General features: G+C 40.8%; 63 protein-coding genes and 2 other annotated features. All 63 genes read left to right on the top strand.

All coding sequences use genetic code 11. The annotated features are described in order from the left end of the window. Positions 1 to 611: 611 nt before the first annotated feature. Positions 612 to 1,301 (top strand): MgtC/SapB family protein, encoded by a 690-nt coding sequence (locus N782_RS11585; protein ID WP_420805592.1) that lies wholly within the window; start codon positions 612 to 614, stop codon positions 1,299 to 1,301. Between the two features lie 150 nt (positions 1,302 to 1,451). Continuing rightward, a complete protein-coding gene (locus N782_RS11580; RefSeq protein WP_036819909.1) occupies positions 1,452 to 1,916 on the top strand; it encodes a CtsR family transcriptional regulator in 465 nt (154 codons plus the stop codon). Positions 1,917 to 1,933: 17 nt separating this feature from the next. Further along, positions 1,934 to 2,488, top strand: a complete 555-nt coding sequence (locus N782_RS11575) for a protein-arginine kinase activator protein McsA (RefSeq protein WP_036819906.1) — start codon at positions 1,934 to 1,936, stop codon at positions 2,486 to 2,488. Further along, positions 2,488 to 3,558, top strand: coding sequence for a protein-arginine kinase McsB (locus N782_RS11570; protein WP_036819903.1), 1,071 nt, complete (start codon positions 2,488 to 2,490; stop codon positions 3,556 to 3,558). The genes N782_RS11575 and N782_RS11570 overlap by 1 nt, the downstream gene beginning before the upstream one ends. Before the next feature lie 16 nt (positions 3,559 to 3,574). Continuing rightward, positions 3,575 to 6,022 (top strand): ATP-dependent protease ATP-binding subunit ClpC, encoded by a 2,448-nt coding sequence (gene clpC, locus N782_RS11565; protein WP_036819900.1) that lies wholly within the window; start codon positions 3,575 to 3,577, stop codon positions 6,020 to 6,022. A gap of 343 nt (positions 6,023 to 6,365) precedes the next feature. Next, positions 6,366 to 7,745 (top strand): DNA repair protein RadA, encoded by a 1,380-nt coding sequence (gene radA / locus N782_RS11560; RefSeq protein ID WP_036819897.1) that lies wholly within the window; start codon positions 6,366 to 6,368, stop codon positions 7,743 to 7,745. A 1-nt stretch (position 7,746) separates the two neighbouring features. After that, entirely contained in the window at positions 7,747 to 8,820 is a 1,074-nt protein-coding gene (disA, locus tag N782_RS11555) for a DNA integrity scanning diadenylate cyclase DisA (protein ID WP_036819895.1), read from the top strand. A gap of 162 nt (positions 8,821 to 8,982) precedes the next feature. After that, positions 8,983 to 10,098 (top strand): PIN/TRAM domain-containing protein, encoded by a 1,116-nt coding sequence (locus N782_RS11550; RefSeq protein ID WP_036819893.1) that lies wholly within the window; start codon positions 8,983 to 8,985, stop codon positions 10,096 to 10,098. Positions 10,099 to 10,215: 117 nt separating this feature from the next. Beyond that, positions 10,216 to 10,914, top strand: coding sequence for a 2-C-methyl-D-erythritol 4-phosphate cytidylyltransferase (ispD, locus tag N782_RS11545; RefSeq protein WP_036819890.1), 699 nt, complete (start codon positions 10,216 to 10,218; stop codon positions 10,912 to 10,914). 4 nt (positions 10,915 to 10,918) lie between these two features. Continuing rightward, on the top strand, positions 10,919 to 11,404 hold the full coding sequence (ispF, locus tag N782_RS11540; RefSeq protein WP_036819887.1) for a 2-C-methyl-D-erythritol 2,4-cyclodiphosphate synthase: 486 nt from the start codon (positions 10,919 to 10,921) through the stop codon (positions 11,402 to 11,404). A 103-nt stretch (positions 11,405 to 11,507) separates the two neighbouring features. After that, positions 11,508 to 12,977, top strand: a complete 1,470-nt coding sequence (gltX, locus tag N782_RS11535; RefSeq protein WP_036819884.1) for a glutamate--tRNA ligase — start codon at positions 11,508 to 11,510, stop codon at positions 12,975 to 12,977. A gap of 44 nt (positions 12,978 to 13,021) precedes the next feature. After that, positions 13,022 to 13,254, top strand: a binding site (T-box leader). Positions 13,255 to 13,340: 86 nt separating this feature from the next. Next, on the top strand, positions 13,341 to 14,006 hold the full coding sequence (cysE, locus tag N782_RS11530; RefSeq protein WP_152600764.1) for a serine O-acetyltransferase: 666 nt from the start codon (positions 13,341 to 13,343) through the stop codon (positions 14,004 to 14,006). Next, a complete protein-coding gene (cysS, locus tag N782_RS11525; protein ID WP_036819882.1) occupies positions 13,996 to 15,396 on the top strand; it encodes a cysteine--tRNA ligase in 1,401 nt (466 codons plus the stop codon). Before cysE ends, cysS begins: the two co-directional genes overlap by 11 nt. Before the next feature lie 2 nt (positions 15,397 to 15,398). Next, on the top strand, positions 15,399 to 15,806 hold the full coding sequence (locus tag N782_RS11520) for a Mini-ribonuclease 3 (RefSeq protein ID WP_036819879.1): 408 nt from the start codon (positions 15,399 to 15,401) through the stop codon (positions 15,804 to 15,806). Continuing rightward, positions 15,806 to 16,549, top strand: coding sequence for a 23S rRNA (guanosine(2251)-2'-O)-methyltransferase RlmB (gene rlmB / locus N782_RS11515; protein WP_036819876.1), 744 nt, complete (start codon positions 15,806 to 15,808; stop codon positions 16,547 to 16,549). The genes N782_RS11520 and rlmB overlap by 1 nt, the downstream gene beginning before the upstream one ends. Before the next feature lie 3 nt (positions 16,550 to 16,552). After that, positions 16,553 to 17,062, top strand: coding sequence for an NYN domain-containing protein (locus N782_RS11510; RefSeq protein ID WP_036819873.1), 510 nt, complete (start codon positions 16,553 to 16,555; stop codon positions 17,060 to 17,062). A gap of 83 nt (positions 17,063 to 17,145) precedes the next feature. Beyond that, complete coding sequence (gene sigH, locus N782_RS11505; protein WP_036819870.1) at positions 17,146 to 17,796, top strand: RNA polymerase sporulation sigma factor SigH; 651 nt, start codon at positions 17,146 to 17,148, stop codon at positions 17,794 to 17,796. A gap of 74 nt (positions 17,797 to 17,870) precedes the next feature. Beyond that, a complete protein-coding gene (rpmG, locus tag N782_RS21050; RefSeq protein ID WP_084103068.1) occupies positions 17,871 to 18,020 on the top strand; it encodes a 50S ribosomal protein L33 in 150 nt (49 codons plus the stop codon). A gap of 42 nt (positions 18,021 to 18,062) precedes the next feature. Next, positions 18,063 to 18,236, top strand: coding sequence for a preprotein translocase subunit SecE (gene secE, locus N782_RS11500; protein WP_036819868.1), 174 nt, complete (start codon positions 18,063 to 18,065; stop codon positions 18,234 to 18,236). Between the two features lie 121 nt (positions 18,237 to 18,357). Then, positions 18,358 to 18,894, top strand: coding sequence for a transcription termination/antitermination protein NusG (gene nusG / locus N782_RS11495; protein WP_036819866.1), 537 nt, complete (start codon positions 18,358 to 18,360; stop codon positions 18,892 to 18,894). 141 nt (positions 18,895 to 19,035) lie between these two features. Further along, the gene (gene rplK / locus N782_RS11490; RefSeq protein ID WP_036819862.1) at positions 19,036 to 19,461 is read left to right on the top strand and encodes a 50S ribosomal protein L11; all 426 of its coding nucleotides are present in this window, start codon (positions 19,036 to 19,038) and stop codon (positions 19,459 to 19,461) included. A 113-nt stretch (positions 19,462 to 19,574) separates the two neighbouring features. Next, positions 19,575 to 20,273: a 50S ribosomal protein L1 gene (rplA, locus tag N782_RS11485; RefSeq protein ID WP_036819858.1), complete on the top strand. Its 699-nt coding sequence runs from the start codon at positions 19,575 to 19,577 to the stop codon at positions 20,271 to 20,273. 48 nt (positions 20,274 to 20,321) lie between these two features. Then, positions 20,322 to 20,477: a sequence feature (ribosomal protein L10 leader region), on the top strand. A 71-nt stretch (positions 20,478 to 20,548) separates the two neighbouring features. Beyond that, positions 20,549 to 21,049, top strand: a complete 501-nt coding sequence (gene rplJ / locus N782_RS11480) for a 50S ribosomal protein L10 (RefSeq protein ID WP_036819855.1) — start codon at positions 20,549 to 20,551, stop codon at positions 21,047 to 21,049. Between the two features lie 52 nt (positions 21,050 to 21,101). After that, complete coding sequence (rplL, locus tag N782_RS11475; RefSeq protein ID WP_036819851.1) at positions 21,102 to 21,464, top strand: 50S ribosomal protein L7/L12; 363 nt, start codon at positions 21,102 to 21,104, stop codon at positions 21,462 to 21,464. 86 nt (positions 21,465 to 21,550) lie between these two features. Continuing rightward, the gene (locus N782_RS11470) at positions 21,551 to 22,171 is read left to right on the top strand and encodes a class I SAM-dependent methyltransferase (RefSeq protein WP_036819848.1); all 621 of its coding nucleotides are present in this window, start codon (positions 21,551 to 21,553) and stop codon (positions 22,169 to 22,171) included. Positions 22,172 to 22,490: 319 nt separating this feature from the next. Beyond that, positions 22,491 to 26,042, top strand: a complete 3,552-nt coding sequence (gene rpoB / locus N782_RS11465; protein ID WP_036819846.1) for a DNA-directed RNA polymerase subunit beta — start codon at positions 22,491 to 22,493, stop codon at positions 26,040 to 26,042. 65 nt (positions 26,043 to 26,107) lie between these two features. Beyond that, positions 26,108 to 29,725, top strand: coding sequence for a DNA-directed RNA polymerase subunit beta' (gene rpoC / locus N782_RS11460; RefSeq protein ID WP_036819844.1), 3,618 nt, complete (start codon positions 26,108 to 26,110; stop codon positions 29,723 to 29,725). A 140-nt stretch (positions 29,726 to 29,865) separates the two neighbouring features. Further along, a complete protein-coding gene (locus N782_RS11455) occupies positions 29,866 to 30,117 on the top strand; it encodes a 50S ribosomal protein L7ae-like protein (RefSeq protein ID WP_036819841.1) in 252 nt (83 codons plus the stop codon). Between the two features lie 109 nt (positions 30,118 to 30,226). Then, a complete protein-coding gene (gene rpsL / locus N782_RS11450; RefSeq protein WP_036819838.1) occupies positions 30,227 to 30,640 on the top strand; it encodes a 30S ribosomal protein S12 in 414 nt (137 codons plus the stop codon). Positions 30,641 to 30,700: 60 nt separating this feature from the next. Then, a complete protein-coding gene (rpsG, locus tag N782_RS11445; RefSeq protein WP_036819835.1) occupies positions 30,701 to 31,171 on the top strand; it encodes a 30S ribosomal protein S7 in 471 nt (156 codons plus the stop codon). Positions 31,172 to 31,216: 45 nt separating this feature from the next. Beyond that, on the top strand, positions 31,217 to 33,295 hold the full coding sequence (gene fusA / locus N782_RS11440) for an elongation factor G (protein WP_036819832.1): 2,079 nt from the start codon (positions 31,217 to 31,219) through the stop codon (positions 33,293 to 33,295). 140 nt (positions 33,296 to 33,435) lie between these two features. Then, the gene (gene tuf / locus N782_RS11435; protein WP_036819830.1) at positions 33,436 to 34,626 is read left to right on the top strand and encodes an elongation factor Tu; all 1,191 of its coding nucleotides are present in this window, start codon (positions 33,436 to 33,438) and stop codon (positions 34,624 to 34,626) included. 976 nt (positions 34,627 to 35,602) lie between these two features. Further along, a complete protein-coding gene (gene rpsJ, locus N782_RS11430; protein ID WP_036819828.1) occupies positions 35,603 to 35,911 on the top strand; it encodes a 30S ribosomal protein S10 in 309 nt (102 codons plus the stop codon). Between the two features lie 30 nt (positions 35,912 to 35,941). Continuing rightward, the gene (gene rplC, locus N782_RS11425) at positions 35,942 to 36,571 is read left to right on the top strand and encodes a 50S ribosomal protein L3 (protein ID WP_036819825.1); all 630 of its coding nucleotides are present in this window, start codon (positions 35,942 to 35,944) and stop codon (positions 36,569 to 36,571) included. Between the two features lie 25 nt (positions 36,572 to 36,596). Then, complete coding sequence (gene rplD / locus N782_RS11420) at positions 36,597 to 37,217, top strand: 50S ribosomal protein L4 (RefSeq protein ID WP_036819822.1); 621 nt, start codon at positions 36,597 to 36,599, stop codon at positions 37,215 to 37,217. Then, entirely contained in the window at positions 37,217 to 37,507 is a 291-nt protein-coding gene (rplW, locus tag N782_RS11415) for a 50S ribosomal protein L23 (protein WP_036819819.1), read from the top strand. The genes rplD and rplW overlap by 1 nt, the downstream gene beginning before the upstream one ends. A 34-nt stretch (positions 37,508 to 37,541) precedes the next feature. After that, entirely contained in the window at positions 37,542 to 38,372 is an 831-nt protein-coding gene (gene rplB / locus N782_RS11410; RefSeq protein ID WP_036819815.1) for a 50S ribosomal protein L2, read from the top strand. A 54-nt stretch (positions 38,373 to 38,426) separates the two neighbouring features. After that, positions 38,427 to 38,705, top strand: coding sequence for a 30S ribosomal protein S19 (gene rpsS / locus N782_RS11405; protein WP_036819812.1), 279 nt, complete (start codon positions 38,427 to 38,429; stop codon positions 38,703 to 38,705). A gap of 19 nt (positions 38,706 to 38,724) precedes the next feature. Next, positions 38,725 to 39,066, top strand: a complete 342-nt coding sequence (gene rplV / locus N782_RS11400) for a 50S ribosomal protein L22 (protein WP_036819810.1) — start codon at positions 38,725 to 38,727, stop codon at positions 39,064 to 39,066. 3 nt (positions 39,067 to 39,069) lie between these two features. Then, positions 39,070 to 39,708, top strand: coding sequence for a 30S ribosomal protein S3 (rpsC, locus tag N782_RS11395; protein ID WP_036819808.1), 639 nt, complete (start codon positions 39,070 to 39,072; stop codon positions 39,706 to 39,708). A gap of 18 nt (positions 39,709 to 39,726) precedes the next feature. Then, positions 39,727 to 40,161, top strand: a complete 435-nt coding sequence (gene rplP, locus N782_RS11390) for a 50S ribosomal protein L16 (protein ID WP_036819805.1) — start codon at positions 39,727 to 39,729, stop codon at positions 40,159 to 40,161. Continuing rightward, the gene (rpmC, locus tag N782_RS11385) at positions 40,151 to 40,354 is read left to right on the top strand and encodes a 50S ribosomal protein L29 (protein WP_036819803.1); all 204 of its coding nucleotides are present in this window, start codon (positions 40,151 to 40,153) and stop codon (positions 40,352 to 40,354) included. The genes rplP and rpmC overlap by 11 nt, the downstream gene beginning before the upstream one ends. A gap of 20 nt (positions 40,355 to 40,374) precedes the next feature. Next, positions 40,375 to 40,641 (top strand): 30S ribosomal protein S17, encoded by a 267-nt coding sequence (rpsQ, locus tag N782_RS11380; RefSeq protein WP_036819800.1) that lies wholly within the window; start codon positions 40,375 to 40,377, stop codon positions 40,639 to 40,641. 43 nt (positions 40,642 to 40,684) lie between these two features. Continuing rightward, positions 40,685 to 41,053, top strand: a complete 369-nt coding sequence (rplN, locus tag N782_RS11375) for a 50S ribosomal protein L14 (protein ID WP_036819797.1) — start codon at positions 40,685 to 40,687, stop codon at positions 41,051 to 41,053. A 37-nt stretch (positions 41,054 to 41,090) separates the two neighbouring features. Further along, positions 41,091 to 41,402 (top strand): 50S ribosomal protein L24, encoded by a 312-nt coding sequence (gene rplX, locus N782_RS11370; RefSeq protein ID WP_036819794.1) that lies wholly within the window; start codon positions 41,091 to 41,093, stop codon positions 41,400 to 41,402. 26 nt (positions 41,403 to 41,428) lie between these two features. Then, the gene (gene rplE / locus N782_RS11365; RefSeq protein ID WP_036819791.1) at positions 41,429 to 41,968 is read left to right on the top strand and encodes a 50S ribosomal protein L5; all 540 of its coding nucleotides are present in this window, start codon (positions 41,429 to 41,431) and stop codon (positions 41,966 to 41,968) included. Positions 41,969 to 41,997: 29 nt separating this feature from the next. Next, positions 41,998 to 42,183: a type Z 30S ribosomal protein S14 gene (locus N782_RS11360; RefSeq protein WP_036819790.1), complete on the top strand. Its 186-nt coding sequence runs from the start codon at positions 41,998 to 42,000 to the stop codon at positions 42,181 to 42,183. A gap of 29 nt (positions 42,184 to 42,212) precedes the next feature. Beyond that, entirely contained in the window at positions 42,213 to 42,611 is a 399-nt protein-coding gene (rpsH, locus tag N782_RS11355; protein WP_036819788.1) for a 30S ribosomal protein S8, read from the top strand. Between the two features lie 30 nt (positions 42,612 to 42,641). Next, complete coding sequence (gene rplF / locus N782_RS11350; protein WP_036819785.1) at positions 42,642 to 43,178, top strand: 50S ribosomal protein L6; 537 nt, start codon at positions 42,642 to 42,644, stop codon at positions 43,176 to 43,178. Positions 43,179 to 43,210: 32 nt separating this feature from the next. Then, positions 43,211 to 43,573, top strand: coding sequence for a 50S ribosomal protein L18 (gene rplR, locus N782_RS11345; RefSeq protein WP_036819782.1), 363 nt, complete (start codon positions 43,211 to 43,213; stop codon positions 43,571 to 43,573). A gap of 22 nt (positions 43,574 to 43,595) precedes the next feature. Beyond that, positions 43,596 to 44,099: a 30S ribosomal protein S5 gene (gene rpsE, locus N782_RS11340; RefSeq protein ID WP_036819779.1), complete on the top strand. Its 504-nt coding sequence runs from the start codon at positions 43,596 to 43,598 to the stop codon at positions 44,097 to 44,099. Positions 44,100 to 44,112: 13 nt separating this feature from the next. Continuing rightward, on the top strand, positions 44,113 to 44,295 hold the full coding sequence (gene rpmD / locus N782_RS11335; protein ID WP_036819776.1) for a 50S ribosomal protein L30: 183 nt from the start codon (positions 44,113 to 44,115) through the stop codon (positions 44,293 to 44,295). A gap of 32 nt (positions 44,296 to 44,327) precedes the next feature. Further along, positions 44,328 to 44,768 carry a 50S ribosomal protein L15 gene (rplO, locus tag N782_RS11330; protein WP_036819773.1) on the top strand — a complete coding sequence of 147 codons (441 nt, stop codon included), beginning with the start codon at positions 44,328 to 44,330 and terminating at the stop codon, positions 44,766 to 44,768. Continuing rightward, entirely contained in the window at positions 44,768 to 46,060 is a 1,293-nt protein-coding gene (gene secY, locus N782_RS11325; RefSeq protein WP_036819771.1) for a preprotein translocase subunit SecY, read from the top strand. Before rplO ends, secY begins: the two co-directional genes overlap by 1 nt. A 34-nt stretch (positions 46,061 to 46,094) precedes the next feature. After that, positions 46,095 to 46,745, top strand: a complete 651-nt coding sequence (locus N782_RS11320; protein WP_036819769.1) for an adenylate kinase — start codon at positions 46,095 to 46,097, stop codon at positions 46,743 to 46,745. After that, a complete protein-coding gene (map, locus tag N782_RS11315) occupies positions 46,745 to 47,491 on the top strand; it encodes a type I methionyl aminopeptidase (protein ID WP_036819767.1) in 747 nt (248 codons plus the stop codon). The genes N782_RS11320 and map overlap by 1 nt, the downstream gene beginning before the upstream one ends. 16 nt (positions 47,492 to 47,507) lie before the next feature. Next, positions 47,508 to 47,840 (top strand): KOW domain-containing RNA-binding protein, encoded by a 333-nt coding sequence (locus N782_RS11310; RefSeq protein ID WP_036819764.1) that lies wholly within the window; start codon positions 47,508 to 47,510, stop codon positions 47,838 to 47,840. After that, a complete protein-coding gene (infA, locus tag N782_RS11305; RefSeq protein WP_036819761.1) occupies positions 47,818 to 48,036 on the top strand; it encodes a translation initiation factor IF-1 in 219 nt (72 codons plus the stop codon). The genes N782_RS11310 and infA overlap by 23 nt, the downstream gene beginning before the upstream one ends. 34 nt (positions 48,037 to 48,070) lie before the next feature. Further along, the gene (gene rpmJ, locus N782_RS11300) at positions 48,071 to 48,184 is read left to right on the top strand and encodes a 50S ribosomal protein L36 (RefSeq protein WP_036819759.1); all 114 of its coding nucleotides are present in this window, start codon (positions 48,071 to 48,073) and stop codon (positions 48,182 to 48,184) included. 23 nt (positions 48,185 to 48,207) lie between these two features. After that, the gene (rpsM, locus tag N782_RS11295; protein ID WP_036819757.1) at positions 48,208 to 48,573 is read left to right on the top strand and encodes a 30S ribosomal protein S13; all 366 of its coding nucleotides are present in this window, start codon (positions 48,208 to 48,210) and stop codon (positions 48,571 to 48,573) included. A 24-nt stretch (positions 48,574 to 48,597) separates the two neighbouring features. Further along, complete coding sequence (gene rpsK / locus N782_RS11290; RefSeq protein WP_036819754.1) at positions 48,598 to 48,987, top strand: 30S ribosomal protein S11; 390 nt, start codon at positions 48,598 to 48,600, stop codon at positions 48,985 to 48,987. 183 nt (positions 48,988 to 49,170) lie between these two features. Next, a complete protein-coding gene (locus tag N782_RS11285; protein WP_036819751.1) occupies positions 49,171 to 50,115 on the top strand; it encodes a DNA-directed RNA polymerase subunit alpha in 945 nt (314 codons plus the stop codon). A gap of 46 nt (positions 50,116 to 50,161) precedes the next feature. Continuing rightward, positions 50,162 to 50,521: a 50S ribosomal protein L17 gene (gene rplQ / locus N782_RS11280; protein WP_036819747.1), complete on the top strand. Its 360-nt coding sequence runs from the start codon at positions 50,162 to 50,164 to the stop codon at positions 50,519 to 50,521. The last annotated feature ends 94 nt before the right edge of the window (positions 50,522 to 50,615 follow it).

Below are 50,615 nucleotides of genomic sequence, written 5' to 3'. Positions count from 1 at the left end.
CCCCGCAAGAGTAGGACGCCGCCATGCACACACAATCCCTTAGGAAATTTGTTTCCTAAGGGATTTTTTTATCGTATTTTTTTATCGTATAAGAAATTATAAAATTCAATGCTTGTGTATAACTAAAAAAGTGAAGTGTCCACGTCCAGCTCCAGCGCCTACCTCCTCTGGGTATTAAGTCAATCCTCGCTGTGGCAAAAAACGGCACTTGGAGACTTGCATTAAGCCTGTCGAGGGTGTCCAAGGCGCCCAGTGACTAGTATGCTTCCAGCGCCTCCGTACGATAAGTTAACATCGAATCACACATGTTTTCGGCTATACTCTATCTCTTAAGGAGGAAAGAAAATACATTATCACGTTTCTAGCACGCATCATCATTGAACTGAAGTATGTAGTAAAGCCCCCTGCTATATTCTACAAAACCCCATTAAATCTCTCCTTACAATAAACTAACGTTTGGTAACTACCTCAATAGGGGAAAACTATATAGACCCTTTTATCAATTTCCTTCTTATCATTAGTAACCATACATACTAGTACCCCTACAATAATAGGATTAGAATACACTCCAATTTCAGTCATCATTTAAGAAAAGAGAAGGGGGGATTTTGTTGTCATTACAAACATTTATGGATGATTACTTCATTATGATGTTATCTAGATTGGTCACCGCTGTAGTGCTATGTGGTGTCATCGGTTTTGAGCGAGAAATAAAAAATAGATCAGCTGGATTTCGGACACATATTTTAGTTGGAGTTGGTGCATGTCTAATGATGCTTCTCTCTTTATATGGGTTTGATCCATTTTTAAATAAGCATGGTAGTATTCGTTTTGACCCAGCGAGGATTCCTTCCTATGTCATTAGTGGTATAGGATTCTTAGGTGCAGGTACCATTATGGTTCATGGCATAACTATTCGTGGTTTAACTACAGCAGCATCGATCTGGACAGTTGCAGGATTAGGGTTAGTCATTGGTGCAGGCATGTATGGTCCAGCGATATTAGCTACAATTGTAGTTTTAGTAAGTTTGATTGGGTTGAATAATGTAGAGAAGCTGGTCAAAAAAAGGTCAAATCCATTTTTGAAAATTACTGCTGATGATTCACTTGAAATGAGCGAAGTAATCAAAATTTTTGATAAGTATCATTTACACATATTAACCTTTGAGGTAGAACGTGATAAAGAAGGTCAGCGGAATGTCTACATTGAATTGGAACATCAGAAGAATTTAGATGAAATTTCTTTGTTTGATGAAGTTTCGAAGCTAACTAACGTTAAGAGTGTCTATAGGCATTCATAAATTTGTTGGAAAATAATCAGATTTCGATACTATCCACTTTAGAAAATGGTTAAGATAGTGCTAGTGTGTTTTGGTTGCATTCTCCATTAAAATTTGTATAATAAAAGTATAGTCAAAGATAGTCAAAGTCAAAGAAGAGGAGGGGGGACCTTGCGGAATATATCCGATATCATTGAAGCTCATCTTAAAGAGATTATTGAGTCTAACAACCAGAATGCAATCGAAATTAAACGAAGTGAAGTAGCTGATCATTTTCAGTGTGTACCATCACAAATCAATTACGTGATTAATACTAGGTTTACAGTGGAAAAAGGATATATAGTAGAAAGCAAGCGTGGTGGCGGTGGCTATATACGCATCATTCGTATTCAGCACCAAGACAAAATGCAGCTTTTGAATGAATTAATAAAATTAATAGAACCAAGAGTATCTCAGCAAGGTGCTATCGATATAATTGAGCGTTTGCTAGAAGAAGAGTTAATAACGGAGCGTGAGGCCAAGCTAATGGTTAGTGCTATTACACGTGATGTGTTAGCCGTTCAACTATCATTGCGAGATGAACTTCGATCACGTATTTTGGCTTCGATGTTAGCTACTTTAAAATATAAGGAATAAAGGGAGGGATAAGTTGTATGGAATGCCAAGAATGCCATCAACGCCCTGCAACCTTGCATTTTACACAAGTCATAAATGGTCATAAAAAAGAAGTTCATGTGTGTGAAAAATGCGCGTATGAACAAGGGTATATGTCGCAAAATAGTGAGTCATTTTCATTACCGAATCTTTTATCTGGGTTGTTTAATTTTGACTCCTATCCCATGTCCCAGTCTAAAAATCAAACGTCTTCCTACGAAGCACCACCAAAACTTCAATGTGAAAAATGTGGTTTAACCTACGATGAGTTCACTAAGATAGGAAAGTTTGGTTGTGCAAAATGTTATAAAACCTTTGGCGAAAAACTAAATCCAATCTTTAGAAGAGTGCATAGTGGCAACTCTGTCCATGACGGAAAGGTGCCAAAACGCATGGGTGGAGATATACATGTACGTAAGCAAATTGAAGAACAGCGTCAGAAATTAAATCATTTGATACGGTCAGAGGAATTTGAAGAAGCAGCGAAAGTGAGAGACCAAATTCGAATGTTGGAGAAGCAGATGAATTCAGAGCAAGGGGATGGTGATCAATAATGTCCTTGCAGCAATTTATTAACGAAGCTATTAGTCCTTGGATGCAAGAAAATGGACCAGATAGTGATATCGTGTTAAGTAGTCGAATTCGATTAGCCCGTAACTTTGAGCAGGTCCCTTTTCCTATATTGGCTAATCAAGAAGATTTAGATCACATCCTTGATTTTTTTCAACAGGAATATGGGCAGCAATCATTTGGAAACTACCATCAATTTGAGCTGGTACGGATGAATGAACTGCAATCCATTCAAAAAAGAGTATTAGTAGAGAAACATTTAATCAGTCCTCATTTAGTAGAACATTCGAATCATGGAGCTGCGTTAATCTCCAAGAATGAACAAGTTTCTGTTATGGTAAATGAAGAAGACCATATTCGAATCCAACTCTATTTCCCAGGATTTCAATTAGAAAAAGCGTTGAAACAGGCTTCTGAGTTCGATGATTGGTTAGAAGAAAAGATAAACTATGCATTTGATGAAGATCGAGGTTATTTAACAAGTTGTCCTACGAATGTGGGCACAGGCATGAGAGCTTCAGTAATGATGCATTTGCCTGCTCTTGTTATGACCCAACAAATTAACCGAATGATTCCTGCAATCAATCAATTGGGATTAGTTGTTAGAGGAATTTACGGGGAAGGTAGCGAAGCTTTAGGTAATATCTTTCAAATTTCTAATCAGATTACACTTGGTAAATCAGAGACAGATATTGTGGAGGATTTAAAAAGTGTGGTTCAACAATTAATTGAACAAGAACGAAATGCTAGAAAACGTATTATGGACCAATCAGGTGTCCAGTTAGAAGATAAAATTTTCCGATCATATGGAATTTTATCTAATAGTAGAATTATTGAATCAAAAGAAGCATCAAAATGTTTATCTGATGTTCGTTTGGGCATAGACTTAGGGTATATTCAACATATACCTAAGACGATATTAAATGAACTTATGATTCTCACCCAACCTGGGTTTTTACAACAGTATGCACAGAAAAATCTATCTCCAGAGGAAAGGGATGTTCGAAGGGCATCCTTGATCCGAGAACGACTAAAATTAGAAAACAACTTATAGTTAGGAGGGAAGCCCTATGATGTTTGGGCGTTTTACAGAAAGAGCACAGAAGGTATTGGCATTGGCTCAAGAAGAAGCCGTACGTCTAGGTCACAACAATATCGGTACAGAACATATCCTTTTAGGATTGGTTCGCGAAGGTGAGGGCATTGCTGCCAAAGCTCTTGGAGCACTAGGCCTGGCTTCAGATAAAATCCAAGAGGAAGTGGAGCAGTTAATTGGTTCAGGAGATAAAGTTTCTCAAACCATTCATTATACTCCCCGTGCCAAAAAAGTCATTGAGTTATCTATGGATGAAGCTAGAAAATTAGGCCATTCCTATGTAGGTACAGAGCATATCCTTCTTGGTTTAATCCGTGAGGGTGAAGGAGTAGCAGCGCGTGTGCTAAATAATCTAGGTGTGAGCCTTAACAAAGCACGTCAGCAAGTACTACAGCTTCTAGGAAGCAATGAGTCTACATCAAATAACTCAAGTAGTAGACAATCTGCAAGTGCGAACACACCAACGCTAGATTCTCTAGCACGTGATTTAACTGCGGTTGCTAAAGAAGGTAACATTGACCCAGTTATTGGTCGTAGCGAAGAAATTGAACGTGTCATCCAAGTACTAAGCCGTCGTACTAAGAACAATCCAGTTCTTATTGGGGAACCAGGTGTTGGTAAGACAGCAATTGCTGAAGGATTAGCACAACAAATCATTAACAATGAAGTACCTGAAATTCTTCGTGATAAACGAGTAATGACACTAGATATGGGAACAGTTGTAGCTGGCACAAAATATCGTGGTGAATTTGAAGATCGCTTGAAAAAAGTAATGGAAGAAATTCGCCAGGCAGGTAACATTATTCTATTCATTGATGAACTTCACACATTAATCGGAGCAGGTGGTGCAGAAGGCGCAATTGACGCTTCTAACATCTTGAAGCCATCTCTAGCTCGTGGAGACCTACAATGTATCGGTGCTACAACGTTAGATGAATATCGTAAATATATCGAAAAAGACGCAGCGCTTGAGCGTCGTTTCCAACCTATCCAAGTGGATGAACCAAACTTAGAAGAATCTGAGCAAATTCTACAAGGACTACGCGATCGTTATGAAGCGCACCACCGTGTAACGATTACAGATGAAGCAATCAAGTCTGCAGTGCAGTTATCTGATCGCTATATTCAAGATCGTTTCTTGCCAGACAAAGCGATTGACTTAATTGATGAGGCTGCTTCTAGAGTACGCCTGCGTTCTTACACTGCACCACCTAACCTTAAAGAACTTGAGCATAAGCTAGAAGAGGTTCGTAAGGAAAAAGATGCAGCTGTTCAGAGTCAAGAATTTGAAAAGGCAGCTTCTTTACGAGATAACGAACAGAAACTAAGAGAAGAACTAGATAAAACGAAAGACGAGTGGAAGGAAAAGCAAGGGCAGGAGAATTCTGAAGTTACGACAGAAGATATCGCCTCCATTGTATCCACTTGGACTGGAGTTCCGGTTTCTAAGCTAACAAAAGACGAAAGCGAACGTCTTCTGAACATGGAAGAAGTGCTTCATAGCCGTGTGATTGGTCAAGAAGATGCTGTTAATTCTATTTCCAAAGCGATTCGTCGTGCACGTGCTGGACTTAAAGATCCTAAGCGTCCGATTGGCTCGTTTATCTTCCTAGGCCCAACAGGTGTAGGTAAAACGGAACTAGCTCGAGCATTAGCGGAAACGATGTTCGGCGAAGAGGATGCCATGATTCGCGTTGATATGTCTGAGTACATGGAAAAACACTCTACGTCTAGACTAGTAGGTTCACCTCCTGGTTATGTAGGGTATGAAGAAGGTGGCCAATTAACAGAGAAAGTTCGTCAGAAGCCATACTCTGTTATCTTATTAGATGAGATTGAGAAGGCGCACCCTGATGTATTTAACACCCTTTTACAAGTGCTAGAGGATGGTCATCTAACAGATTCTAAAGGGCGTACGGTAGACTTCCGTAATACCGTAATTATTATGACATCTAACGTAGGTGCCACAGAACTTAAGCAAAATAAATATGCAGGCTTTAGTATTGGCGATGCTGATCAAAGCTACAAAGACATGAAGTCTAAGGTTATGGATGAAATGAAGAAAGCGTTCCGTCCAGAGTTCTTGAACCGTATAGACGAAATTATTGTCTTCCATTCACTAGAGAAGAAACACATGAAAGAAATTGTGTCTCTAATGGTTAAGCAGCTTCAAAAACGCTTAACAGAGCATGAAGTTGAATTCAACTTAACAGATCAAGCATTGGATAAGATTGCGAATGAAGGCTTCGATCCGGAATATGGTGCAAGACCATTGCGTCGTTCCATTCAAAAGAACGTAGAAGATCTACTATCAGAAGAACTATTAAGAGAAAATATTTCTACTGGTCAAAATGTAACCATTGATGTAGATGAAGAGGGCAAATTCTATGTTTCTTCAAAAGAAAGCATTCAAACTTCATAAGTGATTTGTGAAAGTTATAAATCGGAAGGCATACCGCCTTCCGATTTTTTCTTCTTCAGTTATACTTAACGCATAGAAACTAGTAAATCCTTCCTATTCAGTTGTCCTACACCTTGAATCAGATCTGCTTCGTATAACTCATATCAATCAGTAACATCGAACTAATCTACGCCTTATAAGCCTGCGTGCCGCTTGCGCAATTCATTATGTTTTCGATAGTATCAAAAGTAACACTTTCTTCAGATGAAGAGTAATGTTTTTGTAAAAACATTGTAACTCATCAACAGACCATACGTATGAGATAATGGGGGGAGCGATCTCCTCTTTTAAAGGAGAGATAGATGTGGCAAAGCAAAAAGTAAAGTTTGTTTGTCAGGAATGTGGCTATGAATCTGCAAAGTGGATGGGAAAATGCCCTGCCTGTCACCAATGGAATACATTGGTAGAAGAACTAGTATCATCGAAATCAACGAGTAAACATACATTTGTAACAAGTGATTCAAGTGATAGAAAGAAACCTGAGAGAATAACAGCTATAGCAACAGAGCAAGAACCGCGAATTGAGACAGATATGCCAGAGGTGAATCGTGTACTAGGTGGAGGGATTGTCCCAGGCTCCTTAGTTTTGATTGGGGGAGATCCTGGTATCGGGAAATCCACACTCCTTTTACAGGTTTCGTCTCAATTAGCTCATAAACAAGTTAATGTTTTATATATATCCGGTGAGGAATCAACGAGACAGACAAAATTAAGAGCCGATCGACTTGGGACCCTTTCAGACAACTTATATGTATTAGCAGAAACCAACATGGTGGATGTTTCCAACCAAATCGAACAAATCCAGCCTTCCTTTGTCGTCATAGACTCCATCCAAACCATCTTTAAAGAGGAAGTGTCCTCAGCTCCAGGTAGTGTTTCACAAGTTCGTGAATGTACAAGTGAATTAATGCGCATAGCTAAGAACAAAGGAATTCCTATTTTTATAGTAGGTCATGTTACAAAGGAAGGGTCTATCGCTGGTCCCCGTTTATTAGAGCATATGGTGGACGCTGTGCTTTATTTTGAAGGAGAAAGACATCATACCTTCCGAATCCTAAGAAGCGTTAAGAACCGCTTCGGAAGCACTCATGAGATGGGTATCTTTGAGATGAAAGAAGAAGGATTGAGAGAAGTGGAAAACCCTTCAGAGATATTCCTAGAGGAGCGTTCCCAAGGTGCAGCAGGATCAACCGTGGTTGCTTCCATGGAGGGAACAAGGCCTGTTCTTGTGGAAATCCAGTCGTTAATTTCTCCAACAGCTTATGGGAACCCTCGCCGCATGGCTACTGGACTAGATCATAATCGTGTGCCATTATTAATGGCTGTGCTAGAGAAACGGGTTGGCTTATTATTGCAAAATCAGGATGCTTATGTGAAAGTTGCCGGAGGAGTAAAACTAGATGAACCTGCTATAGACCTTGCCGTTGCGGTAAGTATAGCATCTAGTTTTCAAGATAAAGCCTCAAAGCCAGATGATGTACTTATAGGAGAAGTAGGTTTGACAGGTGAAGTGAGAAGAGTCGCTCGTATTGAACAGCGGGTGCAGGAGGCAGCAAAGCTAGGATTTAAACGTGCCATAGTTCCAAAGAAGAACATAGGAGACTGGACTTTCCCTGAGGATTTGGAAATCATAGGGGTCAATTCGGTACAAGAAGCATTAAAGGCAACGTTGGGAGGAGCTTAGGATGGAATGGTATGAGATGAGAGAATCAAGGATTGGAGATATATTACGTTTTGTCGCTCCAGGAACACCAATTCGTGAAGGAATTGAAAATGTGTTACGAGCAAATACTGGTGGATTAATTGTGCTTGGATATAATGAAAAGATGCAACAATTAGTTGATGGTGGGTTTCATATTAATTCCTCGTTTACGCCTGCTAATTTATATGAATTAGCAAAGATGGACGGGGCGCTTATTTTAAACGAAGAGGGAAGCGAAATCATTTACGCAAATGCCCAATTAATACCAGATCCGTCCATCGTATCAACAGAAACAGGTATGCGTCATCGGACTGCAGAGCGTGTTGCAAAACAGACAGGAGAATTGGTTGTAGCCATATCCCAACGGAGAAATGTCATCACCCTATATAAGAGCAATTTGCGCTATTCATTAAAAGATATAGGTGTGATCTTGACCAAGGCTAACCAAGCTATGCAAACGTTGGAAAAGTATAAAAATGTGTTAGATCAAGGTATTACGAATTTAGGCGCATTAGAATTTGAAGAAATGGTAACCTTCTCTGAAGTGCTGCAAGTAATGCACCGTATTGAGATGGTGCTACGAATAAAAAATGAAATACTGAACTATGTAAATGAACTTGGTACAGAAGGTAGACTTATTCAACTTCAACTTACAGAGCTTGTTTCAAACATTGAGGATGAAGCGGCACTGTTAATTCGAGATTACAGTAAGCGATCTGATTATGAACCGTACTATATGATTCGAAAACTTCAAGAAGTAACCAATAATGAGCTAATAGAGGACGCTCATATATTAAAATTATTAGGATATTCTGCTTCTACCAAATTAGAGGATCCTGTTATTCCGAGAGGCTATCGCATTTTAGATAAAATCCCTAGGTTACCTTCATTAATAATCAATCATATGGTTGAAAAATTTGGAACTCTTAACGAGATCGTTAAAGCATCACCTAAGGAACTCGTTAAGGTAGATGGAATCGGTGAAGTCCGTGCGTCTAAGATTAAAGAAGGATTAAATAGGATTCAGGAGCAATTGTTCATCGATCGCCATATCTAAGTAAATTGACACATTATACCTATTTGTGGTACGATGTTAGATTCGTTCATTTGACTATTTTTGTAAAATGTGATACTGTTTCGACATATCATACATGATTCATGAACTTATTCGATTAATATTTATAAACTTGGCAATACTGCTTGTTAGGAGGTGACCGTGTTGCTAAAAAGGGTCGTGCAATTATTTATTGTTATTGCTGGGGGTACCATCGGATTTTTGTATCTTCCAGACTTATTAGGCTTACTAGGCCTATCAGAACCTACTTGGCTTAATAACCAAGTGACCACAACGATTCTTGGGGCTATTATTCTCTATTTATTAACGTTTTGGTTTGTAGATTACATTGTAGAATTTTTGAGATGGGTGGAAGAAACACTCGTAAATGTACCGGTAGCTGACTTGTTATTTGGTAGCTTAGGTTTAATTGTGGGGTTGATTGTTGCTTATCTAGTAAACATTCCGTTAACAGATATCAGTATTAACGTCGTGTCACAGGTGGTACCAATCTTTTTGACCGTTATACTTGGTTATTTAGGCTTCCAGGTTGGTTTCAAACGTAGAGATGAATTTATTAACATCCTTTCTGTAGCTACGAAAAAAGAGAAAGATAAAAAGAAACACTCAGATAGTGACGAGCAGGTTGAGGAAGAATCATCTATGAAACAACCGAAAGCAAAAATATTAGATACGAGTGTTATTATCGATGGTCGAATTGCAGATATCTGCCAAACTCACTTTCTTGAAGGAACTGTTTTGATTCCTCAGTTCGTATTAGAAGAGTTACAGCATATTGCTGATTCCTCTGACGTTTTAAAACGTAACCGTGGTCGTAGGGGGCTTGATGTCTTGAATCGGATGCAAAAAGAGCTTCCTGTCCATGTTGAGATTTACGAAGGAGACTTCGAAGACGTTCAAGAGGTAGATAGTAAGCTGGTAAAACTAGCTAAACTCATCAATGGTGTTGTTGTAACAAATGACTTTAACCTTAATAAAGTATGTGAATTTCAAAATGTTCAAGTGTTAAATATAAACGATCTAGCAAATGCTGTTAAACCAGTAGTGCTACCCGGTGAAGAACTTACCGTTCATGTTATTAAAGACGGAAAAGAACAAAACCAAGGTGTAGCTTATTTGGATGACGGTACAATGATTGTCGTTGAAGAAGGAAAAGACTACATTGGACAAACAATTGAAGTGTTGGTAACGAGTGTATTGCAAACGTCAGCGGGACGAATGATTTTCGCTAAGCCAAAATTACTTGAAAAAGCGTTATAAAAAAGGTATAAACAAATAGAGGAAAACAACAAAAGTGATAACGGGATCGTTATCGCTTTTGTTATGTTTGATAGACTTTACATTGAATTACGTAATCTGAAATTAGGATGGATTTTTATGGTTCCGTACCAAATTATAATATTAGCTGCTGGACAAGGGAAACGGATGAAAGCGAAGCAAAATAAGCAGTTTATTAGCTTAGAGAATAAACCATTAATCGTACATACTTTAGATGTTTTTTATAACGACCCAAATTGCACGTTGATTAATCTTGTGATTAACCCTAATGAACAATCGGAAATGGAAAATCTTTTAGCTCACTTTAAGTACACCAATAAAGTTAGTTTGGTGCATGGTGGTGTTGAGAGGCAAGATAGTGTGTATCAAGGGCTTAAGGCATGCGCTTCTAAAGATGGTGTTGTGTTAATTCACGATGGTGCTCGTCCATTTGTGAAAAAAGATAGTTTAGAGCGTTTAACAGAGCAAGCAGAATATATAGGGGCTGCGCTTCTTGCTGTACCTGTTACGGATACAATTAAACGGAAAACCGATTCTGGTCTCACCTCTTTAAATCGTAATGAACTATGGGCTGCCCAAACTCCGCAGGCATTCCACTTCTCTATTATTGAGAAAGCACATGAACATGCTAAAAAAACGGGGTATCTAGGTACAGACGATGCTTCTCTAGTGGAGCGACTAGGCTTGCCAGTCGAAATTGTACAAGGTAGCTACGATAATATTAAGCTGACAACACCTGAAGATGTTGAGAAAGCTCAGGCTATTCTAAAAAAACGTAGTATGAATAAAGGAGAATGATGGCATGTTTAGAGTTGGACAAGGTTTTGATGTACATCAACTTGCTGAAGGTAGACCTTGCATTGTGGGTGGGGTGACCATTCCGTATGAGAAAGGTTTACTTGGTCACTCAGATGCAGATGTGTTGCTTCATACGGTAGCAGATGCGTGTTTAGGAGCTATTGGGGAAGGGGACATTGGTAAACACTTTCCTGATACAGACCCGGAATTCAAAGATGCGGACTCTCGCCAATTGTTACACCATGTGTGGAAATTAGTCGAAAATAGAGGATATTCCCTGGGAAATGTCGATTGTACCGTTATTGCCCAAGCACCGAAAATGGCACCTTATATTGAAGAAATGCGATCAAATATTGCAGGTATATTAGGAACAGATCCTTCACAAGTTAACGTGAAGGCAACAACGACTGAAAAATTAGGTTTCACAGGACGTAAAGAAGGCATTGCAGCACAAGCGGTTGTTTTACTTCAGCAAACGGAATCGCTATAATATGTAGAGGAATTGAACAAGTAGTAACGCATACATCCCGTTAGCATGATAAAATAAAGCTATACATAATCACGGATGTTCCAATATAGGAAGGAGAAAAAATATGACTAACGAAGTTCGCGTACGTTATGCCCCAAGCCCGACTGGACATTTACACATAGGGAATGCTCGTACAGCTCTATTCAATTATCTATATGCTCGACACCTAGGAGGTACGTTTATTATTCGTATTGAAGATACGGATGAAAAACGTAACGTAGCTGGAGGCGAGCAAAGCCAAATGGAATTCCTAAAATGGTTAGGAATCGATTGGGATGAGAGTGTGGATGTTGGTGGAGAGTACGGTCCATACCGCCAAATGGAACGCCTTGATATCTACCAAAAATATATCGATGAGCTACTTGAAAAAGGTTTGGCATACAAATGCTACATGACAGAAGAGGAACTAGATGAAGAGCGCGAAGCGCAGCGCGCGCGTGGTGAAGTTCCAATGTATTCTGGCGCTCATCGTGACCTATCAGAAGAGCAGCAGAAACAGATGGAAGAGGAAGGTCGCCAGCCTAGTATCCGCATACGTGTACCTGAAGGACAAACGTACACATTTAACGATATTGTTCGTGGCGATATCACATTCCAATCTAGTGACTTTGGAGATTGGGTAATCCAAAAGAAAAACGGTACCCCAACGTATAACTTTGCTGTGGCTATTGATGATTACTTGATGAAGATCACACACGTATTGCGTGGTGAGGAGCATATCTCCAATACACCTAAGCAAATGATGGTATATGATGCATTTGGGTGGGAAGCACCAAGCTTTGGTCATATGGCGCTTATATTAAATGAGCAACGTAAGAAACTAAGTAAACGTGATGAGCATATCCTTCAGTTTATCGGCCAGTACAAAAAACTAGGTTATTTACCAGAAGCATTATTCAACTTTATTACGCTACTAGGTTGGTCGCCAGTAGGGGAAGAGGAAATTTTCACTCGAACTCAATTGATTGATATCTTTGACCCAGAACGCTTAGCTTCTTCTCCGGCTGTTTTTGATCCGCAGAAGCTGAAATGGATCAATAACCAGTATGTGAAGTCTGCAGACCTTGAACGTGTAGTCGAGCTAGCGCTACCTCATTTAATCGAGGCAGGGCGTCTACCTGAAAACATGTCAGAAGATCAACGTACATGGGCAACTGAGTTAATTGCACTCTATCAGGAGCAGATGAACTATGCTGCTGAAATAGTCGAGCTAACTGAATTATTCTTTAAGCAAGAAATTGAATATGATGAAGAAGCAATGGAAGTATTGCGAGGCGAACAAGTCCCAGAAGTACTTGAAACGTTAAGTACAAAACTTGATGAACTAGAAGTGTTTGAGCCTGCAGCTATAAAAGCTGCAGTTAAAGCGGTACAGAAAGAAACGGGCCATAAAGGTAAGAAACTATTCATGCCTGTCCGTGTCGCTACAACAGGTCAAACGCACGGTCCAGAACTGCCTAACGCAATTTACTTGCTCGGTAAAGAGACGGTACAGGTTCGTTTAACCAGCGCTGTTCAACAATTAAAAGCATAGAAATTCACATTTTACGTAAAGTGTAATATATTAGAATTATCCTATATGGAACGTTGAAGAGGAGAAGTAAATAGTGGTTTCCATACACAGAGAGAATCGCCATCGGCTGCAAGTGATTCTTTGGATCCCTTTTGAAATGCACCTCTGAGTCTTTTGTTGAAATAAGTACACAAAAGCGGCTTTCTCCCGTTATTGAGAATGAAGTTGGAGATTCGTAAGGATTCTACAGTCCATATGAATCTCAAACAGAGTGGAACCGCGCGAATGCGTCTCTGTGTTTACAAAACACAGAGACGCATTTTTTATTTAGAGGGAAGCGCTCTTAGTTTTCCCAATAAGAAATCACAAGTAGGAGGTACAGGTATGGGTGGATTGTTTAAAATGTTTAAAGAAGATGTCGATGTCGTATTTGATCAAGACCCCGCAGCACGAAGCCGTGTTGAAGTAATACTGACATATGCTGGACTTCATGCGATTTGGTCGCATCGGATAGCCCATGCTTGTTATAAGAGAAAGTTTTTCTTTCTTGCCCGAGTTATATCCCAAATTAGTCGTTTCTTTACAGGTATTGAAATACATCCTGGTGCAAAAATCGGCAGACGTTTCTTTATAGATCATGGTATGGGAGTCGTGATAGGAGAAACGTGTGATATTGGTGATAATGTAACCATCTTCCAAGGTGTAACACTTGGCGGTACAGGTAAAGAAAAAGGAAAAAGACACCCAACTTTAAAGGATTACTCCCTTGTCGCAACAGGAGCAAAGGTGCTTGGCTCCATTACGATTGGAGAGAACTCCAAGGTAGGAGCTGGTTCTGTTGTGTTACATGATGTCCCAGATCACTCAACGGTAGTGGGTATCCCTGGTCAGGTTGTTGTGCAAAATGGAAAGAAAGTTCGTAAAGACTTAGACCACCATAAAATGCCGGATCCGGTCGCAGATCAGTTTACTAAAATGGAAAAAGAATTAGACGAATTAAAAGCAGAGATACAGGAGCTCAAACAAGGAGTGAAGAGAGATGACAATTAAAATCTATAACACCCTAACAAGGCAAAAAGAAACCTTCGAACCGATTGAAGAAGGAAAAGTAAGGATGTATGTTTGCGGTCCTACTGTATATAACTATATTCACATTGGAAATGCTCGACCAGCTATTGTTTTCGATACAGTCCGTCGTTATTTTGAATATAAAGAGTATGATGTACACTATGTATTGAATTTCACAGACGTAGACGACAAGTTGATAAAAGCTGCTAATGAATTAGGAACTGATGTACCTGAGGTAGCGGAACGGTTTATTGCTGCTTATAAAGAAGACGTTGGTGCCTTTGGTGTCAAAGAAGCGGTTGATCATCCACGAGTTACAGAAAATATGGATGAAATCATTGAATTTATCCAAACGTTAATAAACAAAGGGCATGCCTATGAATCAGGTGGAGATGTCTATTTCCGTACACGTTCCTTTGATACGTATGGAAAGCTTTCTCAACAATCCATAGATGAACTGCGTACAGGCGCTAGAATCGAAGTTGGGGAGAAAAAAGAAGACCCGCTTGATTTCACATTGTGGAAAGATGCCAAAGATGGCGAGATTACGTGGGAGAGTCCTTGGGGAGAAGGGCGTCCAGGTTGGCACATTGAGTGCTCGGCTATGGCAAAGAAATATCTAGGTGACACTATTGATATTCATGCTGGTGGACAGGATTTAACTTTCCCTCACCACGAAAATGAAATTGCCCAATCGGAGTGCCTGAATGAGCAAACATTTGCGAACTATTGGATGCATAATGGGTATATTAAGATAGAAAATGAGAAAATGTCTAAGTCGCTCGGAAACTTCGTGTTGGCCCACGATATTATCAAAATTCATGACCCACAGGTTATTCGATTCTTTATGTTAAGTGTTCATTACCGTCATCCAATTAATTTTAGTGAAGAACTATTAGAAGGTGCTAAAAACAGCTTAGACCGTATTAAAAATGCGTATCAGAACTTAGAGCATCGTAAACAAGCAGCAACAAACATGGAACAATCAAAGACGGAATGGCTCGAAAAACTTGAGGGGTACAAGGCGCAGTTTGTGGCAGAAATGGATGATGATTTTAACACAGCAAATGCTATATCAGTATTATTTGATATAACGAAAGATGCAAACGTCTATTTACAGTCGGATCACACTTCTGTAGATGTCATTGAAGCGTTCCAATCCGGATTAGTAGATTTATCTGGCATTTTAGGTGTACAGATCGCAGAACAAGAAGAACTTCTAGACGAAGAGATAGAAGATTTAATCCAACAGCGTATTGATGCTAGACAAAATCGAGACTTTCAAACTGCAGATCGAATCCGTGATGAATTAAAAGAGCGTAACATCATACTAGAAGACACACCACAAGGTACACGCTGGAAACGAGGATAAGCATGAATCAACATGAGGTAGACGTTAAAGAAATGAAAAGCTTAACCCTCGCTTATATGGGGGATGTTGTTTATGAACAGTATGTGCGTGAGCATCTTATTCGCGGAGGGAAGGTGAAACCGCAGCAACTGCATCAAGCTGCGGTTCGCTTTGTTTCGGGAAAGTCTCAGGCAAGTGTATTGCATCATTGGCATAACGAGCAGTTATTAACGGAACAAGAGGAAAGTGTTGCTCGTAGAGGTAGAAATGCAAAGTCTGGGACAATTCCTAAGAATCTTGATGTTCAGACGTATCGCTATAGTACAGCGTTTGAAGCGTTACTTGGTTATCTCTATTTTTCAGAACAAAGAGATAGGCTAGACGAATTGATAAAAGTAGCCATCCAATATGTAGAAGAAAGGGGATCGTAATGAAGGATGAATGGATATTAGGAAAAAACGCTGTCTTAGAATCACTAAAATCAGGACGAGCTATTAATAAAATTATGGTATCGGAGCAAATGCAGCAACAAGCAAGTCAACAAATCCATAAACAAGCAAAAGAACATGGAATTCAAGTGCAAAAAGTTCCTAAGAAGAAGCTGGACCAACTTGTAGAGGGCAATCATCAAGGAGTTATCGCTTCAGTAGCTGCTTACACGTACAGCGAATTAGAAGATATTTTTCAAAAAGCGAAAAATAGGAATGAAGCTCCATTCATGTTGATTCTAGATGAAATAGAAGATCCACATAATTTAGGATCCATCTTGAGGACGGCGGATGCTGCCGGTGTTCATGGCGTGATTATTCCTAAACGCCGTTCTGTAGGCTTAACAGGAACAGTGGCGAAAACTTCTACAGGTGCAATTGAATACATCCCTGTTGTTCGTGTTACCAATATCGCCCGTACGATTGAAGAGTTGAAAGAAGAACATGTATGGGTAGTAGGAACAGATGCAAAAGGTGATGAAGATTTTCGACAATTACAAGGTGATATGCCGATTGCACTAGTCATTGGTAGTGAAGGGAAAGGGATAAGCCGTTTAGTTAAAGAGAAATGTGATTGGACGGTTCAATTACCGATGGTTGGCCATGTTACGTCATTAAATGCTTCCGTAGCCGCTAGTTTATTAATGTATGAAGTTCATCGAAAACGTCACCCAATTGGGGAGTAGACAATGGTCGTTTTAATCGTCGATGGATACAATATTATTGGAGCATGGCCAGAGCTCCAAACCTTAAGGGACAAGGATTTGGGGTCTGCCAGGGACCTCCTTATTGAGAAGATGGCAGAATATCAAGCATACTCCGGTGATCAGGTCATCGTTGTATTCGACGCTCATTATGTTCGTGGCATTGAGAAGAAAGTCAAAAATCATAAAATTGAAGTCGTCTACACAAGAGAAAATGAGACAGCAGATGAACGAATCGAAAAGCTATCTAAAGAGAGGAAGAATGTTCGTAACCAAGTGTATGTAGCCACCTCAGATTACACTGAGCAGCGGACAATTTTTGCGCAAGGAGCTTTAAGGAAATCGGCGCGAGAACTTCACATCGAAATGAAAAACATTGAAAAAGAAATTGAAAAAGAAGTTGAATCACAAAACCAAGTAAACTATAAGCCTAAGATTCCGATAAAAAAAGAAGTCCTGGATGTATTTGAAAAGTGGCGTCGAGGTGAAAAGTAGGTAAGGGCGCTGTTGACGCTTTTGAAGCGGTTACTGTATAATATTTCTATATCCATGGCAGTACGGTCGGGGGGAATCCTTAAGTGAGCACCGGGCAAATAAGCACTGACAGCAATGATTTAGACCTTTTATCGGATGAGGAAGTTGTAGAATTTGTTCATAAAGGTGATAGTCGAGCACTAGAACATTTAATTAACAAATACAAAAATTTCGTACGTGCCAAAGCTAGGACGTATTTTCTTATTGGAGCAGATCGTGAAGATATTGTTCAAGAAGGAATGATAGGCCTTTATAAGGCAATTCGCGATTATCAAGAGGACAAGTTATCTTCATTTAAAGCCTTCGCAGAACTATGTGTAACTCGCCAAATTATCACTGCTATTAAAACAGCCACTAGACAGAAGCATATTCCACTTAACTCGTATGTCTCTTTAGACAAACCTATCTATGATGAAGAATCAGATCGGACACTTCTTGATGTGATTGCAGGAGCAAAAGCATTGGACCCAGAAGAATTATTAATTAACCGTGAACGTTTAGGGGACATGGAAGTGAAAATGTCTGAATTATTAAGCGGATTAGAACAAGAAGTCCTTACATTATATTTAGATGGACAATCTTACCAGGAAATTTCTTTGGAGTTAAATCGGCATGTGAAATCAATCGATAATGCTCTTCAACGAGTGAAACGAAAGCTAGAACGCTATTTAGAAATCAGTGAAATCACATTGTAGTACGAGCGTTGACACGGTTATAAGAGCATGGTACATTATTGGAAGTGACTAACCCTAGTAAGGGGCGGAGTACGTTGAGTAATAAAGTCGTTTTAGCATGTGTTGAATGCATGAACCGAAATTATACTACTGAGAAAAATCCTAAGTTGAACAACGATCGACTCGAAGTACGAAAATTTTGCAAGAATTGCGGTAAGCATACTCTACATCGGGAGACTAAATAAACGTGCAAGCAAGCTATTAGGTGAAAGTTTGGGGGTACTACCATGATAAAGTTCTTTAAGAACGTATCAAGAGAAATGCAAAAGGTTAGTTGGCCAAAAGGTCGTGAATTGTCTAAATATACAGTAACAGTAATTACTACCGTTGCGTTTGTTGCTGTCTATTTTGCGGTTGTAGATCTTGGTATTTCTCAGATTCTTGAATTATTTTTCGAATAAAGCACTTATGATTATGTTATAATGTTACTAATACTTTCACTTCAAAAACCCGTTCTACGGGTTTTTTCATGTTGTAAAAAATGAACAAGGGAGGGAAGGGCAAACCGTTTGTCCTGACGCTATGGAAAAAAGATGGTATGTCGTACACACTTATTCGGGCTATGAGAATAAAGTGAAGAAGAACTTAGATAAACGCGTTGAATCAATGGGGATGGAGGATAAGATCTTTCGTGTCCTAGTACCCGAAGATGAAGAAACAGAGATCAAAAACGGGAAGCGCAAGACACTGAAGAAAAAGACCTTCCCAGGCTATGTGCTAGCTGAAATGGTAATGACAGATGATTCTTGGTATGTCGTCCGTAATACTCCAGGCGTTACAGGATTCGTTGGATCTACAGGGTCTGGTTCAAAGCCAATTCCTCTCTTAGATGAAGAGATTGAAGCAGTTCTTAAGCGCATGGGAATGGACGAGCCGGTTCATGACATTGACTTTGAAATCAAAGAAAGTGTTCGTGTAACGGAAGGTCCGTTTGCGGACTTTACAGGAACAATCGAGCATATTGACTTAGACAAGCAAAAGGTTAAAGTACACGTGAATATGTTCGGTCGTGAGACACCTGTTGAGCTTGATTTTTCCCAAATTGAAAAATTATCGTAGTCTTCCCCTTGCATTCTATTTCTAAAGATGCTAGAATTTTTATGTTCTTTATGCCTCAGACAAGAGGATTTATGTTTATAAAGAAGAGTGGGAGGGGCAAAGCCCCTGTAACCACATCACGGACTTAAGGAGGTGTGTCTCGTGGCTAAAAAAGTTATTAAAGTTGTAAAACTTCAAATTCCTGCAGGTAAAGCTAACCCGGCTCCGCCAGTTGGACCAGCACTAGGTCAAGCAGGTGTGAACATCATGGGATTCTGTAAGGAATTCAACGCGCGTACAGCAGATCAAGCTGGTATGATTATTCCGGTTGAAATCACGGTATTTGAAGACCGTTCATTTACATTTGTTACAAAAACTCCACCTGCAGCTGTTCTTCTTAAAGATGCGGCTGGAATCAAATCTGGATCAGGTGAACCGAACCGTAATAAAGTTGCGACAATTAAGAGCGACAAAGTTCGCGAAATTGCCGAAACGAAAATGCCTGACCTAAACGCTGCTGACGTAGATGCAGCTGTGCGTATGGTAGAAGGTACAGCGCGCAGTATGGGACTTGTTATCGAAGACTAATCCCACAGCGGCCCTGATATGTAGGAAAAGGTTGCGAGGATGGAGTTTTAACCATTTCGCAACCTTTATTCGTGGGAGGTAAAACCGTTATAACCACAAAGGAGGAAAAGAAAATGGCAAAAAGAAGTAAAAGATATCAAGAGCTTTTGAAACTTGTAGATAAAACAAAAAGCTACAATGTTACAGAAGCTGTTGACCTTGTTAAACAAACATCAAAGGCTGGCTTTGACGAAACAGTTGAAGCAGCATTCCGTTTAGGCGTAGACCCTAAAAAAGCAGACCAACAAATCCGTGGAGCTACTGTTCTACCACACGGTACTGGTAAATCTCAGCGCGTCCTTGTTTTCGCTAAAGGCGATAAAGCAAAAGAAGCTGAAGCTGCTGGTGCAGACTATGTAGGTGAACAAGATCTAATCAACAAAATCAACCAAGGTTGGTTTGAGTTTGATGTAGTTGTAGCTACACCTGACATGATGGCGGAAGTTGGTAAGCTTGGTCGCGTACTAGGACCAAAAGGCTTAATGCCAAACCCTAAAACAGGTACAGTTACGTTTGAAGTAGAAAAAGCAGTTAACGAAATCAAAGCAGGTAAAGTTGAATACCGCGTTGATAAAGCAGGAAACATTCATGTTCCAATTGGAAAAGTTTCCTTTGAGGATAGCAAATTAGCTGAGAACTTCACAGCGATTACTGAAACGCTAATGAAGATCAAGCCTCAAGCTGCAAAAGGAACTTACATGCGTAATGCTTCCATCGCATCTACGATGGGGCCTGGTGTACGTGTTGATGTTTCTGGATTCAAATCTAACTAATTTTTCGTTGACATTCTAAAAAGCTTTGGTTATAATAGCTTTTGTTGAATAAATAAATACGTTATACCGTAGACAGTAGGTGCGAGACAGTCGCTTAAATTACCTACCGAGGTGTGTAGATAATATTTTGAGATAGTTGTTCGCTCATAACTATCTCGGACTTATGTGCCTCCATGTCTACATGGGGGCATTTTTAATGGCAAAATTTCGCACGCGTCTTTTTATGAACAACGGCACCCTACAGGTATGATGAAAACTCAATAGGAGGTGGAACGATGAGCAAAATTATTGAGCATAAGAAGCAGATTGTCTCTGATATTGCAGAGAAGCTTCAAAATAGCAAATCAACAGTACTTGTTGATTATCGCGGTCTAGATGTTGATACAGTAACTAATCTTCGTCAACAACTTCGCGAAGCAGGCGTAGACTTCAAAGTTTACAAAAACACAATGACTCGTCGTGCTACCGCAGAAGCTGAACTTACAGATCTTGATGAAGTTCTTGTAGGCCCAACAGCTCTTGCGTTTAGTGCAGACGACGCTGTAGCTCCTGCTAAAATCATTAATAGTTTCGCTAAAGAAAATGACGCTCTTGAAATTAAAGGCGGCGTTGTTGAAGGAAGCGTAGCTACTGTAGATCAGCTAAAAGAACTTGCAGAACTACCAGACCAAGATGGTCTTGTATCCATGCTTCTATCTGTACTACAAGCGCCAATGCGCAACTTCGCACTTGCTACAAAAGCAGTTGCGGATCAAAAAGAAGAACAAGGCGCTTAATCGCCTAACGTCATACAGTCATATAGTATAAAAAATTTAAGGAGGACTAATCATGACTAAAGAACAAATTATTGAGTCAATTAAAGAAATGAACGTTCTTGAACTTAACGATCTAGTAAAAGCAATCGAAGAAGAATTTGGTGTAACTGCTGCTGCACCTGTAGCTGCTGGAGGCGGCGCTGCTGCTGAAGCTGAAGAAGAGCAAACTGAATTCGACGTAGTACTTGAAGATCCAGGTGCTTCTAAGATCAAAGTTGTTAAAGCAGTTCGCGAAATCACTGGCCTAGGCCTAAAAGATGCTAAAGACGTTGTAGACAACGCTCCTAAAGCAATCAAAGAAGGCGTATCTAAAGAAGAAGCTGAAGAAATGAAAACTAAGCTAGAAGAAACTGGCGCTAAGATCGAACTTAAGTAAGGAAAGCAAAAAAGCTCGCTGACTATCGGCGAGCTTTGCTTTTGCCTTTTACGTAATCAAGATGATTGCTTGGGTAGGTGATAGGGATGGCTGAACATTATTATTCAAAAAATCCCGGATCGAAAAGTGCTCAAAAGCATTGGACATTTCATTTAAGAGGAAGAAAGCTAAGCTTTAGCACAGATCAAGGGGTATTTTCTAAAGATGAAGTTGATTTTGGTTCAAGGACTCTTATTGAATCCTTTGAAGAACCTAGTATTCAAGGAGAATTTCTTGATCTGGGTTGTGGATATGGCCCAATCGGTCTTTCCCTCGCTCTGGATTATCCAGAACGTAAAGTTGTAATGGCAGATGTGAATGATAGAGCCTTAGAATTAGCTAAGAAAAATGCTGAACAAAACAATGCTACGAATGTAGAAGTTTTGGAAAGTGATCAATTTCAGGCGTTTGAAGGAAGGAAGTTCGCGTCTATTTTAACGAACCCGCCGATTAGGGCTGGAAAAGAAGTAGTACATTCCATGCTTAAACAAAGTTTTGAAGCTCTATTACCTCATGGAGAGCTATGGGTTGTCATTCAAAAAAAGCAGGGAGCACCATCTGCTCAATCCCTATTGGAAGAAATGTTCGATGAAGTAGAAATCGTTAAACGTAGTAAAGGCTATTATATATTCAAAGCTAAAAAGATTGACTCGGATTTACAGGTATGATAGTATTGAAAAATGCCAATAAGTAAGTCTTTTTGTCAAGATGTTTTTTTCTGTTTTTGAGTATAATTCTCTTGACATAGGTCAAGACTTGTAAAATCGAATGAATAGAATAAGAAATGTGGTTTTGTATGAAACCCTTTTTTCTTTTGTCTAACGTTAGAGAAAATGAAAAAACATCTATTACATTTGTCTCTAGACGAATGTGTATATATAGTACTGGCACAGAAGATGAATAAAGATCTGTGTTAGTTAGTTCGGCATGTAGTTTTGCCGAACGATTTTTTCTTTATTAAAATGCTTGATTTGAGGGGTGAATCAGTTGACAGGTCAACTAGTTCAGTATGGACGACACCGCCAACGAAGAAGTTATGCGCGCATCAGCGAAGTACTTGAATTGCCAAACTTAATTGAAATTCAAACCGCTTCTTATGATTGGTTCTTAGAAGAAGGTTTGAAGGAGATGTTCCAAGACATTTCTCCAATTGAAGATTTCACAGGGAATCTATCACTAGAGTTTGTCGATTACACTTTAGGTGAACCAAAATATCCAGTGGATGAATCAAAAGAGCGAGATGTCACTTATTCAGCTCCTCTTCGTGTGAAAGTTCGCTTGCTTAATAAAGAAACTGGCGAAGTAAAAGAGCAAGAAGTGTTCATGGGCGATTTCCCACTTATGACGGATGTAGGTACATTTGTTATTAACGGAGCAGAGCGTATCATCGTTTCGCAGCTTGTACGTTCCCCAAGTGTTTATTTCAGCCCGAAAGTAGATAAAAATGGTAAGAAAGGTTATACGGCAACTGTTATTCCAAACCGTGGTGCATGGTTGGAATTTGAAACAGACGCAAAAGATGTAGCCCACGTACGTATTGATCGTACTCGTAAATTACCGATCACTGTACTACTAAGAGCTCTAGGATTCGGTACAGATCAAGAGATCATTGACCTTATTGGTGAAAATGAGTTCTTGAAGAATACACTAGAGAAAGACAACACAGAAAACAGTGAAAAAGCCTTGCTAGAAATTTATGAGCGCCTTCGCCCAGGTGAACCACCAACAGTGGAAAACGCGAAGAGTTTATTAATCTCACGTTTCTTTGATCCAAAGCGTTATGATTTAGCGCATGTAGGACGTTATAAGATTAATAAGAAGCTTCATATTAAAAACCGTTTGTTCAACCAAGTGTTAGCAGAAACATTGGTAGATCCTGAAACAGGTGAAGTATTAGCGAATGAAGGCGATAAGCTAGATCGTCGTCTATTAGATAAAATCATACCTTATCTAGAAGGTAATGAAGAAGATAATCTTGGTGATAGTGTCATTGAGCCTAATGAAGGAGTGCTAGACGAATCAGTTCGAATTCAATCCATTAAGATTGTTGATCCAACTGATCCAGAGGGGGAAAAATCACTTAACGTGATTGGAAACGCTCAAATCGATCATAGCACGAAAAACATTACACAATCTGATATTATTGCTGCTGTAAGTTATTTCTTTAACCTATTACACAATGTGGGCGGAACAGATGACATCGACCACTTAGGTAACCGTCGTCTCCGTTCAGTAGGTGAGTTGCTACAGAATCAATTCCGTATCGGCTTATCCCGTATGGAGCGTGTAGTACGTGAGCGTATGTCTATTCAAGACACGGCATCTATTACACCGCAGCAACTAATCAACATTCGTCCAGTAATAGCATCTATAAAAGAGTTCTTTGGTAGTTCACAGTTATCACAGTTCATGGATCAGACAAACCCACTAGCTGAATTGACGCACAAGCGTCGTTTATCAGCATTAGGACCAGGAGGTCTAACTCGTGAACGTGCAGGTTTCGAAGTTCGTGACGTACACTATTCCCACTATGGTCGTATGTGTCCAATCGAAACGCCAGAGGGACCAAACATCGGTCTTATTAACTCCTTATCTTCCTATGCGAAGGTAAATAAATTCGGATTTATCGAAACGCCTTATCGTCGCGTTGATCCAGAGACTAATAAAGTTACAGCACAGATTGATTATCTTACAGCTGATGAAGAAGATAATTACGTTGTTGCTCAGGCGAACGCGAAGCTTGATGAAGATGGATCCTTTACGGATGAAGAAGTTATTGCTCGTTTCCGTGGTGAAAACACTGCAGTAAAACGTGAACGTCTTGACTATATGGACGTTTCTCCTAAGCAGGTTGTTTCTGCGGCAACAGCATGTATTCCGTTCCTTGAAAATGATGACTCCAACCGTTCCCTAATGGGTGCGAACATGCAGCGTCAGGCAGTACCATTAATGGAACCTGAATCTCCAATTGTAGGTACTGGCATGGAATATGTATCTGGTAAAGACTCAGGTGCTGCAGTCTTGGCTAAACATGAAGGTATTGTTGAACGTGTTGATGCTAAAGAAGTACAGATTCGTCGTATTTCAATGGTAGATGGTAAAGAGGTTCAAGGTGACCTTGATCGCTATCGTTTCCAGAAATTCATCCGTTCCAACCAAGGTACCTGTTACAACCAGAAGCCAATTGTAAGCGCTGGTGACCGTGTAGAAAAAGGTGAAATCCTTGCTGACGGTCCATCCATGGAAAAAGGTGAATTAGCATTAGGTAAGAACCCTCTTGTTGCATTCATGACTTGGGATGGTTATAACTATGAGGATGCTATCATCATGAGCGAACGTCTTGTGAAAGATGATGTGTACACTTCTATTCACATTGAAGAGTACGAATCAGAAGCTCGTGATACAAAGCTAGGACCTGAAGAGATCACAAGAGACATTCCAAACGTTGGAGAAGATGCTCTTCGTGACTTAGATGATCGCGGTATTATCCGTGTCGGTGCCGAAGTAAGCGATGGTGACCTATTAGTTGGTAAGGTAACGCCAAAAGGTGTAACAGAACTATCTGCAGAAGAACGTTTGTTACATGCGATCTTTGGTGAAAAAGCACGTGAAGTACGTGACACATCCTTACGCGTACCACACGGAGCTGGTGGTATTGTCCTAGATGTGAAGATTTTCAACCGTGAAGACGGTGACGAGTTACCTCCTGGAGTTAACCAACTTGTACGTGTTTATATCGTGCAAAAGCGTAAGATTTCAGAAGGGGACAAAATGGCTGGTCGTCACGGAAACAAGGGTGTTATATCCCGTATTCTTCCTGAAGAAGACATGCCATACTTGCCAGATGGAACACCAGTTGATGTCATGTTAAACCCACTAGGTGTACCTTCTCGTATGAACATTGGTCAGGTACTAGAGCTTCACTTAGGTATGGCTGCTCGTGAGTTAGGTATCCACGTAGCAACTCCAGTATTTGATGGTGCTCGTGAAGAAGACGTTTGGGAAACATTACAAGAAGCTGGTATGGCTCGTGATGCGAAGACGATTCTTTATGATGGTCGAACAGGCGAACCATTTGATAACCGTGTTTCCGTTGGTGTAATGTATATGATCAAACTAGCGCACATGGTAGACGACAAGCTACACGCCCGTTCTACTGGTCCTTACTCCTTAGTTACGCAACAACCATTGGGCGGTAAAGCTCAGTTTGGTGGTCAGCGTTTCGGTGAGATGGAGGTATGGGCACTAGAAGCATATGGTGCAGCATACACATTACAAGAAATTCTAACGGTTAAGTCGGATGACGTCGTTGGCCGTGTGAAAACGTATGAATCCATCGTAAAAGGATCCAATGTACCTGAACCAGGTATTCCAGAATCTTTCAAAGTATTGATCAAAGAATTACAAAGTCTTGGTATGGATGTGAAGATGTTATCTGCTGATGAAACAGAGATTGATATCCAGGATATTGAAGAAGAGGAATCACAATCAGCAGAAAAGCTGAACTTAGATGGAGATCCAAAGGAAGAAATTGAATAAAAGCTTGAGACGTTGTATTTCTAAGCTTAGGGTAAAACCTGGATACTATAAGGGAGGTAGGCCCCTTGCTAGATGTAAATAATTTTGAATATATGAAAATAGGTTTAGCTTCACCAGAAAAGATTCGTTCTTGGTCTTTCGGTGAGGTTAAGAAGCCAGAAACAATTAACTATCGTACGCTAAAACCTGAAAAAGATGGACTGTTTTGTGAACGTATCTTTGGTCCTACAAAAGATTGGGAATGTCACTGCGGTAAATACAAACGAGTACGTTACAAAGGGATTGTTTGTGACCGTTGTGGAGTTGAAGTTACCAAAGCAAAAGTACGTCGTGAGCGTATGGGGCACTTAGAGCTAGCTGCCCCTGTCTCTCACATCTGGTACTTCAAAGGTATCCCAAGTCGTATGGGACTCGTACTTGATATGTCTCCACGTGCCTTAGAAGAAGTTATTTACTTCGCGGCTTATGTGGTTACAGACCCAGGTGATACAGCACTTGAGAAGAAGCAATTACTTTCTGAAAAAGAGTACCGCACATACCGTGAAAAATACGGTAAGTCATTCCAAGCAATGATGGGCGCGGAATCTATTCGTAGATTGCTACAAGACATTGATCTTGATAAAGAGGTAGAAACACTTAAAGAAGAACTTAAAACTGCTCAAGGTCAGCGACGTACTCGTGCTATTAAGCGTTTAGAAGTACTAGAGGCCTTCCGTGGATCTGGTAATGATCCTTCATGGATGATTCTAGATGTTCTTCCAGTTATACCTCCAGAGCTACGTCCAATGGTTCAATTGGATGGTGGTCGTTTTGCGACTTCCGACTTAAACGATTTATATCGTCGTGTTATTAACCGTAATAACCGTCTTAAGCGTCTGTTAGATCTTGGAGCTCCTACAATTATCGTTCAGAACGAAAAGCGTATGCTTCAAGAGTCAGTTGACGCCCTAATCGATAATGGTCGTCGTGGACGCCCAGTTACTGGACCAGGAAACCGTCCGTTAAAATCACTATCTCATATGCTTAAAGGTAAACAAGGTCGTTTCCGTCAGAACCTTCTAGGTAAACGTGTTGACTACTCAGGTCGTTCCGTTATCGTAGTTGGACCTAGTCTGAAGATGTACCAAGTTGGTCTTCCAAAAGAAATGGCACTTGAGCTATTCAAGCCATTTGTTATGAGAGAACTAGTTGATCGAGGACTTGCACACAACATTAAATCTGCGAAGCGTAAAATCGAGCGTATCCACCCAGAAGTTTGGGATGTGCTAGAAGAGGTAATCAAAGAGCACCCAGTGCTTCTTAACCGTGCACCGACGCTTCACCGCTTAGGTATTCAGGCGTTCGAACCTACACTAGTTGAAGGTCGAGCAATCCGTCTTCACCCACTAGTTTGTACGGCGTACAACGCAGACTTTGACGGTGACCAAATGGCTGTTCACGTACCATTATCTGCAGAAGCGCAAGCTGAAGCTCGTATTTTAATGCTAGCAGCTCAAAACATCCTAAACCCTAAGGATGGTAAGCCGGTTGTTACTCCTTCCCAGGACATGGTATTAGGTAACTATTACCTTACTCTTGAACGTGAAGGTGCTATTGGTGAAGGTAAAGTATTTAAGGATACACACGAAGCTCTAATTGCTTACCAGAATGGATATGTTCACCTACACACTCGTGTAGCTGTGCAAGCTTCATCCTTGGATAATGGGACATTCACTGAGGAACAAAACAATCAGTTACTAATTACGACTGTTGGTAAACTAATCTTTAACGAGATTCTGCCAGAGTCATTCCCTTATATTAACGAACCAACGCAATCAAATCTTGAAGAGCGAACACCTGAACATTACTTCATCCCTAAGGGAACAAATGTAATAGAAAACATTCAGGCTCGTGAGCTTGTAGAGCCATTCAAGAAGAAGATTCTTGGTAACGTAATCGCAGAAGTATTCAAACGCTTTAAGATTAGTGAAACATCCAGAATGCTTGACCGCATGAAGGATCTTGGTTTCGCTTATTCCACTAAAGCAGGTATTACAGTTGGTGTCTCTGACATCGTTGTACTTCCAGAAAAACAAGAAATTCTAGATGAAGCTCAAGGTAAAGTTGATAGAGTAATGAAACAATTCCGTCGTGGACTTATTACGGATGATGAGCGTTACGATCGTGTTATCGCAATTTGGTCAGCAGCCAAAGATGACATTCAAGAACGCCTGATGAAATCCTTAGACCCAACGAACCCTATCTTTATGATGAGTGATTCTGGTGCACGTGGTAACGCATCTAACTTTACACAGTTAGCTGGTATGCGTGGTCTTATGGCCAACCCGGCTGGTAAGATTATTGAGTTACCGATCAAGTCCAGTTTCCGTGAAGGCTTAACGGTACTTGAATACTTTATCTCCACTCACGGTGCACGTAAGGGTCTTGCCGATACGGCACTTAAGACCGCCGACTCAGGTTATCTGACTCGTCGACTTGTAGACGTGGCTCAGGACGTAATTGTTCGTGAAGATGATTGTGGTACAGACCGCGGTTTAGAAGTCATGGATTTACGTGAAGGTACTGAAATGATCGAACCAATTGTGGATCGTCTCGTTGGACGTACTGCATTCCAAACAATTAAACATCCAGAAACAGGCGAAGTATTAGCGAAACCTAATGAAGTAATTTCTGAAGATGCTGCTAAATATATCTCTGACTCTGGTGTTAAGAGTGCAGTTATCCGTTCTGTGTTCACGTGTAACACACACCATGGTGTATGTAAGAAGTGTTATGGTCGTAACCTTGCTACAGGTTCCGAAGTTGAAGTTGGAGAAGCAGTTGGAATCATCGCAGCACAATCAATCGGTGAACCAGGTACACAGCTTACAATGCGTACCTTCCACACAGGTGGTGTTGCAGGAGATGACATCACGCAAGGTCTTCCTCGTATCCAAGAGCTATTCGAAGCTCGTAACCCTAAAGGGCAAGCTGTAATCAGTGAGATTCACGGTACAGTTGAGGAAGTTAATGAAGTAAAAGATAAACTAGAGATTTCCATTCAAGGTGAAGTTGAAAAGCGTAGCTACACAGCTTCCTATGGTGCTCGTATGAAAGTCGCTGTTGGTGACTCTGTCATCGCAGGTGAACCATTAACAGAAGGTTCAATTGATCCTAAAGATCTATTGAAGATTCAAGGCTTAGAAGGCGTTGAAACGTACTTGCTAAAAGAGGTACAAAAAGTATATCGTATGCAAGGTGTTGAAATCGGCGACAAGCACGTTGAAGTTATGGTTCGTCAGATGCTTCGTAAAATCCGAGTACATGATGCTGGTGATACAGATGTACTACCTGGTTCATTACTTGAGATTCACCAATTCAAAGAAGCAAATGAAAATGCATTGCTAACTGGCAAGCAACCGGCATTTGGTCGTCCAGTACTTCTTGGCATTACTAAGGCATCTCTTGAAACAGATTCCTTCTTATCAGCAGCTTCCTTCCAAGAAACAACACGAGTTCTTACAGATGCTGCAATTAAAGGAAAACGTGACGAGTTACTAGGTCTTAAAGAGAATGTTATCATTGGTAAACTTGTGCCAGCTGGTACGGGAATGCCTAGATATCGCAGTGTTCAACCTGCATCAGATGAACTAACAGAAGATATGATCAAGGCAGAAGAGCCAGAAGAGATTACCCAATCCTAAATCATTAAGTTGATGTTGCAAGTGATAATAACGGAAGTATCTTGAAAAAATCATTTAAACTACGTTGACATTACTGTAGGTGAGTGATACTATATTCAAGGTGCTTCCATTTATCCTTGTTACTTTGGAGGATATTTTATATGTCTTATGAAAAAGTAGCACAGGCTAAGCCGAATATAGTAATTGGAACTAAACAAACCATGAAAGCAATGAAACATGGTGAAGTTCAAGAAGTTATCATTGCTGAAGATGCTGACCAGCAAGTAACTACTAGAGTGCTGCGTCTTGCTAAGGAGTTAACAACTCCTGTCACACAAGTAGATTCTATGAATAAATTAGGAAATGCTTGTGGGATTGATGTTGGAGCAGCTGTAGTGGCGATAAAGCAATGAAGTTTTGGCGGTATGATTCTGTCATTCGCGAAAGCTTTGTTTTTTGCCTATTTATGAACCACCTGGATGTGTGGTTTTACTCAATTAGATTTGAAGGGAGGAAAATAGAATGCCTACTATTAACCAATTAGTACGCAAAGGGCGTGTTTCAAAGACGAAAAAGTCTGACTCTCCAGCCCTAAACAAAGGTTACAACAGCTTTAAAAAGCGTTATACTGATCTTTCATCACCTCAAAAGCGTGGTGTTTGTACACGTGTTGGGACACTAACACCAAAGAAACCGAACTCTGCACTTCGTAAATATGCACGTGTTCGTTTAACAAACAGCATCGAGGTTACTGCGTATATCCCTGGTATTGGCCACAACCTACAAGAGCACAGTGTTGTTCTTATCCGTGGCGGTCGTGTTAAGGACTTACCAGGTGTGCGTTATCACGTTGTTCGTGGTGCACTTGATACAGCAGGTGTTGAAGGCCGTAAGCAAGGTCGTTCCAAGTACGGAACTAAGAAGCCTAAAAAGTAATGCATGCTCTCATGCATCTTAGATAAAAAATAGTAACTACTCTTGAAAGGAGGGGGACATATGCCACGTAAAGGACCAGTACCAAAGCGTGATGTCTTACCGGACCCAATGTACAACTCAAAGCTTGTAACTCGCCTGATCAACCAAATCATGGTGGACGGACGACGCGGTAAAGCGCAAAAAATTCTTTACAAAGCTTTCGATCTTGTACAAGAACGTAGCGGAAATGACGCTATGGAAACTTTTGAACAAGCACTTAAAAACGTAATGCCAGTACTTGAGGTTAGAGCACGTCGTGTAGGTGGATCTAACTATCAGGTACCAGTTGAAGTACGCCCTGAGCGTCGTCAAGCACTAGGACTACGTTGGTTAGTGAATTATTCTCGTCTTCGCGGTGAGAAAACGATGGAAGAGCGTTTAGCTAATGAAATTCTAGACGCTGCGAACAACACTGGCGCTTCTGTTAAGAAACGTGAAGATGTTCATAAAATGGCTGAAGCAAACAAAGCATTTGCTCACTATCGCTGGTAATAGCGAAACCAACACTATACCACCCAATAGGAAGGAGAAGAATTCATGCCAAGAGAGTTCTCCTTGGAGAAGACACGTAACATTGGTATCATGGCGCACATTGATGCGGGTAAAACAACTGCTACCGAGCGTATTCTTTTCTACACAGGACGCATTCACAAGCTAGGAGAAACACACGAAGGTGCTTCTCAAATGGACTGGATGTCACAGGAACAAGAACGCGGAATTACAATCACTTCAGCTGCAACAACAGCTCAGTGGAAGGATCATCGTATTAACATTATCGATACTCCTGGACACGTAGACTTCACGGTTGAGGTTGAACGTTCCCTTCGTGTGCTTGATGGTTCAGTGGCAGTACTTGACGCACAGTCAGGTGTAGAACCACAAACTGAAACAGTATGGCGTCAGGCTACTACTTACGGTGTTCCACGTATTGTTTTCGTTAACAAGATGGACAAAGTAGGAGCTGACTTCCTATATTCCGTAGGTACACTACAAGATCGTCTAGGTGCTAATGCGCACCCAATCCAACTACCAATTGGTGCAGAGGACAATTTTGAAGGTGTTATTGACCTTATCGGAATGCAAGCTTACTACTACCTTGATGATTTAGGTACACGTGCTGAAGCTCGTGAAATTCCTGACAGTCACAAGGAAATCGCTGATGAATATCGCGGTAAATTAGTTGAAGGTGTTGCAGAATCAGATGAAGATATGATGATGAAGTACCTTGAAGGAGAAGAAATCTCTAACGATGAGCTTATGAAAGCTATTCGTAAAGCAACATTGAGCGTTGACTTCTATCCGGTACTTTGTGGCTCTGCCTTCAAGAACAAAGGTGTACAGCTACTAATTGATGCAGTTATCGATTATCTACCATCACCTCTTGACGTACCTCCAATCGAAGGTTTCGTTCCACGTACAGAAGAAGAAGTTGTTCGTCGTCCAGACGACAAAGAACCCTTCTCTGCACTGGCCTTTAAGGTTATGACGGACCCTTACGTTGGTAAACTAACATTCTTCCGTGTGTATTCTGGTGTACTAAGCTCGGGATCATACGTAAGAAACTCGACAAAGGATAAGCGTGAGCGTGTAGGTCGTATTCTGCAAATGCACGCAAACTCCCGTCAAGAAATCTCTGACGTATATGCAGGAGATATTGCAGCTGGTGTTGGTTTGAAAGATACTGCAACAGGTGACACACTTTGTGATGAAAAGAATCTTGTTATTCTTGAATCCATGGACTTCCCTGATCCAGTTATCTCAGTTGCCATTGAGCCGAAGTCTAAAGCAGACCAAGACAAGATGGCAGTTGCTCTAACTAAATTAGCTGAAGAAGACCCTACTTTCAAAACAGAAACGAACGTTGAAACAGGCCAAACGATTATCTCTGGTATGGGTGAACTTCACCTTGACGTTATCGTTGACCGTCTGAAGGTTGAGTTCAAGGTAGAAGCGAACATTGGTAATCCACAAGTTGCTTACCGTGAAACATTCCGTGGCTCAGCTGATGTTGAAGGTAAATTCGTACGTCAGTCTGGTGGTCGTGGTCAGTACGGTCACGTTTGGGTTACATTTGAACCAAACGAAGAAGGCGCTGGTTTTGAATTCAACAACAAAATCGTTGGTGGTGTAATTCCTCGTGAATACATCGCATCTGTTCAACAAGGTATTTCAGAAGCTATGGAAAATGGTGTTGTTGCTGGTTATCCATTAATCGATATTAAAGCAACTCTATTCGATGGTTCTTACCACGATGTTGACTCCAATGAAATGGCATATAAAGTCGCAGCTTCCATGGCTCTTAAAGAAGCGAAGAACAAGTGTAAACCAGTTCTTCTTGAGCCAATGATGAAAGTTGAGATCGTTATTCCAGAAGAGTACATGGGTGACATCATGGGTGACGTAACTTCCCGTCGTGGACGTGTAGAAGGTATGGATACTCGTGGTTCTGCTCAGCTTGTAAAAGCATTCGTACCACTTTCTGAAATGTTTGGTTATGCAACAAGTCTACGTTCTAACACGCAAGGTCGTGGAACGTACACAATGCACTTCTCTCATTATGAAGAAGTACCAAAGAGCATTTCTGAAGAAATAGTTAAGAAAAATTCTGGTCAATAATTGATTTTTTGACTAACTTCAAGTATAACTTGTATTGTAAGTATAGAATCGAATCGTGTGTGAACACCGTTTCGATTCTATGCCACAAATAAATTTAGTTTATAATTATAATTTTGCATATTTAAAGGAGGAAGTTTTCAATGGGTAAAGAAAAATTTGACCGTTCCAAGGCCCACGTCAATATTGGGACTATTGGACACGTTGACCATGGTAAAACTACATTAACTGCAGCAATCACTACATGCTTACACAACCGTTCTGGTTCAGGTACAGCAATGGCTTATGACCAAATCGATGGTGCTCCAGAAGAGCGCGAACGTGGAATCACAATCGCGACTGCACACGTTGAGTACGAAACGGATAACCGTCACTATGCACACGTTGACTGCCCAGGTCACGCTGACTATGTTAAAAACATGATCACTGGTGCAGCACAAATGGACGGTGCGATTCTAGTTGTTTCTGCAGCTGACGGACCAATGCCACAAACTCGTGAGCACATCCTACTTTCTCGTCAGGTTGGTGTACCTGCGATTGCAGTATTCCTTAACAAAACTGACATGGTAGACGACGAAGAACTTCTAGAGCTAGTTGAAATGGAAGTTCGCGATCTTCTATCTGAGTACGAATTCCCTGGCGATGACGTACCAGTTATAAAAGGTTCTGCTCTTAAAGCACTTGAAGGTGACGAAGAGTATGTTAACCGTATCTTTGAACTAATGGAAGCTGTTGATGAGTACATTCCAACTCCTGAACGTGACCACGACAAGCCATTCATGATGCCTATTGAGGACGTATTCTCAATCACAGGCCGTGGTACTGTTGCTACTGGTCGTGTTGAGCGTGGAACTATCAAAGTCGGTGACGACGTTGAAATCATCGGTATGGCAGAAGAAGCATTCAAGACTACTGTTACTGGTGTAGAAATGTTCCGTAAGCTTCTTGACTATGCAGAAGCTGGTGACAACATCGGTGCACTACTACGTGGTGTGAACCGTGACGACATCAACCGTGGACAAGTACTAGCTAAGCCTGGTACAATCACTCCACACCATAAGTACAAAGCTGAGGTTTATGTACTTTCTAAAGAAGAAGGTGGACGTCATACTCCATTCTTCAACAACTATCGCCCACAGTTCTACTTCCGTACAACAGACGTAACTGGCGTTATTCAGCTACCTGAAGGCGTTGAAATGGTTATGCCTGGTGACAACGTTGAAATGGATGTTGAGCTTATTTCCAAAATCGCTATCGAAGATGGTACTAAGTTCTCAATCCGTGAAGGCGGACGTACAGTAGGCGCTGGCGTTGTTTCTAAAATCGTTGAGTAACCTATTAAGATAATAAAAAGCAGTGAGCTTTCGAGCTCGCTGCTTTTTTTTATCGTCTAGCATAGTATAAACGGGTTAAGTTTGTGGTTAATTTTGATAAAGTGATGTGAGCACATCCAGCTCCAATGCCAAGTGAGTAGTAACTTCCTGCACCTCCTTACGATAATTCAACATCGGATTGCTTGCGCTTTTGTTCGTCTCTAGCGATCTTAATGCATCTGTATATATGAAAAAGTGATGTAACCATTTTTAACTCCACTTATGTGTTTTGCTCGTGCTCGCTTGAAAAGTAAAAATCATAAAGAATCAGGTTTAGGTAAGTGAGGGGTTTCATTCCGTTTATACGCTCTCGTGTTGAAAAATAACAATATATTGTTCTATGATTTTCGCAATTTAATGTTAATTTGAAATAAGGCTATTAAAATGGTTTACCATACCAAAAGTTATGGAATCTTTTTAATATAAGTGGTTCTTCTTTTCTTAGGGGGAGTATTTACAATCAACCGCATTTATAGTTTGCATTCGATAATGGCGATATTCTATATAGTCAGAGTTTATAAAGGGTTTCTTCTTAAACACAATATTTACGTAATTGTAAGTAAGACACAGTAAGTTATCATTAGAGAATATTTTATTCTTTTGAAATGATTTGAGAAGGAATACAAGTTAACACTTTATAATAGAAGAAACTCGATTTATAAGTCTAGACAAGAGAGAGCTAATAAAATTATATATATCCCTTGATTTCTGCCTATAGGATTTGTATAATATTAAAAGTGCGAATTCATACGGTAAATATTGAATTCACTCTTGCATATGGGCTGACTATTTATTATAATGAATAATGTTGGTCATAAAAGGCGATGAAGCGAAAGGTTGCTGACACACCCGGCCCCTTTGCCATGGCAGGGCGGTCAGGATAAATTTTCGCGGAGAATGTCTATTACTAAAATGGGCGAAAAAAGGAGGGAAAATAATGGCAAAAGAGAAAATCCGTATCCGTTTAAAGGCGTATGATCACCGTATTCTTGATCAATCCGCTGAAAAGATCGTAGACACAGCGAAGCGTTCCGGTGCTAATGTATCTGGTCCAATCCCGCTTCCAACAGATCGATCTATCTATACGATCCTACGTGCTACACATAAATTCAAAGATGCTCGTGAGCAATTTGAAATGCGTACGCATAAACGTTTGATTGACATTGTTAATCCAACACCACAAACGGTTGACTCACTAATGCGTTTAGATTTACCATCCGGAGTGGACATTGAAATTAAATTATAAATATTAAGAACGAAATAGGAGGTGTAACGGATGACGAAAGGAATCTTAGGTCGAAAAATTGGTATGACTCAGCTTTTCAATGACAACGGCGAGTTAACACCAGTAACTGTTATTCAAGCAGAACCAAACGTTGTTCTTCAAAAGAAAACAGTTGAAAATGATGGATATGAAGCAATCCAGTTAGGGTTCGCTGAAAAGCGCGTAAAGTTAGCTAATAAGCCTGACAAAGGTCATGTTGAAAAAGCTGAAGCAACTCCTAAGCGCTTCATTCGTGAATTCCGTGATACAAACCTTGAAGACTATGAAATGGGTCAAGAGGTTTCTGTAAACGTATTTGCAGCTGGAGACAAAATTGATGTTACTGGTACTTCTAAGGGCAAAGGTTTCCAAGGCGCAATCAAACGCCATAACCAATCCACTGGACCACTAACACACGGTTCTCGTTACCACCGTCGTCCAGGTACTATGGGTGACATTAACTCAATGCACGTATTCAAAGGTAAAAAACTACCTGGTCAAATGGGTGCTAGAACAGTAACAATCCAAAACCTTGAGGTTGTTAAAGTAGACGAAGAACGTAATCTTCTACTTGTTAAAGGTAATGTACCTGGCGCAAAGAAATCTTACGTTAAAATTACAGGCCCAAGCACGGTCCAATAATTACAAAACGAAGGGAGGATAAGTCATGCCTAAAGTAACACTTTATAACCAAAGCGGTTCTCAAGTTGGCGATGTAGAATTAGCTGATGCCGTTTTTGGTATTGAACCAAATGAACATGTTATGCATGAGACAGTATTGATGCAACGCGCTTCATTACGTCAAGGTACTCATGAAGTTAAAAACAGATCAGAAGTAAGTGGCGGAGGCAGCAAACCTTGGCGCCAAAAAGGAACAGGACGTGCTCGTCATGGTTCCATCCGTTCACCACAATGGGTAGGTGGTGGTACTGTATTTGGTCCTACACCACGCAGTTACAGCTACAAGCTACCTAAAAAAGTACGTCGTTTAGCTCTAAAGTCTGCTCTTTCTGAGAAAGCAGCAAGCAATGACCTTTTCGTTCTTGAGAGTCTTTCACTTGAAGCTCCAAAAACAAAAGAAGTTGCAAACCTACTAAACGGACTTAGTGCAAAAGAAGCTTTAATTGTTACAGTTGACCATGACGAAAATGTTGTACGTTCATCTAGCAACATTCCTGGTGTTAAAGCCGTAACACTTGAGCAGGTAAATGTACTAGACTTGCTAACGCATGACAAGCTGATTTTAACTAAAGAAGCAGCTGAAAAAGCAGGGGAGGTGCTTGCATAATGAAAGATCCACGTGATATTATTAAGCGCCCGATTATCACAGAGCAATCTGCTGATATAATGGAACAGAAAAAATACACGTTTGAAGTAGATGCAGATTCAAACAAAACTGAAATCAAAGAAGCTATTCAAACAATTTTTGATGTTAAAGTTGAAAAAGTTAACACAATGAACACTAAAGGTAAATTCAAGCGTATGGGTCGTTATGGAGGTTACCGTTCAGATAGTAAAAAAGCTATTGTAACGCTAACTGAAGATAGCCAAGACCTTGAATTCTTCGAAGGTGCATAATAAATAAACTTCAATAATAAAGGAGGGTAAACAGATGGCGATTAAAAAATATAGACCAACCACAAACGGTCGTCGGTTTATGTCAGGTTCTGATTTCAGCGAAATCACAACTGATCAACCAGAAAAGTCCTTGTTAACTCCACTTCATAACAAAGGTGGACGTAATAACCAAGGTCGTCTAACAGTTCGTCATCAAGGCGGAGGTCATAAGCGTCAATATCGTAAAATCGACTTCAATCGCGACAAAGATGGAATACCAGGCCGCGTTGCTAGCATCGAGTACGATCCGAACCGCTCCGCTAACATTGCATTAATCAACTATGTTGATGGTGAAAAGCGTTATATCCTTGCTCCTAAAGGCCTTAAAGTAGATACTACTATTATTGCTGGTGAGGAAGCGGACATCAAAGTAGGTAACGCTCTTCCGTTGAAAGATATTCCGGTAGGTACTACTATTCACAACATTGAGTTAAAGCCAGGTCATGGCGGGCAATTGGCTCGTTCTGCAGGTGCTCAAGCTCAAATCCTTGGTCGTGAAGGTAAATATACTCTAGTTCGCTTAACTTCAGGTGAAGTTCGCTTGATTCTTGGCACTTGCCGCGCAACTGTAGGTCAAGTTGGTAACTTAGAGCACGAACTTATCACTGTAGGTAAAGCTGGACGCTCTCGTTGGAAAGGTATCCGTCCGACTGTTCGTGGTTCTGTTATGAACCCAGTTGATCACCCACACGGTGGTGGTGAAGGACGCGCGCCAATCGGTCTTCCTTCTCCAATGTCTCCATGGGGTAAACCTACTCTTGGTAAGAAGACTCGTAAACGTAACAAAGATACTGATAAATATATCGTTCGTCGTCGTAAGAAATAATATGCTTGATAATAAGCAGTATTCTTATTGTCAAACACGAAGGGAGGTAAATTCATGGGACGTAGCCTAAAGAAAGGACCTTTCGTCGACGATCACTTGATGAAAAAAGTTGAAGCATTAAACGAAAACAACAAGCATCAGGTGATCAAAACTTGGTCTCGTCGTTCTACAATTTTCCCTAATTTTGTTGGACACACAATCGCAGTATATGATGGACGCAAACATGTACCTGTTTATGTTACAGAAGACATGGTAGGTCATAAACTTGGCGAATTCGCACCAACACGTACGTTTAAAGGCCATGGTGGCGATGACAAGAAAACAAAACGCTAAATGAGAGGAGGCACACAAGATGCAAGCCAAAGCCGTTGCGAAATCCGTTCGTATTGCTCCTCGTAAAGTTCGTTTGGTAATCAATTTAATTCGAGGAAAAAAGGTTGGCGAAGCGATTGCGGTATTACGTCATACACAACGCGGAGCTTCTCCAGAAGTTGAAAAAGTATTGAATTCTGCGATTGCAAACGCTGAGCATAACTATGAAATGGACCCAGAAAACCTAGTGATTTCTGAAGCGTTTGTAGACGAAGGTGTAACGTTGAAACGTTTCCGTCCTCGCGCAATGGGACGCGCAAGCCAAATCAACAAGCGCACTAGCCATATCACAGTAGTTGTATCAGAAAAGAAGGAGGGATAAGAAGTGGGTCAAAAAGTTAATCCAGTAGGTCTGCGTATTGGCGTTATTCGTGACTGGGAGTCAAAATGGTACTCCGGTAAAGATTATGCAGATTTACTACATGAAGACATTAAAATTCGTGAATATGTAGAAAATCGTCTTTCAGAAGCTGCTCTTTCTACAGTTGAAATCGAACGTGCTGCGAACCGCGTTAACATTTCCGTCCACACTGCTAAGCCAGGTATGGTAATTGGTAAAGGTGGTTCCGAAGTTGAAGCACTTCGTAAAGCTCTTAATGAACTTACTGGTAAAAGAGTTCACATCAACATCGTTGAAGTGAAAAAAGCTGACTTAGATGCAGCACTAGTTGCTGATAACATCGCAAAACAATTAGAAAATCGTGTTTCATTCCGTCGTGCACAAAAACAATCCATCCAACGCGCTATGCGTGCCGGTGCAAAAGGTATCAAAACCCAAGTATCTGGTCGTCTAGGCGGGGCTGACATTGCTCGTGCAGAACGCTATAGTGAAGGTACTGTACCACTTCACACACTTCGCGCTGACATCGATTATGGTACTGCAGAAGCAGACACCACTTACGGTAAGCTAGGAGTTAAAGTGTGGATCTATCGTGGAGAAGTCCTTCCATCTAAAAAGAACTAAGGAAGGGGGATAAGCATTATGTTAATGCCAAAACGTGTTAAATATCGTAAGCAACATCGCGACAGCTTAGGTGGCCGTGCAAAAGGCGGTACTACTGTAGCTTTCGGTGAATTTGGACTACAAGCTGTAGAACCAGCTCGAATCACAAGCCGTCAAATCGAGGCAGCACGTATTGCTATGACTCGTTACATGAAACGTGGCGGTAAAGTATGGATTAAGATTTTCCCAGACAAACCTTATACAGCTAAACCTCTAGAGGTACGCATGGGTTCCGGTAAAGGTGCTCCTGAAGGCTGGGTAGCAGTTGTGAAACCAGGTAAGATCATGTTTGAAATCGCTGGTGTATCTGAAGAAGTTGCACGCGAAGCATTGCGTCTTGCTTCTCACAAACTACCGATTAAGACGAAGTTTGTAAAACGTGAAGAAATTGGTGGTGAGATCAATGAAGGCTAATGAAATTAGAGAACTAACCACTGCCGAAATTGAACAAAAAGTTAAATCTCTTAAAGAAGAGCTTTTCAACTTACGCTTCCAACTAGCAACAGGCCAGTTGGAAAACACAGCGCGCATCCGTCAGGTTCGTAAATCAATCGCGCGTATGAAAACCGTTGTTCGTGAACGTGAAGTAGGCGTAAATAATAGATAAACGAGAGGAGGTTAGCCTCGATGACTGAAGAGCGTAATAATCGTAAAGTTTATGTTGGCCGTGTCGTTTCAGATAAAATGGATAAGACGATTACCGTTTTAGTTGAGACTTATAAGTTCCACCAACTTTATGGTAAACGTGTTAAATACTCTAAGAAGTTTAAAACACATGATGAGCAGAACTCAGCGAAAGTCGGCGATGTTGTACGTATCATGGAAACTCGTCCTCTTTCAGCAAGCAAACGTTTCCGTTTAGTAGAAATCGTTGAAGAATCAGTAATTATCTAATAGAGATCGCTCGGAATGAATGCCGAAGGGAGGTAACACCTGTATGATTCAACAAGAAAGCACGTTAAAAGTTGCAGACAACTCTGGTGCACGTGAAGTGAAAACCATTAAAGTTCTAGGCGGTTCAGGCCGTAAAACTGCAAACATTGGCGATGTAATTGTGTGCTCAGTGAAACAAGCAACACCAGGTGGCGTTGTCAAAAAGAACGAAGTAGTACGTGCTGTTATCGTTCGTTCTAAAACTGGAGCTCGCCGTAAAGACGGTTCTTACATCCGCTTTGACGAAAATGCTGCGGTAATTATCAAAGACGATAAAGGCCCACGTGGTACTCGTATTTTCGGACCTGTTGCTCGTGAACTTCGTGAACACAAATTTATGAAGATCGTATCACTAGCTCCAGAAGTATTATAGTCAAGAATTTTTTGCCTTGTAAGGAGGTGCCACAAGCATGCACGTAAAAAAAGGTGACAAAGTCATGGTGATCACTGGTAAGGATAAAGGCAAAGAAGCTACGATTCTTGAAGCTTATCCTAAAAAAGAGCGTGTCCTTGTAGAAGGCGTGAATGTTATTAAAAAACATGCTAAGCCGTCTCAAGACAACCCTCAGGGCGGGATCCTTAGCCAGGAAGCACCAATCCATGTATCGAACGTATTACCAATTGATCCGAAAACTGGCGAACCAACTCGCGTTAGCTATGAAGAGCGCGACGGGAACAAAGTTCGTATCGCTAAAAAATCCGGTGAAGCGTTAGATAAATAACTTAGCGACGAAAGGAGGGCTACCCGATGAACGAACTTATGAAACAATATAAAGAGGAAGTTATTCCGTCTTTACAGAGCAAATTCGATTATGAATCAGTAATGCAGGTACCGAAGGTTGAAAAAATCATCATCAACATGGGTGTTGGTGACGCGGTGCAAAACGCAAAGGCATTAGACAACGCTGTTGAGGAGTTAACATTGATCTCTGGTCAAAAACCTTTAATTACTAAGGCTAAAAAATCAATCGCAGGTTTCCGTCTACGTGAAGGAATGCCTATTGGTGCAAAAGTAACCCTTCGTGGTGAGCGCATGTATGAGTTTCTACAAAAACTAATTGCAGTATCTCTACCACGTGTTCGTGACTTCCGTGGAATTTCCAAAAAAGCCTTCGATGGCCGTGGAAACTACACTCTTGGAGTTAAAGAACAGTTGATTTTCCCAGAGATTAATTATGATAAAGTTAACAAAGTACGCGGTATGGATATCGTTATTGTAACTACAGCTAATAATGACGAAGAAGCACGCGAATTATTAACTCAATTCGGTATGCCTTTCCAAAAATAAGCTATTAAGCTTTAAAAGGAGGGAAAATAGTGGCTAAAAAATCAATGATCGTGAAACAACAAAGACCTCAAAAGTATAAAGTCCGTGAGTACACACGTTGCGAACGTTGTGGACGTCCACACTCAGTGCTACGAGATTTTAAACTTTGCCGTATTTGTTTCCGTGAACTTGCATATAAAGGTCAAATTCCTGGAGTCAAAAAAGCAAGCTGGTAATCCCACATTAGGGAAGGAGGTAAACACTAATGGTCATGACAGATCCAATTGCAGATATGCTAACTCGTATTCGTAATGCAAACATGGTACGTCACGAGAAACTTGAGCTTCCTGCTTCAAAGCTTAAAAAGGAAGTTGCTGACATCCTTAAGCGTGAAGGTTTCGTACGTGATTACGAATTCGTTGAAGATAATAAACAAGGAATCATACGCATTTTTCTTAAATACGGTGCGAACAATGAGCGTGTTATTACTGGACTTAAACGTATCAGTAAGCCAGGGCTTCGTGTTTATGCAAAAGCGGATGAAATCCCTCGTGTGTTAAACGGTCTTGGAATAGCAGTCGTTTCTACTTCACATGGTGTACTAACAGACAAAGAAGCACGTCAACAAGCTATCGGCGGCGAAGTGCTTGCTTACGTTTGGTAATATATTTCTATAAATGAGGAGGTGCATAGAATGTCTCGTGTAGGATTAAAACATTTACACATCCCAGAAGGTGTTGAAATTAATATTGAGGGGAACGATGTAAGAGTTAAGGGCCCTAAAGGCGAACTAACTCGCACATTACACCCTGAAATGACAGTTAAGATCGAAGACAACGTTCTAACAGTTGAACGTCCATCTGACAACAAAGAGCACCGTTCCTTACATGGTACTACTCGTAGCCTTATTGGAAACATGGTTGAAGGTGTTTCTAAAGGATTCGAAAAAAGCCTTGAAATCCAAGGTGTTGGTTACCGTGCAATGAAACAAGGTGACAAGGTTGTAGTGAACGCTGGTTACTCTCATCCAGTTGAGATTGAAAACCGCGAAGGCATCGAGCTTGAAGTTCCGTCCCAGGCTAAGATTACTGTAAAAGGTATCGACAAAGAGCTAGTTGGCGCGGTAGCTGCAAACATCCGATCCATTCGCCCACCTGAACCTTACAAAGGAAAAGGTATTCGTTACGAAGGTGAAAATGTACGTCGTAAAGAAGGTAAGACTGCTAAATAAGGTTCGATAGGGAACAGAAAGGAGTGACCTAGATGATCACAAAAGCTGATAAAAATGCGGTACGTAAGAAAAGACATTCTCGCGTACGTAAAAAAGTAGCTGGTACTCCGGAACGTCCACGTCTTAACGTTTATCGTTCAAACAAACACATCTATGCACAACTTATCGATGATGTGAATGGTGTAACAGTATCAAGCGCTTCTACAGTTGAAAATGATTTAAATCTAGAGAATACTGGTAACGTAGAAGCAGCAGCTAAGATTGGTGAATTAGTTGCAAAGCGTGCGCAAGACAATGGTTTCAAAACAATTGTTTTTGACCGTGGTGGTTATCTATATCACGGACGTGTGAAAGCTTTAGCTGACGCTGCTCGCGAAGCTGGTCTAGAATTTTAATAGTAAAAGGAGGGACATACACATGCGTATTAGCGTTGATCCAAGTAAATTAGATCTTGAAGAACGCGTTGTTACGGTCAATCGTGTAGCAAAGGTTGTTAAAGGTGGACGCCGTTTCCGTTTTGCTGCATTGGTTGTAATTGGAGATAAAAATGGTCATGTTGGCTTTGGTACAGGTAAAGCTCTAGAAGTACCAGAAGCAATTCGTAAGGCAATTGAAGATGCGAAGAAAAATCTAATTGAAGTACCAAGAGTTGGTACTACGATCCCACATGAAATCGTTGGACGTTTTGGTGCTGGTAACATCCTTATGAAACCAGCGGCAAAAGGTACAGGAGTTATCGCTGGTGGACCTGTTCGTGCCGTGCTTGAACTTGCAGGTGTAGGTGATATTCTTACTAAGTCATTAGGATCTAACACACCAATTAACATGGTACGTGCAACTCTAAACGGACTTGACGAATTGAAGCGTGCAGAAGACGTAGCAAAACTTCGTGGAAAGTCTGTAGAAGAACTGTTAGGATAAGGAGGGAAATGACATGTCTAAAAAATTAGAAATTACCCTCACGCGCAGTGTAATTGGCAGACCAGAAGGGCAACGTTCTACTGTAAAAGCTCTTGGTCTTAACAAAATTAATCAAACCGTTGTTCACGATGATACACCAGCTGTACGCGGTATGGCTGATAAGATATCTCACTTAGTAACGGTTAAAGAAGCTTAATAAGCGTAAAGCGTAAAAGAGGAGGTGCTCGAATGAAACTTCATGAATTGAAGGCAGTAAAAGGTACTCGTAAAGAACGTAACCGCGTAGGTCGTGGCATGTCTTCAGGTAATGGTAAAACCTCTGGCCGTGGTCATAAAGGGCAAAAAGCTCGTGCTGGCGGCGGTGTGCGTCCAGGTTTCGAAGGTGGTCAAATGCCTTTATTCCAACGCCTACCAAAACGTGGTTTTACAAACATTCACCGTAAAGAGTACGCAGTAGTGAACCTTGAAGCATTAAATCGTTTTGAAGATGGTACAGAAGTCACTCCTGAGCTTTTACTTGAAACAGGCGTGGTTAGCAAACTTGAATCAGGTGTAAAGATTCTTGGAAAAGGTAACATTGTTAAAAAACTAAACGTAAAAGCTCATAAGTTCTCTGCTTCAGCGAAGGAAGCAATAGAAGCAGCGGGCGGTCAAACTGAGGTGATCTAATGTTCCAGACAATCTCCAATTTTATGCGCGTGGGTGATATTCGACGGAAGATCTTCTTCACACTTGCTATGTTAATCATCTTCCGACTTGGAACGTTTATTCCTGTTCCATTCACCAATAAAGAAGCCATTAACTTTATGAATGAAAATAACGTTTTTGGTTTCTTAAACACATTCGGAGGTGGGGCATTGAAACAATTCTCCATCTTTGCAATGGGAATTATGCCTTACATTACGGCATCCATTATCATGCAGTTATTGCAAATGGACGTCGTACCGAAATTTGCTGAATGGAAGAAGCAAGGTGAAGTTGGACGTCGTAAATTAGCTCAGTTTACTCGTTACGCAACGGTTGTTCTTGCTTTTATCCAAGCAATTGGAATGTCAATTGGCTTTAACACATTAACTCAAGGCCAGTTGATTGCTGATCCAGGTGTTGCTAAATTCTTAGTAATTGCTGTGGTTCTAACAAGTGGAACAGCCTTTTTAATGTGGTTAGGTGAACAAATCACTGCCCACGGCGTAGGAAACGGGATTTCAATTCTAATTTTTGCAGGAATTGCGGCTGGTATCCCTGGTGGTGTAAACCAGCTATATGAGAAGTATATTGCGGATGCTGGCGAGCAGTTATTTATAAATTTAGTTATTGTAGCATTAATTGCATTGGTTACGGTCGCGATAGTTGTTGGTGTTATTTTCATTCAACAAGCATTGCGTAAAATTCCTATCCAATATGCAAAACGTTTGGTTAACCGTTCACCTGTTGGTGGACACTCTACCCACTTACCAATTAAGGTAAACGCGGCAGGGGTAATTCCAGTAATCTTTGCAATTTCCTTCATCATTGCACCACGTACTGTGGCTGGCTTCTTTGGTGATAATGAAATTGCAAGTACCATCCAGTATATTTTTGATTATCAAAACTGGCCTGGAATGATTATTTATGTAGGTCTAATCATAGCATTCACCTATTTCTATACATTTGTTCAAGTTAACCCTGAACAAATGGCAGAGAACCTGAAGAAACAAGGTGGCTACATTCCTGGTATCCGTCCAGGAAAGAACACTGAAACGTATTTGACTCGTGTCTTGTACCGTTTAACATTTGTAGGATCGCTGTTCTTGGCACTTATCGCTATTATGCCTGTTGTGCTTGGAGGACTAGTAGGACTACCGCAAAGTGTACAAATCGGAGGTACAGGTCTACTAATCGTAGTAGGTGTAGCTTTAGAAACAATGAAACAATTAGAGAGCCAACTAGTGAAACGTCACTATAAAGGCTTCATTAAATAAGATTGTACTAACCAATGAGAGCGAGGGGAACATTTTGAACTTAATCTTAATGGGTCCTCCCGGGGCCGGAAAAGGCACCCAGGCGGAAAAAATCGTTGAAAAGTATGAAATCCCTCATATCTCAACAGGAGATATGTTCCGTTCTGCGATCAAAGAAGGAACACAGCTAGGAAATAAGGCGAAATCCTTTATGGATGCTGGCGAACTTGTACCTGATGAAGTAACAATAGGTATAGTTCGCGAACGCCTTGCCAAAGATGATTGTAAGAATGGCTTTTTGCTTGATGGGTTCCCAAGAACCATTGCTCAGGCAGAAGCGCTAGAAAACTTATTAACTGATTTAGGTACAACACTTGATTATGTCCTTCATATCGATGTTGATACTGAACACCTTGTGGAGCGCTTAACAGGCCGTCGCATATGCCCGACATGTGGAGCAACGTATCATGTAAAATATAACCCTCCTAAAGTGGAAGGGAAATGTGATCATGATGGTTCCGAATTGATTCAACGCGATGATGACAAGCCAGAAACGGTTCGCAAGCGCTTGGAAGTCAATCTACAAAACACAAAACCTCTCTTAGACTTCTATGAGGATAAGGGATATCTCGTTACCATTGATGGTGACCAAGACATTGATAAAGTATTCCATGATATCGATGAAAAGCTCGGAGGCTTATCTTAATGATAATTACAAAAACACCACGCGAAATTGAAATCATGCGTCACGCAGGAAAAATCGTTGCATTGACGCACCAAGAATTGCAAAAGCATATAAAACCAGGTATTACAACGCAGCAATTAGATGATATAGCAGATAAATTCATTCGTGATATGGATGCAATTCCTTCTTTTAAAGGTTATAATGGGTTCCGTGGTAGTATTTGTACTTCGGTCAATGAAGAGCTGGTACATGGTATTCCAGGAGATCGCACGCTGAATAATGGTGACATTATCTCCATTGATATTGGTGCTAAATACAAAGGGTATCATGGAGATTCAGCCTGGACATATCCAGTAGGTGAAATTGATGAAGAAACGCAGGAATTGCTTGATGTCACAGAAGAATGCTTATTCAAAGGGCTAAACGAAGCAAAACCAGCTGTTCGATTATCAAACATCTCCCATGCGATTCAATCATTTGTAGAGCCAAAAGGCTTTTCGATTGTACGGGAATATGTCGGTCATGGTGTAGGTCAAGAGCTACATGAAGACCCACAGATTCCACATTTCGGACCGCCAAATAAAGGCCCTCGTTTGAAGCCTGGAATGGTCTTAGCCGTAGAACCAATGGTCAATGCAGGTGAGCGTTATGTGAAAACACTTGATGACAATTGGACGGTTGTTACAGAAGATGGTAAAATGTGCGCTCACTTTGAGCACACCATTGCCATAACGGATGAAGGTTTTGAGATTTTAACAAAAGCCTAAGTGAAGGTGATCGTTGTTGAACGAAGCGGAGTCGAGTCCACGAATAGGTCAAATTGTTCGTGTCTTGCAAGGGCGAGAGGTAGAACAATATATGATTATCATCGGAGTAGTTGATAATCGTTTTGTGCTGCTAGCGGATGGGGAGAAAAGAAAGTATGATCGTCCTAAGAAAAAGAACGTTCATCACATTAAATTAATGGACTATATATCCCCAGAAGTCCAAAACAGCCTTCTAGAAACTGGTCGCGTAACGAATGGCAAACTACGATTTGCCTTATCAAAATTTGTAAATGAAGCAGTGACTGATTTAAAGGAGGATCAACTCGATGGCGAAAGAAGATGTAATTGAAGTTGAAGGTACCGTTGTTGACACGTTGCCCAATGCAACGTTTAAAGTGGAGTTAGAAAACGGTCATACAGTGCTAGCCCATGTTTCCGGTAAAATACGTATGCATTACATTCGCATTTTGCCTGGAGATAAAGTGACGGTTGAACTTTCTCCTTATGATTTAAGTAGAGGACGTATTACCTACCGCTATAAGTAGCGTGAAATACTCCGTCTAAAAGGAGGTATGGATGATGAAGGTAAGAGCATCTGTTAAACCAATTTGCGAAAAATGCAAAGTTGTCCGTCGTAAAGGTAAAGTAATGGTTATTTGCGATAACCCTAAGCATAAACAAAAACAAGGATAATATTGAAGGAGGTGCACTGCTGAATGGCACGTGTTGCAGGTATAGACATTCCACGTGACAAGCGTGTAGTCATTTCATTAACCTATGTGTATGGAATCGGCCATACTACAGCGAAAGAAATCGTAGCTGAAGCTGGCGTTGCAGAAGATACACGCGTTCGTGATCTTACTGAAGATGAACTAGCTCAGATCCGTAAAGCTGTAGAGGGTTATAACGTTGAAGGTGATCTTCGCCGTGAAAACTCTCTAGACATTAAACGTTTAATTGAGATTGGCTCGTATCGTGGAGTTCGTCACCGTCGTGGTCTTCCACTTCGCGGACAAAAAACGAAGAACAACTCTCGTACACGTAAAGGTCCACGTCGTACGATCGCTAATAAGAAAAAATAAGGCAAAGGAGGTAAGTGAAACTCTATGGCTCGTAAAACAAACGTACGTAAAAAACGCGTGAAAAAGAATATAGAATCTGGTGTCGCGCACATTCGTTCTACTTTTAACAATACCATTGTTTCGATCACTGATGTTCAAGGTAATGTGATTAGCTGGGCTAGTTCAGGATCCCTTGGTTTCAAAGGCTCTCGTAAATCTACTCCTTTCGCAGCACAAATGGCAGCGGAAGCAGCAGCTAAAGCATCTCAAGAACACGGTATGAAAAGTCTAGAAGTAACTGTAAAAGGCCCAGGAGCTGGTCGTGAAGCGGCTATTCGTTCCCTACAAGCAGCAGGCCTTGAAGTTACAGCCATTCGTGATGTTACCCCAGTACCACACAATGGTTGCCGCCCGCCAAAACGTCGTCGTGTATAATTTGTTTGTATAGAATTTGTCACCCTGTCTATAATGGGTTATGATAGCTATTAAACAGCATTGCACAAGACAAAAGATTGATAATATAAAAGATGTGCAAAAACGGGGACTGCCTACCTGAGGAATTTCGGTTAGACTAAAGTCTAACCGGGGTTTCGACGTTTTGAAGGAGGGTTAAATTTAATGATCGAAATTGAAAAGCCAAAAATTGAAACGGTTGAGATCAGCGATGATGCCACATTTGGAAAGTTCGTCGTCGAACCGCTTGAACGTGGGTATGGTACAACACTAGGAAACTCCTTGCGTCGTATCCTATTATCCTCACTTCCTGGCGCTGCTGTAACATCAGTACAGATGGATGGAGCTCTTCATGAGTTCTCAACAATCGATGGTGTAGTTGAAGATGTTACAACAATCGTGATTAATCTTAAGAAACTAGCTCTGAAGATTTTTTCTGAAGAAACGAAAACGTTAGAGATTGATGTGCAGGGAGAAGGATCTGTTACGGCAGCAGACATCACGCATGATAGCGATGTTGAGATTTTGAATCCTGAAATCCACATTGCAACACTCCAAACGAACGCTAGTTTACGCATGCGAATCACTGCTGAAAAAGGACGTGGGTATCGTCCTGCAGAAGCAAACAACCATGATGATCAGCCAATCGGCGTCATTCCAGTTGATTCCATTTTCACTCCAATCTCACGTGTAACCTACCAAGTGGAAAACACTCGCGTAGGTCAGGTGACAAATTTTGATAAGCTAACGTTAGACGTATGGACTGACGGAAGCATTCGACCAGAAGAAGCAGTATCATTAGGTGCCAAGATTTATATGGAACACCTAAATATTTTTGTTGGACTAACCGACGAAGCCCAAAAAGCAGAAATTATGGTGGAAAAAGAAGAGGACCAGAAAGAAAAGGTTCTTGAAATGACCATCGAAGAACTTGACTTATCCGTTCGTTCTTACAACTGCCTAAAGCGCGCTGGAATTAACACAGTTCAAGAGCTTGCTCAAAAGTCTGAAGAGGATATGATGAAGGTTCGTAACCTTGGACGTAAATCTCTTGAGGAAGTTAAGCATAAGCTTGAAGAACTTGGCTTAGGCTTGCGCAAAGACGACTAGGATAAAGTCGCTGATATAGAGATACTCTGTAAAGGAGGGAACTGACATGGCTAGAAAATTAGGTCGCACAACTGACGTACGTATGGCATTACTACGCAATCTTGCCACTGACCTTATTGTTCATGAGCGCCTTGAAACAACAGAAGCGAAAGCGAAAGAAGTTCAGTCTGTTGTTGAAAAGATGATCACGCTTGGTAAACGTGGCGATTTGCATGCCCGTCGTCAAGCAGAATCATTCTTATATAACGAAAAAGCCGACGAAGATAGCACTGAAACAGCACTTCAAAAGCTATTCTCAGACATCGCTCCACGTTATGAGGACCGCCAAGGCGGATACACTCGCATCATGAAGCTTGGTGCACGTAAAGGTGACGGTGCAAAAACAGCGATTATCGAATTCGTATAATCCTTGTTAGGAAAAGGGCAGGATGAAATCTCTTCCGAGGTTACTCCCAGCCCTTTTTTTATACGTAAAGAAAGTATAAATTTCTGACGTTTAA

This window comes from Pontibacillus yanchengensis Y32, assembly GCF_000770635.1.
GTDB lineage: Bacteria > Bacillota > Bacilli > Bacillales > BH030062 > Pontibacillus > Pontibacillus yanchengensis.
This window is presented reverse-complemented; position numbering and strand designations above follow the sequence as displayed.

Bases quoted from the DNA above. Each gene is read 5' to 3' on its own strand.
- clpC (WP_036819900.1), top strand. From the start codon at position 3,575: ATGATGTTTGGGCGTTTTACAGAAAGAGCACAGAAGGTATTGGCATTG.
- rplA (WP_036819858.1), top strand. From the start codon at position 19,575: ATGGCAAAAAGAAGTAAAAGATATCAAGAGCTTTTGAAACTTGTAGAT.
- rpsM (WP_036819757.1), top strand. From the start codon at position 48,208: ATGGCACGTGTTGCAGGTATAGACATTCCACGTGACAAGCGTGTAGTC.
- rpsE (WP_036819779.1), top strand. From the start codon at position 43,596: ATGCGTATTAGCGTTGATCCAAGTAAATTAGATCTTGAAGAACGCGTT.
- rpsG (WP_036819835.1), top strand. From the start codon at position 30,701: ATGCCACGTAAAGGACCAGTACCAAAGCGTGATGTCTTACCGGACCCA.
- rplO (WP_036819773.1), top strand. From the start codon at position 44,328: ATGAAACTTCATGAATTGAAGGCAGTAAAAGGTACTCGTAAAGAACGT.
- rpmD (WP_036819776.1), top strand. From the start codon at position 44,113: ATGTCTAAAAAATTAGAAATTACCCTCACGCGCAGTGTAATTGGCAGA.
- cysE (WP_152600764.1), top strand. From the start codon at position 13,341: ATGGGTGGATTGTTTAAAATGTTTAAAGAAGATGTCGATGTCGTATTT.
- rplN (WP_036819797.1), top strand. From the start codon at position 40,685: ATGATTCAACAAGAAAGCACGTTAAAAGTTGCAGACAACTCTGGTGCA.
- rpsQ (WP_036819800.1), top strand. From the start codon at position 40,375: ATGACTGAAGAGCGTAATAATCGTAAAGTTTATGTTGGCCGTGTCGTT.
- N782_RS11285 (WP_036819751.1), top strand. From the start codon at position 49,171: ATGATCGAAATTGAAAAGCCAAAAATTGAAACGGTTGAGATCAGCGAT.
- rpsH (WP_036819788.1), top strand. From the start codon at position 42,213: ATGGTCATGACAGATCCAATTGCAGATATGCTAACTCGTATTCGTAAT.
- rplC (WP_036819825.1), top strand. From the start codon at position 35,942: ATGACGAAAGGAATCTTAGGTCGAAAAATTGGTATGACTCAGCTTTTC.
- rpmJ (WP_036819759.1), top strand. From the start codon at position 48,071: ATGAAGGTAAGAGCATCTGTTAAACCAATTTGCGAAAAATGCAAAGTT.
- N782_RS11570 (WP_036819903.1), top strand. From the start codon at position 2,488: ATGTCCTTGCAGCAATTTATTAACGAAGCTATTAGTCCTTGGATGCAA.
- rpmC (WP_036819803.1), top strand. From the start codon at position 40,151: ATGAAGGCTAATGAAATTAGAGAACTAACCACTGCCGAAATTGAACAA.
- secE (WP_036819868.1), top strand. From the start codon at position 18,063: ATGATAAAGTTCTTTAAGAACGTATCAAGAGAAATGCAAAAGGTTAGT.
- rplL (WP_036819851.1), top strand. From the start codon at position 21,102: ATGACTAAAGAACAAATTATTGAGTCAATTAAAGAAATGAACGTTCTT.
- rpsJ (WP_036819828.1), top strand. From the start codon at position 35,603: ATGGCAAAAGAGAAAATCCGTATCCGTTTAAAGGCGTATGATCACCGT.
- rplJ (WP_036819855.1), top strand. From the start codon at position 20,549: ATGAGCAAAATTATTGAGCATAAGAAGCAGATTGTCTCTGATATTGCA.
- rpsL (WP_036819838.1), top strand. From the start codon at position 30,227: ATGCCTACTATTAACCAATTAGTACGCAAAGGGCGTGTTTCAAAGACG.
- rplW (WP_036819819.1), top strand. From the start codon at position 37,217: ATGAAAGATCCACGTGATATTATTAAGCGCCCGATTATCACAGAGCAA.
- ispD (WP_036819890.1), top strand. From the start codon at position 10,216: ATGGTTCCGTACCAAATTATAATATTAGCTGCTGGACAAGGGAAACGG.
- secY (WP_036819771.1), top strand. From the start codon at position 44,768: ATGTTCCAGACAATCTCCAATTTTATGCGCGTGGGTGATATTCGACGG.
- tuf (WP_036819830.1), top strand. From the start codon at position 33,436: ATGGGTAAAGAAAAATTTGACCGTTCCAAGGCCCACGTCAATATTGGG.
- ispF (WP_036819887.1), top strand. From the start codon at position 10,919: ATGTTTAGAGTTGGACAAGGTTTTGATGTACATCAACTTGCTGAAGGT.
- rplD (WP_036819822.1), top strand. From the start codon at position 36,597: ATGCCTAAAGTAACACTTTATAACCAAAGCGGTTCTCAAGTTGGCGAT.
- fusA (WP_036819832.1), top strand. From the start codon at position 31,217: ATGCCAAGAGAGTTCTCCTTGGAGAAGACACGTAACATTGGTATCATG.
- rplE (WP_036819791.1), top strand. From the start codon at position 41,429: ATGAACGAACTTATGAAACAATATAAAGAGGAAGTTATTCCGTCTTTA.
- N782_RS11520 (WP_036819879.1), top strand. From the start codon at position 15,399: ATGAATCAACATGAGGTAGACGTTAAAGAAATGAAAAGCTTAACCCTC.
- rlmB (WP_036819876.1), top strand. From the start codon at position 15,806: ATGAAGGATGAATGGATATTAGGAAAAAACGCTGTCTTAGAATCACTA.
- gltX (WP_036819884.1), top strand. From the start codon at position 11,508: ATGACTAACGAAGTTCGCGTACGTTATGCCCCAAGCCCGACTGGACAT.
- rpsK (WP_036819754.1), top strand. From the start codon at position 48,598: ATGGCTCGTAAAACAAACGTACGTAAAAAACGCGTGAAAAAGAATATA.
- rpsS (WP_036819812.1), top strand. From the start codon at position 38,427: ATGGGACGTAGCCTAAAGAAAGGACCTTTCGTCGACGATCACTTGATG.
- infA (WP_036819761.1), top strand. From the start codon at position 47,818: ATGGCGAAAGAAGATGTAATTGAAGTTGAAGGTACCGTTGTTGACACG.
- rplB (WP_036819815.1), top strand. From the start codon at position 37,542: ATGGCGATTAAAAAATATAGACCAACCACAAACGGTCGTCGGTTTATG.
- cysS (WP_036819882.1), top strand. From the start codon at position 13,996: ATGACAATTAAAATCTATAACACCCTAACAAGGCAAAAAGAAACCTTC.
- map (WP_036819767.1), top strand. From the start codon at position 46,745: ATGATAATTACAAAAACACCACGCGAAATTGAAATCATGCGTCACGCA.
- N782_RS11470 (WP_036819848.1), top strand. From the start codon at position 21,551: ATGGCTGAACATTATTATTCAAAAAATCCCGGATCGAAAAGTGCTCAA.
- N782_RS11575 (WP_036819906.1), top strand. From the start codon at position 1,934: ATGGAATGCCAAGAATGCCATCAACGCCCTGCAACCTTGCATTTTACA.
- N782_RS11455 (WP_036819841.1), top strand. From the start codon at position 29,866: ATGTCTTATGAAAAAGTAGCACAGGCTAAGCCGAATATAGTAATTGGA.
- rplF (WP_036819785.1), top strand. From the start codon at position 42,642: ATGTCTCGTGTAGGATTAAAACATTTACACATCCCAGAAGGTGTTGAA.
- rplR (WP_036819782.1), top strand. From the start codon at position 43,211: ATGATCACAAAAGCTGATAAAAATGCGGTACGTAAGAAAAGACATTCT.
- disA (WP_036819895.1), top strand. From the start codon at position 7,747: ATGGAATGGTATGAGATGAGAGAATCAAGGATTGGAGATATATTACGT.
- rplV (WP_036819810.1), top strand. From the start codon at position 38,725: ATGCAAGCCAAAGCCGTTGCGAAATCCGTTCGTATTGCTCCTCGTAAA.
- N782_RS11510 (WP_036819873.1), top strand. From the start codon at position 16,553: ATGGTCGTTTTAATCGTCGATGGATACAATATTATTGGAGCATGGCCA.
- rplQ (WP_036819747.1), top strand. From the start codon at position 50,162: ATGGCTAGAAAATTAGGTCGCACAACTGACGTACGTATGGCATTACTA.
- rplP (WP_036819805.1), top strand. From the start codon at position 39,727: ATGTTAATGCCAAAACGTGTTAAATATCGTAAGCAACATCGCGACAGC.
- rplX (WP_036819794.1), top strand. From the start codon at position 41,091: ATGCACGTAAAAAAAGGTGACAAAGTCATGGTGATCACTGGTAAGGAT.
- nusG (WP_036819866.1), top strand. From the start codon at position 18,358: ATGGAAAAAAGATGGTATGTCGTACACACTTATTCGGGCTATGAGAAT.